Below are 57,671 nucleotides of genomic sequence, written 5' to 3'. Positions count from 1 at the left end.
CCAAACTAGAGCGAATGAAACAATATGCCGATGCTTTGAGTTGTCGCAGGAAGATATTGCTTTCCTATTTTGGCGAACTCGTTACCGAGAATTGTGGAAATTGTGATATCTGTAAAAATCCACCGCTATTTTTCGATGGAACAATTATTACTCAAAAGGCATTATCGGCAATTATTAGGTTGCAGGAAACCGAACCGTTACCAGTAATCATTGACTTTTTGCGCGGTTCAAAAAATGCATACATTTATGAAAAAGAATACCAAAACCTAAAAACGTATGGTGTTGGTGCTGATCTTTCATGGTTTGACTGGAATCAATATTTAATACAATTGATAAATCTTGGGTACTGTGAGATTGCTTTTCATAAACAAAATAAAATTCGACTTACTTCTTTAGCTAAAAAAGTATTGTTTAAAGGCGAAAAAGTACAACTGACGACGGTTCAGAAAATCAATATCGAGAAGCCAGAAATTAAAGAGACGAAAAGTAAATCTACAGTAAATTCACTTTTTGAAACCTTACGAAAATTACGTTACGAAATCTCCAAAGAAGAATCGGTTCCAGCTTATGTAATTTTCAGTGATGCGGCTTTACGCCAAATGGAAACCGAAAGACCGATGAGCAATCAGGAATTACTGGCAATTGACGGCGTTGGAAAAGCAAAACTAGAAAAATATGGCGATGCATTTATCAATGCGATTATTGATTTTCAAAAATCTAAAGTTGTCAGAAAAAAGAAGGAAGCTACTACTTATAAAGAAACCTTAGCATTATATACAAATGGATTATCTGTCCAAGAAATTTCAAAAAAAAGAAAATTAGGATTAAGTACAATTATGTCCCATTTAGCTAAATTGTACGTTGACGGAGCGGACATAGATTTAGAATCGTTTATCTCAAAAGAAGAAGTTTCGCAAATTGCAGAAGCGCAAATAAAACTGGAATCACCAAATGCCTTAAAACCCTATTTTGATTATTTTGAAGAAAAAATAGATTACGAAAAAATCCGATTGGCATTGGCAATATTAGAAAAAGAAAATGCAGTACTTTAAAAACTTAATATGATTAATTCCTTTCCACCTTTTGTAAATTCTCAAACCAAAATTTTAATTTTAGGTACAATGCCAGGAATTGCTTCATTGGAAAAGCAGGAATATTATGCACACAAAAGAAATCATTTCTGGAAAATAATGTATACGTTACTAGATAATTTACCAATATCTGAAATCTTCGAAGAAAAAATACAATTACTCCAAACAAATAAAATTGGACTTTGGGATGTTTTAGAAAATTGCGAAAGAAAAGGAAGTTTGGACATTCATATCAAAAATCAAAAGGAAAATGATTTTGAAAGCTTGTTTAGAGAATTTCCAGAAATTACTACCATCATTTTTAACGGAAAAGAAAGCCATAAATACTTTCTGAAGAAATTTGGACAAATAAAAGGCATCACGTATTATGTGATGCCTTCCACTAGTCCTGCCAATACAATGTCTTTTGAAAACAAGCTTAAAATCTGGTCAGCCGGTTTTCAATAAACTATAAATATCTTTCTTGGAAAACGGTTTGGTGGTGTTTTTGATGTCCAATCATAATAAAACCAATTGCACGAACCGATACAGCTGCATTCGAAGCATTTCCTATTCTCTTTAATTGCTCTTCAGAAAAACTTTTAAAAAGAAACAAATTCGAATGTCTAACGGCAGAATATTCAGTTAGTAAATCCTGAATACTTCTATTATTAGCCTGCGTATTCTCTACATAATCATTTTCATCAAAACCTGGTAAAGGCGTTTGGTCATTTCGGGAAATACGCAAGGCGCGATACGCAAAAATACGCTCGGTATCTATGACATGCTGAATAATCTCTTTAATATTCCACTTCCCTTCGGCATATCTATAATCAAATTTATCCATTGGGATATTTTGTACAAAACGGATAAAATCGTGAAGAGAAATTTCTAATTCTTCAATTAAATCTACTTCTCCCAAAGCATTCACATAAGGAGCATAAAAAGAAGCATATTCATTTATGGGCAATTGTGTTGATTTCATTTTTTTTCGTTTAAGCAGAGTTTCTACTAGCATTTGTATTTCCAAAAAGTGATCGAGTTACTATTTTTTCATACACTTTTATTAAAGCTCCATCTGGTTTAGCCTCTTTGTTTAATTCATTTATTCGCAACAAAGCATATTGTTGTATTGTCAACAATGGCAATACAATACGCTCTCTTATTTGTATTGATGCTTTACCATCAGGATAATTTTCCATCAGTTCCTTATGACCCGCAATTTTTAAAAGCAATCGTTTTGTTTCTAAAAATTCATCGTAAATAATTTGCCAGAATTCTCCAAACTGTGGATCTTTCCTCATGTAAGCCGTTAATGGGAAAAATGATTTGGCCAATGACATCATACTATTTTCCAATAAAGTTTTAAAAAACATAGAATTATCATATAAATCCTGAACTTTATCCCATTGATTCGTATCTTCAAAATGCTTCAAAGCACTACCTACTCCAAAAAATCCAGGAACATTTTGCTTCAACTGACTCCAAGAACCTACAAAAGGAATTGCACGCAAATCAGCAAAATCTAAATGCTCCGACTTACTTCTTTTAGATGGCCTACTTCCAATATTTGTCTTAGCATAATATTTCAACGTACTCATTTGTTCCAAATATGGAATAAATTTTGGATGATTCTTAAAACTCAAATACTTTTCATAACCTAAACCAGCTAACTGATCTAAGATGTCTTTTTCATCAGTACTTAATTCATTTTGCCCTTTACTAAAAACTTGATTAGTTACACCGGCACTCAATAAATTCTCCAGATTATAACGACAAGAGTCTAGTGTTCCAAAATTAGAGCTAATTGTTTGCCCTTGAACCGTAACCTGAATTTCATTGTTTTCAATATTTGGACCTAATGAAGCATAGAACTTATGTGTTTTCCCACCACCACGAGCTGGCGGACCACCGCGACCATCAAAGAAAATCGCTTTTATGCCATATTTTCTAGAAATTGCAGTAAGCTCTTCTTTTGCTTTATAAATACTCCAATTCGCCATTAAATACCCACCATCTTTTGTTCCGTCAGAAAAGCCAAGCATAATTGTTTGCTTATTATTTCTGTTAGCCAAATGCGTCGCATAAGCAGGATTTGTATATAATTTCTCCATGATTTCATGCGCATTCTGCAAATCATCAACAGATTCGAAAAGCGGAATGATATCAACCGATGGATTTTCCCAATTACTCAAGCGGAATAATGCAAAAGTTTCCATTACATTAAGCGCACTTTCATTATTACTAATTATATAGCGGTTTGCACCAAATTCCCCATTATTCTCCTGAATTGTTTTTATAGCTTGAATTGACTCAATAGTAGATCTTGTCATTTCATTTTCGAAAACAACTGGATCAAGATTGCCTTTAACTTTAGACAATACTGAAAATTTCTCCTGCTCAGAAAGCTCATAATAATTTTTAGGAAAAACTAAGGTATTGGAATTAGAAAACAATCCAACAACATCTTTAAACACACTATCGTGTATTTTACTATTTTGACGAATATCTAAAGACGCGAAATGAAAACCAAACAGATTCACTTTAATTAGAAGAGCATCTAATTCATCCAAATACAAAGACTGGTGCTGGTCAATAACAATCTGCTTAATTTTACTTAATTGCGACTTAAACTCGTTTAAAGTGATGAAAATTTCACCTTTAGAATAAAAAACTGACCTATATAGTTTTTGTTCTAGTTCAGTAACTAAAGTATCTACACCTGAGAAAGTTAGTTTTCTTTTTAAATTTCTCATTTCTACATAATAACACTTTAAAATCGAGGTTCTCAAACGTTCCGCTACTTTTAAAGTAATTTCAGTTGTAACAAATGGATTTCCATCACGATCACCACCAGGCCAAAATCCTAGTTTAATTAATGGATTTTGTATGGAATTCCCATTAAAAATATTTTTTTGAAGATAATGCACCATTTCTCCAGAAGTTTGATAAAAGACATTTTCAAGATACCAGATTAAACTTACCGCTTCGTCAAAAGGATTTGGTTTTTCGTTTTGAATAAAAGGTGTCTTCCCTAATTGAGCTAACAACTGTTTAATATCCAACAAGTTATTTTTTCGAATAGCTTCGGTTAAATCATTAATAATTCCTAGAACAGCTCCTGGATAAAATTGCGTAGGATGAGCAGTTAAAACCGTTCTTACATTAAAATCTTCTAGGAAATCTATCAATTCACCTTCCTTGTCTTTTGCATCTGATTTTTCTTTAATATCTCTCAATGAACCCCTTCCTTCCATGTTGTTAACAACTGGAAAAGCAGCGTCTTCAATAGCATCAAATAATACAATTTGACGTTCGATATATTGGATAAAACGAAACATTAAATCAATTTTCTCTGTTTCAGAAGCGCTTTGCAAATATCGTTTGGCAAAAAAATCAACTATCTCCTTAGGTGTTTCTTGTTTTTTAAAACCAATTTCACAAACATCTGTAAACAAAGGAAGTAAAACTCCAGTGCTATCAATAGAATCAAAAGGCAATGTTATAAAAACACTATTATAAATGTGGTATTTAGAAAGAACGTCCTGATTGAAACGTTCAATTTTTGGTAGTGTATACATAATAAGTAGTAGTTGGTTTAGTTAGTTAATTTGTCATAAAAAAACCCCAAGAATTAACTTGAGGTTATATTTACAATATAAGCACATTCAAGATTAATTACATATTTTTAAAAATAGTATGCATCAAGCGCTTCTTATCATTTATGCTTTCCTCAAGTGAGATCATAGTTTCAGTTCTGTAAACACCATCAATATCATCAATCATAAAGATAACATCCTTAGCATGTTTGGTATCTTTTGCTCTAATTTTACAAAAGATATTAAATTTACCAGTAGTAACAGAAGCTACTGTTACAAATGGAATTTCGTTAATCCGCTCTAAAACAAATTTTGTCTGAGAGGTATTGTTTAGAAAAACACCAACATACGCAATAAAAGAATATCCTAATTTATCATAATCAAGAACCAATGAAGACCCCATGATAATTCCGGCATCTTCCATTTTTTTCACTCTAACATGAACAGTTCCTGCAGAAATCAATAATTTTTTTGCAATATCCGTAAATGGAACTCTTGTATTATCTATCAACATATCTAAAATCTGGTGATCTACTTCATCTAAACGAAATTTACTCATAATTCTTAAATTAATATTATTAATTGCTATAACAAAGTATAAAAATATACATAAAAACAACAAAAAGACATAAATATTATATTTTTATCATTCCGTTAACAAATTTTATGTTATTATCTAAAGAAAAATCAGTTTTTTGATTTAATTTAGGAATATTACCAAAATCATCTGTATATAAAGCTCCTTTAGCGTCATATTCAAAATGACCAAAATAATTTTCTAAATTTCCTATTTGCGAAACATAGGCATTAAAACAAATCCGATTTTCAATTAACTCTTCTTTGTATTGTGATGCAAAATTGGTGATTATTTCAATACCATCATAATTTATTTTGATGTTTTTATACATAAAATCATAAAAAACGACTTTATTTTGAGGAATATTCAAATATTTATTAATTCCATTGCTAACTATAACGTTTTCGCTAAGTGCCCTAAAACTCGAAATTAGCGCCATAAAAACATACTTACGTGTTTCTTCTCTTTCATAATCATTCGCAAAATGTCCAGCTTCAAACAATAAAGTAGGCACGCCTAAATATTGAAAAGTATCCCCTATACAGTTTATATTAAACGAATCGTCAAAACGCCCAATTTGATTTGGTAAATACTCCTGAAGTTCCTCATTGATACTTGCAATCAAATTAATAGCCTTCAATCTAGACACATTTATTTCTCGCTCTTCATTGTAAGAAGGCGCCAGAAATGACAGAGTAGCTGGTTTTCCAGTATCACTGACACCAAAAATAGTACGCTGATCATGTAGATTAAAACAGTAATCAGGCTTGAAAACCTCGAAAGTTGCTCTTAAAATTCTACTTTCAGGCTGGGTTAGCGCTTGTGAATCGCGATTTAAATCCACTTTATTCGCATTTTCTCTCGTATACAATGTAGCGCCATCAGGATTCAACATTGGAATACTGCAAAAAGTAAATGTGCTAAGTAATTTTTGAGCCAATTCTGAACCACTATGCAATACATTTAAAAAATCAAACAACGCTTTTGTAGTTGTACTTTCATTTCCATGCATTTGTGACCATAGAAAAATTTTGGTTTTACCTTCTCCAATTTGATACGAATAAATAGATTTTCCAAGAACTGATTTTCCAATAATTTGTAGTTGATTATTAGTGTTTAATTTTTGTAATAATGGCTCAATTGAATCCAAAGTAATGTAACGACCGCGAATGGATTCCTCTTTATACTGACTGAATAATTGTTCTAAATTCATGCTGTTTTATTTGATTTACAAAAGTAAACATCTTTATAATTACATTTGTAAACAGAAGATTTTTAAAATATTTCAATGATGTAAACAGTATTTTACATTTTATCCTTGTAAAAAGACTTCTTATATTTGACAATTGTTACATATTGAATTTATATATTTTAAATTACTATTTATCAGTTATTTAAAGTTCATTATATAATTTTAATATTTAAGTTCTTTAGCGACAATACTACTATTTACACTTGTAATTTTGCTATTTCAATACATTTTAATTACATTTGTAAATAGTTAATTTTTAATATTAATTTACAATGGTAAACATAGAAGATTTTATAAAAAGGTTAGAAATTTTACTCGATTATTACAGTCTGAATGCTTCTTCCTTTGCAGATAAAATTGGCGTACAGCGTTCCAGTTTGTCTCACCTACTTTCAGGTAGAAACAAACCAAGTTTGGATTTTATTCTTAAAATATTGGATGTTTTTCCAGATGTAGATTTGTATTGGATATTGAACGGAAAAGGAACTTTCCCAAAAAATTCGGAACAGTTAGATAATATAAAAAATAGCGATGAGCAAGTTACAATACAAAATAATCCCACTCTACCTAACCCAGAAATCATTCCTGAAAATTTATTTTCGGAAATAAAAATCCCTAATCCGATTCCTGCATTGGAACCAAAAAAAATAGAAAATCAAAACTGCACTACAAAATCATATTCCAGTGAAATTGATAAAATCGTGATTTTTTATAAAAACGGAACTTTTAAAAGTTATGTTCCGGATTAAAAAAAATAATCCCATTGCGAAATCTCGAAATGGGATTCTCCTGTTTATTTTTTAGATCACTATTTATTCGAATGAATATCCTTTTTCCGGGATTTTACCTTTTACCCCTTTATAATGTTTCTTCAAAATTGCCATATCACTTTCGATATCTCCAGTTGGTAAAACTGGATTTCCTAAGTTCACTTCTTTTCTTCCAAAATCAAACGTTACAGGAATTATAGGCACATTAGCTTTTAAAGCGATATAATAAAATCCTGTTTTTAATTCGGTAACTTTTTCGCGAGTTCCTTCTGGGGCAACAGCCAAACGAAAAATTTCTTTCCTTTGAAAAATAGCCGCAATCGAATCGACTTTATTCAAACCGCCAGAGCGATCCAATGGCTCTCCGCCCATATACCTAAAATAAAATCCGAAAGGAAAACGAAACAATTCCTTTTTACCAACCCAATTCATTTCCAGTCCAGTTATTCCTCTAGTAAAAATACCTAAATAAAAATCATGTGCACTAGTATGCGGCATAACCATCATCACACATTTCTTTATATCCGCATCAATACCTCCAACTATTTTCCAACCCATGATCTTGAAAAATATCCATTTGTATAATTGTTTCTTCATTCTTTACTATTTAATGTAAAATAAATAATTTAAATCTTATTTTTGGGTAAAACAGCCAATAATGATCAAAAAAATATTCAGCTATCTATTTCCCGTAAAAATTTATGAAACAAAATCTTCATTGAGCAAATCGATTGAAGTGACTTGGACTAATGGCGAATTAGTTTTAGATTCTGAAAATGCCAATTATTCGTATGGTAGTTTGCAACGCATTTTGAAATTAGGATTAAAAAACATTGGCTATGAAAAAATAGTTCCCATGAAACATATTCTTGTTCTAGGAGTTGCGGGCGGAAGCGTTATCAAAACATTAGTGGACGAAATAAAATACAAAGGGAAAATTACTGGAGTTGAAATTGATCCCGAAATAATTAAAATAGCCAATACCTATTTTAAATTGGATGGAGTGAAAAATCTTGAAATTATAATTGATGATGCTTTCGAATTTGTTTTGAAAACTAAAACCAAATACGATTTAATTATTGTCGATATTTTTCAAGATACAATAATGCCGAATTTTCTATTTGAAACTTTTTTCATCAATAGAATTTGTTTCCTGCTCAACAGCAATGGATTCATTTTATTTAATACGATGATTTTAAATGATGATCAAAATCAAAGAAATAAAAAATATGTGGCTGAGTTTTTTAATCCTCAATTTAAAATAAAGGCAATCCCGAGACTTGAAATTCATAACGAGTTGATTGTTATTGAAAAATTGAATTAAATAGACAACCGCAGATTTACTTTCTAAAAAAATATTGTAGCACAGCATTATTTAATACAATCATTCAATGAAAAAAATTATAAAGAAATTGTTACTTGGAAAAACATCAAAAGGTGTGCAGCCAAAATTTAATCCCATTCAAAAAAGGATACAAAACATTCAATCGATTTGGAATAACGATCATCAGGAGGATAATGGAATTGAAAAAATAGTTCGCTTATTACTTGCCTCTTCCCAATTACTTTTCCCGGGAATTTATATTAAATATTGGGCTAGTAAAAAAGGAGTCGAATATCAAGATTTAGCTTTAGATTTTTATGTTTTGCTAAAAGTGATTTTTCCAATAGTCATTTTAATAAACGATTGGCAAAGTCATCAATGGCTTATTTGGATTCTTATTTATGTTTTTTTAGAAACCGTTTTTTACATTCCAACATTGATTTTTGCTTCTGATTTGTTTTCAAAACCACGTTCATACAAAAGATCCATGTTGTTACTTTTTTTTAATTATTTGGAAATCGCATTTGCTTATGCCGTATTTTATTCTTGTGACAGTTACTTGAACAAACCCTTTTCCCATTGGTTTGACGCCGTTTATTTCAGTATTGTAACTTCCTCTTCCATCGGTTATGGTGATTATTATCCATTAACAACCATTGGGAAATTTCTTGTAACTACACAAGCGTTATTGTTTCTATTTTTTATCGTGCTTTTTTTGAATTTCTTTTCTACCAAAGTAAAAACGAAAGGCTATTTTGATCATGAAAATGTAGAATGATTACAACATCAGTCTCGCTTTTTCTAAATCTTCCAGCGTATCAATTCCAATGCCAACATGAGTAGTTTCGATCATTTTGATTCGTTTTCCAAATTCCAGATAACGCAATTGTTCCAATTTTTCGGATGCTTCCAAAGATTGCATTGGTAAACTATAAAAATCCAATAATGCTTGTTTTCTAAAAGCATAAATCCCGATGTGTTGCATGTAGCGAACACCCACATTTTTCTCTCTTGGATATGGAATTACCGAACGTGAAAAGTATAATGCGAATCCATTTTGATCCACGACCACTTTTACATTGTTGGGATTATTGATGTCGTCTTCATTAGTAATTTCTCGCATCAACGAAGCTAAATCCACTTTTTTATCTAAATCATTTTTAAAAACTTCAATCACTTTTGCCAATGGTTCCGCATCAATAAATGGTTCATCACCTTGCACATTGATTACAATGTCAACGTCCAAATTTTCAACTGCTTCTGCAATTCGATCACTTCCTGATTCATGTTCCTTGATGCTTCGAATGGCTTTTCCTCCATGAGAAACGATTTCGTCATAAATTAAATCCGAATCCGTTACCACAAAAACATCATCAAATAAATTAGTGTTTATGGCGGCTTCATAAGTTCTTAAAATGACCGTTTTACCTCCTAAATCCTGCATTAATTTTGCGGGAAATCGTGTCGAAGCGTAACGTGCGGGAATGACTGCTATTATTTTCATTTTATATAGAATTGCTAAAACGCTAAGTTAATATGTTTTTAGGATTTACAAAATTGTTCTCAATCCTTAATTCACTTCGTGATATTCCAAAAACTAATTTTACGTCTGATCGAAAAACCCAATTTCTCGTACAATTGTATTGCTCCATAATTATCTTCAATTACATGTAAATAAGGCATTTTATTTTGCTTGAAAATTTCATTTACGGTATGTATAACTAATTGTTTGGCATATCCTTTTCCAGTATGATTGGGATGTGTGACTACAGCGCTGACTTCAATAAAGTCATTCATTTGCATGCGTTCACCAGTCACGGCAAGAAGTTCATCATCTTTGAAAATACCATAATAATTGCCTAATAAAGCGGTTTTTCTTTTAAAATAACCCGGTTGTACCAAGTTCACCAACTCATATAAAGCATCAATGTGTTCGTCAGTAAGTTTAATGATTGGATCATTAATTGCAATATCGATTGGATTGTAAACAATCATTTGAAGACAAACCAATTCTTTATTTAACTTTAATTCTTTTGAAAGTAACGGTTTTTCACCAACAACAAAAAAACTATCAACCATTACGGAATATTCATCGATAGACTTTGAAATAGCGTCGCCTTTTTCAAAACCACCAAACGGACAATAATCCGGATGATAGAATTTTATACTGCTATAATCTACCGCAAAACTTTGATGCGTTTCTGATAACGAAAACCAAACGGGGTTGTCTAATTTTTTATCGTCTTGTGTTTTCACAATGAGTAGTTTTGTTTTATTTTGTTGAGTTGTTTCTATTAAAAAAAGTGCTTTTTTTAAAGATATACTTCATTTCCTAATCTATATAATCTTCACCGAAGTCATGCTCAACGAACCGCCTAATAATTTATCGTTAAACAAACTCAGTTCTTCGTGTTTTCCTTTTAGTCCCAAAGTGTAAATCAAAGGCAAATAATGTTCTGGAGTAGGAATGGCTAATTGAAAAGCCCTGCTTTGTTTTTCGAAATCAATCAACGGTTGGAAATTTCCATCTGCTAAATACTCATTTATAGTTGCTCTGGCTTCAATCGCCCAATCATATCCATAATCATCTTTATCAAAATCTTGAAAATCAACCATTCTTAAATTATGGATAATATTCCCGCTTCCTACAATCAATATTCCTTTGTGGCGTAAATCACTTAATTTTCTAGCCAAATCAAAATGATACTGAGCCGGTTTTGTATAATCAATACTCAACTGAATTACAGGAACATTCGCTTCCGGATATAAATGTTTAATAACACTCCAAGCACCGTGATCCAAACCCCAATGTTCGTCCAGCTCTACCTCTACCGGAGTCAACAATTGTTTGGTTTCTATCGCTAATTCCGGACTTCCTTTTGCTGGATATTCCACATCGAACAACGCTTGTGGAAAACCTCCAAAGTCGTGAATCGTTCTTGGCATTTCCATGGCGGTAACCTTTGTCCCCTTGGTAAACCAATGCGCTGAAATACATAAAATAGCATTTGGTTGCGGCAACGTTTTAGCCAGATTTCGAAAACCAGTCACAAATTGATTTTCTTCAATCGCATTCATCGGGCTGCCGTGTCCCAAAAACAAAACCGGCATTTTTTCGGTATTCGAAAAAGAACCTGATATTTTATGTAAGTCGTTTAAAGTATTCATAACCAAATTATTTTAAAATTATTGAACCATATAAGTCATCTAAGATCATTTAAGTTTTTCTTTGATTTTAGCTTATATGACTTATATGTTTATCAAATTTACTCCACAAAATTCTCATCTTTAAAACCTATCAAATATAATTTATTTTTGGCTCGAGTCATAGCGGTGTACAACCACCGAATATAATCTCTATTGATGCCGTCCGGCAAATACGGTTGTTCTATAAAAACAGTATTCCACTGACCACCTTGTGATTTATGACAAGTTATTGCGTACGAAAATTTAACTTGTAAGCCATTAAAATATTCGTTGGCTTTTACTTTTTGGAACTGCTTGAATTTGGTTTCACCTTCGTAATCTTTCAAAACTTCCTGATACAATCTATTGGATTCTTCATAGGTTAAAGACGGCGATTCACTTTTTATGGTGTCCATTAATAATACCGTTTCAAATGGAATCTGATTGGGGTAATCAATCATTCGGATTTTTACTTTGGCAAACTTAAAACCATACAATTCTTTAATGTTGAAAATTTCCAATATTTCGACAATATCACCATTAGCAATAAAGCCGGCTTCGTCAGAATCTTTCAACCAAAAATAATTATTCTTCACCACCATCAGGAAATCGCCAGTGGAAAGTTCACTTTCTTTATCGAGGATTTTGGTTCTGATTTGTTCATTATATTGATTCGCTCTTTTATTCGAACGAACAATAAAAGCGGTGTCTTCTATACTATAATTACTGTAGGCGGAATTGATGGCATCCTGAATATCATAGCCATCGGTAAGTCGAACGATATCTTTGAATTTTCGAAGATTAAATTTAAATTCGGTGATAAAAGAATCTTTCAATAATTCCCGAAGTTCTGTGGCATTATGCAAAATCCCGGAATTTTCTTCCTGACGCATGACTTCATCCAACTCAATATGCTCTACTTCCTTATCATAATTCATTCCCAATGTGCGAATGTCCAATGCGGGACTGATATCCAAATTCACAGGAGGCAACTGAGCGGTATCTCCCAATAAAATCATTTTGCAATTGGTTCCCGAATAGACATACGAAATCAAATCATCTAATAAGGAACCGTTTTCATATAACTTCGAATCAGAATTCGTATCAGAAATCATCGAAGCTTCATCGACTATAAATATGGTGTTTTTGTGTTTATTTTGTTGCAAGGTAAACGAAACGCCACCACCGGAAGCTTTCTTGGGAAAGTAGATTTTTTTATGAATCGTAAAAGCTGGTTTATTCGAATAATTAGCAATTACTTTAGCCGCACGACCCGTTGGTGCCAACAAAACATATTTTTTATTGATGTCCAATAAACTGTTTACAATCGTAGAAATCACGGTTGTTTTTCCCGTTCCCGCATATCCTTTTAATACGAAGATGGTTTTATTATCAGTTTCGGTTAAAAAAATTGCTATTTTTTGAAAAAAAATATCCTGTTTATATGTGGGTTGAAAAGGGAATTTTTTTTGTAAAAGACTATAAAACAGGGAGGAATTCATGTGTAGTTACTTGCTATGAAATGAACATCAAATATAAGTATTAAGTATCAATTACTATTAATAGTTATTATTATAATTTGTAAGTTTGCGTTGTTGAAAAAATCAATAGTATTATGAATATAGCCGAAAAAAAATATAAAAAACTTTCAATTCAAGTTTCCTTGACAGGGCTTTCTTTTTGTTGTTTTGACACGCTAAATAATACAGTAACTTCATTTAACGAAGTACATTTTGAAACCTTCCACAAAGCTACAAAAATTGAAGAATTGTTTGCCGATGCTTTTAGAGATTATCCGGAACTAAAGGATTCGTATGATGAGATTTTGGTGATTCACAATAACAATCTTTCTACATTTGTACCGGAACCACTATTTGATGAGAACTTTTTAGGGAGTTATTTACAATACAATACTAAAGTTTTTGAAACTGATTTTTTCGCTTTTGATGAAATTCCAAACTATCAAATGAATGCAGTTTATATTCCGTATGTGAATATCAATAATTTTTTTATTGACCAATTTGGCGCTTTCGATTATAAACATGCGAATAGTATTTTGGTTTCGAAACTTTTGATTGCTTCCAAAAATAAGGATGAGAAAAAAATGTTTGTACATATTAATAAAGGACATTTTGAAATCGTTGTAGTTCAAAACCAAAAATTATTGCTTTTTAATTCTTTCGATTACAACACGCCAGAAGATTTCTTGTATTATATTTTATTCACGGCAGAGCAATTAAATTTAAATCCCGAAAACTTCCCATTGGAACTAATCGGAAATATTGATACCGAAAGTGATTATTTCAAAATTGCTTATAAATACATTCGCAACGTTTCCCTCATAGATGTGGAAGATTTACGATGGAACAATTATTTTTCTGAGGCCGAAAACAGAAATCATTTTATACTTTTCAACTCATGAGAATCATTTCAGGAAAATACAAAGGAAGACGCATTTTTCCACCAAAAGGATTACCAGTTCGTCCTACAACCGATATGTCAAAAGAAGCATTATTTAATGTTTTGAACAACCATTTCAGTTTTGAAGGACTTAAAATATTAGATTTATTCGCTGGAACTGGCAATATTAGTTATGAATTTGCCTCCAGAGGAAGCACACCAATAACATCAGTTGATGGTGATTTTGGCTGTGTAAAATTCATCAAGCAAGTCGCAGCCGAATATGATTTTAATATTGCAGCTACAAAAAGTGATGTTTTTACCTATTTAGAAAGATGTAAAACGTCTTACGATGTTATTTTTGCAGATCCACCGTATGCTTTGGACCAGAAAACTTTCGAGAAAATCATCCTTTTAGTTTTCGAAAAAGAATTACTGAATGAAGATGGCATGATGGTAATTGAGCATTCGAAATATACCAAACTAGATCACATGATTCACTTTTCCTTTCAGAAAAGTTATGGAGGTTCTATTTTTAGTTTCTTCGAAATAGGTTCTGGTGATAAAGAAGATTCTAACACTGAATCCGACCAAAATGATAGTGAAGAAGAATAGTCCTTATTTTATATAAAACAGAAAAGCTCTTGTAATTACAAGAGCTTTTCTGTTTTATATAAAGATTTAAAGTAATTATTTTCCAATTACCCAGCCCAAAGTAAAGTTTAAAACAGGCACTAATTCACTGTCATTTTTGTCAAAATTATACCCAATTCCCAAATTCAAATCAAGATTAAAATTCCCTTTATACGTTCGTTGAAAACCCCAAACAGGTGCTATCGTAATTGAAGCATTATCAGGCAAAAAGGTATCATTTGTTGAAATTGATCTGAAATTATAAAAAGCAGACATCGCGATAAACCCTCCTGAATTATGGGAAGTAACTTTTCCTTTTCCTGCCCTTTTCTCTAAATTATAATAATGACGAAACTGTTCATTAATATAAGGATAAAAGGTCCACGTATTCCCAAAACTATTCGATGTATATCCGTAACCGGAACTCAATTCAGAATAAAGTGTGTTCTTATCACTTAGACCATGTTCGTAAACAAATCCAGGAAGTAATACATTGATCTTGAATTGACTCTTTTGTACAGTTGGTTTTTCTTGTGCGTTAGAATGTGAAATTGTCATTAAAATAAAAACAGCTGTAATAACTGCTGTACTATTTTTAAATACCGATAATTGCATATGTAATTAGTATTAAATTTGCGATACCTGATTTGTTTTATATCGGGAGCAAACATAATATTAAATTTTAATCTGTCAGAATTTTATTTTAACAATAAAATTAAACTTTCGATAACTTCTTCTCTATCATTTGATAAACTGGTGTTGCAACCCCATGTTTTATAGCTAGATCCACAACATATTTTGTCAAGGAAACTACTTCGGTGTTTTTTCCTGCCAAAAAATCTCTGTGCATCGAAGAAGTTACGTCTTTTGGTGTTTTTTCAAGCTTAACAATCGTTTGGGCTACAATATCATCTGGCAACGTTACCCCTTTTGCAACAGCCACAGCAGCAATTTCGATTAACAGTGAACTATAAATTGCTTTATTTTCAGTATTGTTTAAAATTCCGCCTATGTTTTCATTCAAATAAGAAGTTGCTGAAGCTAAGGCCGAAATAAAAATGAACTTTTCCCAAACCGTTTCTTCAATATTTTCTACAAGATAACTTTCGATATTTGCCTTCTCGAAGATGGATTGGAGTTCATTTAATTTGGAAACTGGAGCATTTTTAGAACCAAAAAATAGTTTTTCATAAGGACCAATTTTCTTGATAATACCAGGCGATTCAATCATGGAAACAACATATACACAACCTTGCAAAACCGTATTTTCAGGAAATAGTATTTGTATTCGTTCCGTAGCATCGACACCATTGTATAAAGGTAGGACTATCGTGTTTGTGGAAATACAATTTTTTACGGATTCAAAACTGGTTTCGATATCATAGGTTTTCGTAGCGCAAAGAAGGTAATCGAGTTCCCCAATTTCTTTTGTATTATTAGAAACTAAACTGGGAAAAACAGTTGTTTCAGTAGCGTCAGCAATAATTTTTAATCCATTTTGCGCGATAACTTTTTGGGTTTCACCACGGGCAATAAAAATAATTTCTATGGTATCGGATTCCAAATAAGCTTTGGCTAATAATCCACCAAAATAACCACCTACTCCACCCAAACCTAAAATTCCAATTCTTGTTTTCATAAGACTAATTTAAACATAAAAACAAAACCATTAAGAAATTTAGAAAATTAAGCCTTGACTTAATGAAACTTAATTTCTTAATGGTTTTGTTTTTAGATTTAATAATCTTTAATTTTATTAAATCTAAAAAAAATGCAGACCTATAAGCCGGATTCTGTCCCCGATAAATCGGAGCCTTATCATTTATCTAGATCACACATTACTGCGTGACTCAAGCTATCTACCCTTCAGCAACGAACGAGACGCCCTTAAATGCTGATATACTTGATATTTCACCGCATAGAGTTTACCTGGTTTCACTACAGCATTACCTGTACATACTTTCTGTTGCACTTGTCCTAATCTTGCCCGTAAAGACAAAACCGACGGGTGTTACCCGCTATGCTTCCCTGTGGTGTCCGGACTTTCCTCCTTCTTGATTGCTCAAAACGGCGATAAGGCGGTCTGCAGCGCGAAATTACAACATTTTTTCATGTATCGCCGCTTTAGATTATTTACTTTAACGCGCATTTCACAATGTGTTAATAATAAAATAGTTATCTTTATAAATAACAATTAATCTTCCATAATCATGAAGCCAACGTACCATTATACCACAGTTATTGAAGCCTTAGAAGATCTAAAACGAAAAGGTTTCACCTATGATTTTAATATTCATCAAGATGATATTAAAGCAAATCCACACCTATTTGAGGTAAATCACGTATACCGTTATGAAGGAGATACTGATCCTAGCGAAGAATCAGTAGTTTATGGTATAAGTTCTAATTCAGGTGAAAAAGGGGTTTTTGTAGCTGGCTTTTCAGCAAATTCAGATAATGAAGCAGCGCTTGTTTTGGAACGATTGTGCATAGAAACGGGTGGACAATGTAAACTCTAACTATCATTTAGCATTTTCAATTTATTGGGAGCTCTTTCCAGCTAACCATTACATTCTTATTCACCTGCCCCAAGAACATAGTACCTATTTTAATTTATATCTGACCTAGAAATTTAGCCATAATATACCATTTGAAAAATTAAAAAATCTTTCAATACTTAAATTTTTCAATCTTTAAATTAAAACCTATATTTGCTTTCGAATAAAATTTCTATGGAACAATTTGTTGTATCGGCTCGTAAATATCGTCCTCAAACATTTAAAGATGTTGTAGGGCAAAAAGCCATTACTAATACTTTATTGAACGCCATAGAAAGCAATCACTTAGCTTCGGCATTATTATTTACGGGACCTCGTGGAGTAGGAAAAACAACTTGTGCTCGTATTCTAGCGAGAAAAATTAATCAGCCCGGATACGATGATCCAAATGAAGATTTTACTTTTAATGTTTTTGAATTAGATGCTGCTTCAAACAATTCTGTTGATGATATTCGTAATTTAATTGACCAAGTCCGTATCCCGCCACAAACGGGACAATACAAAGTATACATCATTGATGAGGTTCACATGTTGTCTTCAGCAGCTTTTAATGCTTTCTTGAAGACATTAGAGGAGCCGCCAAAACACGCCATTTTTATTTTGGCTACGACCGAAAAACATAAAATTATTCCAACGATACTTTCTCGTTGTCAGATATTTGATTTCAAAAGAATTACTGTAAAAGACGCTAAAGAACATCTTGCCGAAGTAGCTACCAGTCAAGGAGTTAATTTTGAAGATGATGCTTTGCACATTATTGCTCAAAAAGCTGATGGTGCTATGCGAGATGCTTTATCTATTTTTGACCGAGTAGTTTCTTTTTGTGGGAAAGATTTAACACGTCAGGCCGTTACTGAAAACTTGAATGTGTTGGATTATGAAACCTATATTAACATCACAGATTTAATATTAGAAAACAAAATCCCAGATTTATTAATCGCTTTCAACGAAATTCTTGCCAAAGGATTTGATGCCCATCATTTTGTGTCTGGATTAGCATCTCATTTTAGAGATTTATTAGTTTCGAAAACGCCAGTAACATTATCTTTATTGGAAGTTGGGGAACAAGCACAACAAATGTATGGCGTGCAAGCACAAAAATGTAGTCAAGACTTTTTATTAAAAGGAATTGAAATTGCAAATGATTGTGATTTAAAATATAAACTGAGTCAAAATCAACGACTTCTTGTTGAACTTTGCTTGATGCAACTTGCCTCTATCACTTTTGATGGAGAAAAAAAAAAGTTGAGCAATTTATAATTCCACCTACTCATTATAAAAAGAATGATTACTCAATTGTAGAAAGTCCAAAAGCTAAAATAGAAGGAATTACAAATACTGTAATTGAAGCGAAAGTTCAAGAAAAAGATACAGAAGCTATAGTTAGAGCTCCTTCAGTTCCCACTCCTGCGGTTAAAATTAATATTCCACAATCTAATGAACCAAAGGTTTCTGCCTTTTCATTATCGAGTATTCGTGCCAAAAAAGCATTAGAAGAAAGCACTAGAGGAATTGTAAAAGAAGTGGCGCACTTACCAACAGAATCGTTTACCGAAACGGAAATGTTATTGCATTGGAACAAATATGCCCAACGTTTAGGAGATAAAGGTTATAAAATCATGGAATCGTTATTACTTATAAACGATCCTAAATTAAATGGAACTTCAATCACTATTGAATTACCAAATGAAGGTTCTAAACTAGATTTTGAAAAAGAATTGAATGGACTTTTAGGACATTTAAAGGGTCATTTACACAATCATGATATTACAATTGACGTTATTGTGAATGAAAGTATTGAAAGCAAAAGAAGCTTTAACGACCAAGACCGATACAACAGGCTTCACGAAATAAATCCAAACATTGAACTTTTACGAACAACATTTGGATTAGATTTAGATGCGTAAGTACTACTATATTTTACCGTAATACATTGCTTTTACAATTCCATCTGAAAGTCCAATTTTTGGTACATAAATATTTCTTGCTCCACTCCATTTCATTGCATTTAGATATATTCTTGTAGCAGGAATAATTACATCAGCACGATCTGGATTTAAACCTAATTCTGAAATTCTTTGTTCATACGAAAGTGAATTCAAGAATGCATATTGTGAATTCATATAAATGTATGACAATGGTTTTTCCTGAATTTTACCGGACATTTTGAAAAGCTTATTAATATTTCCACCTGAACCTATTAAAATGACTTCTTCGTATTCCTCTGTATTTGTTTTTATCCATTTTTCAATTTCATCCCATACAACATCACAAACCATATCATTTAATAAACGTACGGTTCCTGCTTTGAATGATCTTGAATTGATTAATTTACCGTTAGAAAACAAGGTAAATTCCGTGCTTCCACCACCAACATCAACAAAAAGATAGGTTTGATCTGTTTTTAATAAATGATGCAAATCGGTTGAAGCGATTATGGCAGCTTCTTTTTTACCATCGATAATTTCTATTTTTATATCTGCTTTTTTCTTTATTAGAGCTACTACTTCTTTACCATTATAAGCTTCGCGCATAGCCGAAGTTGCAAAAGCCATGTAACGTTCCACTTTATGAACCTTCATCAAAAGATTAAAAGCTTTCATTGCATCGCACATTCTTTCCAAATTCTCGTCTGAAATTTCACCTACTGTAAAGGCATCTTGACCAAGACGAATTGGAACACGCACTAATGAACTTTTATTAAATTGTGGTTCTTTACCTTCTTGTTCTACAATATTTACAATCAATAAACGCATGGCATTTGAACCAATATCGATTGCTGCATATTTTTTTATTTTAATCATTTTAGATTTGATTCGTTTATTGTTTTAGAAATTAATTTGTCTATTTATTACTTCTAAAATCAAAAAATTATTGAAAATACTATTCTAAATTGGAACAAATAATTACCCTATTTTCTCCGATTTTAATTCTAACTCAACTTTACTTTGATAGTATTTATAGGTTTCTAATTGTGCCCTAAAAATTGGATTATGATTTCGAACTCTATATTTATTATCTAATTTATAGGAATGATAACGGGCTTTTACATTTCCTTTCCAACCGATATCAAAGTTATCAATTAATTCATTTTTTATGTCCTGATCGTAAATAGGACAAGTAACTTCAACACGTCCATCAAGATTTCTAGTCATAAAATCAGCTGAGGAGATGTAAACTTCTGTTTGTCCTGCATTTCCAAAAATATAAATCCTAGAATGCTCTAAATAATTATCTACTATACTTATAGCTTCAATATTATCGCTCATTCCTGGAATCCCAGGTATCAAGGAGCAAATACCTCTTACTTCTAGTTGAATTTTTACTCCTGCTCTACTTGCTTCATATAATTTATCTATCATTTCAAAATCAGACAAGCTATTCATTTTTAACTTTATATGCGTTTTTCTACCCGCTAATGCATGTGTAATCTCTCGATCAATTAATTTTATAAAACGACTTCTGGTGTAATGTGGTGACACAATAAGATGCTTGTAACGATGAACTCGATAATTGATGTCAAAAAATTCAAATATTCTCATGATATCCTTCAGAATTTGCTGATGACTCGTAAAAAGAGTTACATCAGTGTACACTTTTGCCGTCGATTCATTGAAATTCCCTGTTGAAATAAATCCGTATCGTTTTACTTTATTATTTTCATTTCTTTCAATAACACATATTTTGCTGTGTACTTTTAGTCCTTTTATTCCAAATATTAATTCGATGCCCTCAGTTTGCATTTGCTCTGCATACGAGATATTTGAAGCTTCATCAAAACGGGCTTGTAATTCAATTTGAACGGTTACTTTTTTACCGTTTTTGGCAGCATTTATTAGTGAACTAATAATTTGAGAATTTTTAGCTAAACGATATAAAGTAATTTTAATCGAAGTTACTTTTGGATCTAATGCTGCTTCACGCAAAAACTTAGTCAGATAGGAGAATGATTGATATGGTGCATTCAATAAATAATCTCTTTCACTTATTTTTTCCAACATACTTCCCTCAAGACTTAAACCTGGAATTGGTAGTGGGTCATTTGTTTTGTATAACAAATCAAATCGGCCCAGATTAGGAAAATTCATGTAATCGCGTCTGTTATGGTATCTACCGCCGGGAATAATACTATCTGTAGATACGATTTTCATTTTATCAAGAAAAAATTGCAATGTATCCTCTTCTATCAATTGGTCATAAATAAAACGAACTGGCTCACCAATTCTGCGATCTTTAACACTCAATGAAATTTTTTCAATCATACTTTTACTTAAATCACTATCAATGTCCAACTGAGCATCTCTTGTAATTTTTATCATATGCGCAGAGACACTTTGGTAATCAAAAATATTGAAAATACTACTCAAATTATGTCTAATCACATCATCTAAAAGTATGATATAATGCTTTTCATTATTTGATGGTAAAACAACAAAACGGTTGATTGTTTTAGGAATTTCGATTACAGCGTAACGCACTTCCGAATTTTTATTCATAACTAATTTAATGGCTAAATATCCTGAAGTGTCTTTCAATACGGGAAATTCTGCTAAATCATTCAAAATTATTGTTACTAATTCAGGACTCAGCTTTTGAATAAAAAAGTCTTTCAAAAAAATTTCCTGTTCAATAGTAATATCATTTTCAGTGATAATAAATATATTCTCAGTCTCTAATTCAGCTTCAATAATATTTAAAATTCGTAAACTTTCTGATTGTTGTTCAATTACAATTTCAGTTATATCTTTTACTAATTGTTGGGCAGAAATACCTCCTAGATACTTTTCTCCAGTTATTCCTGTTAGACTTAAACGTCTGATGGCTGCAAAACGAACTCTAAAAAACTCATCTAAATTATTCGAAAAAATACCTAAAAATCGTAATCTATCTAGTAATGGAACTGAATTATCACCAGCCTCTTGAAGTACTCTGGCGTTGAAAGCTAACCAACTTTTTTCTCTATCTATATATTTGTATTCTAATACTTTATTCATCTTAAATCTTTGGGAAATATTATTTTTTCAATTTTACCTTTTTTAATTTTTTTCCAATCATCAGTATCAAATTTTACGGATACAAAACCACTTGTAGGAATATTATCAATATAAATGTCTCCAAATTTATTAACAAAATTTGTAATTGCACCATTATGTCCAAAAACAATAACATTTTCGAAAAGATTACTACAAGATTTAATAATTTCTTCTAGTTTCTTTTCATCAAAGGTATAAAGGTCGTCTTTGTAAACGATACTTTCTATAGGATAGGCTAAATTTTGAGCAAAAATTAACGCTGTGTTTGTTGCTCTTTTCGCAGAACTTGCCCAAATAATATATGTTTTGGGAATAAAATCTTTTGCATTAGTGGAAACAAGGTGAGCATCTTTCATGCCTTGACATGTCAATCCACGATCTTTATCATGCATTGGGACTTCCCAACTTGATTTTGCATGCCGAACTAAAATTAGATTTTTCATACTAAAACTATTTATTTGTCAATGGCATTATTTCTATTTTTTTGAGAATACAAATTACAAAATAAATTTTAAATGAAATTGCTTATTCAAGTTCAAATAATGAAAATTATTCTTATGACGAAAAGGCATACTATTCGCAAATAATTAAGTTTTATCTTGTTTTTTATTTCTTAACAAGAATTGTAATAAAAATTTATAAATGTTAAAAAGATAAAAAAAAACATTAACAAACATAGCAAACAAGTGCTTTTTTTTAATATTTTATTAACAAGAAATGTCGTTTCAACGAGTATTTAGGTAGTTGATAGAAAAAAAAATTAGAATTAAATCATTCTAATTAGTTTAGCATGAAAATCAAGGATTTGAATACGAAAAAGAATCATTTAAATTAATTCAGAATGATTAAAAAATGATCCTCTTTTATATAAAGCCCTTAATTTATTAATAATATAGAATAAGATTATATTACAAACGATACATTAAAATTTGATTGTATGAAAACAAAAATTACCCTTCTTTTACTGACTTTATTTGTTTTTGTTGGTAATACATATTCACAATTTGATGCTCAACATCCAGATTTAAGATCATGTAACTATTCATGTCCCTCAGGCAATGTAACTGCCAAAAATGTTTATCTAAGTGCTACTATCAACGATGGGACACCTTTAGAGGATATTTATCCTACTTGCATAGCTGGTCAAGACACATATAGTGTAACTATATGGCTAAATTACACTCAAAATCAAAATAATGATATTCCAAATACAAGAGTATTTGCAACATTAACAATAGGTGGTGGTACACCCATACAAATTAATACTTATGTTGGAACTTTAGCCTCAACAAAAGGAACATCTGGTGGGAAAATTAAATTAACAACCGTTCCAGTAAACTGGGTTTGCGGTCAAACCTTATCATTTACTAATGTATTGGTGGTTTGGAAACCGGGTAACGGAGATTCTCAACTTAACGCAAATAGTACTTATAATTGTCAAACCTATACGAACTCGCAATGTGAATTCGGCACAACTACAATTTTTACAGCTCCTTTAGCTGTTCAATATGATTATTCTATCTCTTGTGCAACTAATACTGGTGTAGCTGTACAATTTTCTAATACAACAAATGGTGGTAAAGCTCCATTCACATATTTATGGAATTTTGGAGACGGAACAACCTCTACAGCAATAAGCCCACTTCATAATTACACTACCTCTGGAGTAAATGTTACTGCCACATTAACCGTTACTGATTCAAGAACACCAACACCAGCTACTAACACAATATCTAAAACGATAAATCTTCCTAACAAACTTACTACTTCTATTTCTCAACAAACTAATGTATCTTGTAACGGAGAAAATAACGGATCTTTAACTACTATGCCATCAGGAGGAACATTACCTTACACCTATCTATGGAATAGTTCTCCCATTCAGACTTCAGCAACAGCTACTGGTCTTGCATCCGGAACATATACAATTACAGTTACGGATGCCAAGGGCTGTATTACAACTTCGACTGCAACTATAACACAGTCAGCTGTATTATCGGCTTCGGCAACTACAACTGCTGTGCTTTGTAAAGGTGGAAATGGTATGGTGGACTTATCTGTTTCTGGTGGAACTGCTCCGTATACTTACCTTTGGAGTAATGGGGCACTATCGCAAGATCTTGCCGCTGTTGTTGCAGGAACTTACAATGTGACTATAACTGATGCTAATAATTGTACTACTACTGCTTCGGCTACCGTGACAGAACCAGCTAATGCTTTAGAGGCTTCGGCAACTACAACTGCTGTGCTTTGTAAAGGTGGAAATGGTATGGTGGACTTATCTGTTTCTGGTGGAACTGCTCCGTATACTTACCTTTGGAGTAATGGGGCACTATCGCAAGATCTTGCCGCTGTTGTTGCAGGAACTTACAATGTGACTATAACTGATGCTAATAATTGTACTACCACTGCTTCGGCTACCGTGACAGAACCAGCTAATGCTTTAGAGGCTTCGGCAACTACAACTGCTGTGCTTTGTAAAGGTGGAAATGGAATGGTGGACTTATCCGTTTCTGGTGGAACTGCTCCGTATACTTACCTTTGGAGTAATGGGGCACTATCGCAAGATCTTGCCGCTGTTGTTGCAGGAACTTACAATGTGACAATAACTGATGCTAATAATTGTACTACCACTGCTTCGGCTACCGTGACAGAACCAGCTAATGCTTTAGAGGCTTCGGCAACTACAACTGCTGTGCTTTGTAAAGGTGGAAATGGAATGGTGGACTTATCCGTTTCTGGTGGAACTGCTCCGTATACTTACCTTTGGAGTAATGGGGCACTATCGCAAGATCTTGCCGCTGTTGTTGCAGGAACTTACAATGTGACAATAACTGATGCTAATAATTGTACTACCACTGCTTCGGCTACCGTGACAGAACCAGCTAATGCTTTAGAGGCTTCGGCAACTACAACTGCTGTGCTTTGTAAAGGTGGAAATGGTATGGTGGACTTATCCGTTTCTGGTGGAACTGCTCCGTATACTTACCTTTGGAGTAATGGGGCACTATCGCAAGATCTTGCCGCTGTTGTTGCAGGAACTTACAATGTGACTATAACGGATGCTAATAATTGTACTACTACTGCTTCGGCTACCGTGACAGAACCAGCTAATGCTTTAGAGGCTTCGGCAACTACAACTGCTGTGCTTTGTAAAGGTGGAAATGGTATGGTGGACTTATCCGTTTCTGGTGGAACTGCTCCGTATACTTACCTTTGGAGTAATGGGGCACTATCGCAAGATCTTGCCGCTGTTGTTGCAGGAACTTACAATGTGACTATAACTGATGCTAATAATTGTACTACTACTGCTTCGGCTACCGTGACAGAACCAGCTAATGCTTTAGAGGCTTCGGCAACTACAACTGCTGTGCTTTGTAAAGGTGGAAATGGTATGGTGGACTTATCTGTTTCTGGTGGAACTGCTCCGTATACTTACCTTTGGAGTAATGGGGCACTATCGCAAGATCTTGCCGCTGTTGTTGCAGGAACTTACAATGTGACTATAACTGATGCTAATAATTGTACTACTACTGCTTCGGCTACCGTGACAGAACCAGCTAATGCTTTAGAGGCTTCGGCAACTACAACTGCTGTGCTTTGTAAAGGTGGAAATGGTATGGTGGACTTATCTGTTTCTGGTGGAACTGCTCCGTATACTTACCTTTGGAATAATGGGGCAACATCGCAAGATCTTGCCGCTGTTGTTGCAGGAACTTACAATGTGACTATAACTGATGCTAATAATTGTACTACTACTGCTTCGGCTACCGTGACAGAACCAGCTAATGCTTTAGAGGCTTCGGCAACTACAACTGCTGTGCTTTGTAAAGGTGGAAATGGTATGGTGGACTTATCTGTTTCTGGTGGAACTGCTCCGTATACTTACCTTTGGAGTAATGGGGCACTATCGCAAGATCTTGCCGCTGTTGTTGCAGGAACTTACAATGTGACAATAACTGATGCTAATAATTGTACTACTACTGCTTCGGCTACCGTGACAGAACCAGCTAATGCTTTAGAGGCTTCGGCAACTACAACTGCTGTGCTTTGTAAAGGTGGAAATGGAATGGTGGACTTATCCGTTTCTGGTGGAACTGCTCCGTATACTTACCTTTGGAGTAATGGGGCACTATCGCAAGATCTTGCCGCTGTTGTTGCAGGAACTTACAATGTGACTATAACTGATGCTAATAATTGTACTACTACTGCTTCGGCTACCGTGACAGAACCAGCTAATGCTTTAGAGGCTTCGGCAACTACAACTGCTGTGCTTTGTAAAGGTGGAAATGGTATGGTGGACTTATCTGTTTCTGGTGGAACTGCTCCGTATACTTACCTTTGGAGTAATGGGGCACTATCGCAAGATCTTGCCGCTGTTGTTGCAGGAACTTACAATGTGACTATAACTGATGCTAATAATTGTACTACCACTGCTTCGGCTACCGTGACAGAACCAGCTAATGCTTTAGAGGCTTCGGCAACTACAACTGCTGTGCTTTGTAAAGGTGGAAATGGTATGGTGGACTTATCTGTTTCTGGTGGAACTGCTCCGTATACTTACCTTTGGAGTAATGGGGCACTATCGCAAGATCTTGCCGCTGTTGTTGCAGGAACTTACAATGTGACTATAACTGATGCTAATAATTGTACTACTACTGCTTCGGCTACCGTGACAGAACCAGCTAATGCTTTAGAGGCTTCGGCAACTACAACTGCTGTGCTTTGTAAAGGTGGAAATGGTATGGTGGACTTATCTGTTTCTGGTGGAACTGCTCCGTATACTTACCTTTGGAGTAATGGGGCACTATCGCAAGATCTTGCCGCTGTTGTTGCAGGAACTTACAATGTGACTATAACTGATGCTAATAATTGTACTACTACTGCTTCGGCTACCGTGACAGAACCAGCTAATGCTTTAGAGGCTTCGGCAACTACAACTGCTGTGCTTTGTAAAGGTGGAAATGGTATGGTGGACTTATCTGTTTCTGGTGGAACTGCTCCGTATACTTACCTTTGGAGTAATGGGGCACTATCGCAAGATCTTGCCGCTGTTGTTGCAGGAACTTACAATGTGACTATAACTGATGCTAATAATTGTACTACTACTGCTTCGGCTACCGTGACAGAACCAGCTAATGCTTTAGAGGCTTCGGCAACTACAACTGCTGTGCTTTGTAAAGGTGGAAATGGTATGGTGGACTTATCTGTTTCTGGTGGAACTGCTCCGTATACTTACCTTTGGAGTAATGGGGCAACATCGCAAGATCTTGCCGCTGTTGTTGCAGGAACTTACAATGTGACTATAACGGATGCTAATAATTGTACTACTACTGCTTCGGCTACCGTGACAGAACCAGCTAATGCTTTAGAGGCTTCGGCAACTACAACTGCTGTGCTTTGTAAAGGTGGAAATGGTATGGTGGACTTATCTGTTTCTGGTGGAACTGCTCCGTATACTTACCTTTGGAATAATGGGGCAACATCGCAAGATCTTGCCGCTGTTGTTGCAGGAACTTACAATGTGACTATAACTGATGCTAATAATTGTACTACTACTGCTTCGGCTACCGTGACAGAACCAGCTAATGCTTTAGAGGCTTCGGCAACTACAACTGCTGTGCTTTGTAAAGGTGGAAATGGTATGGTGGACTTATCTGTTTCTGGTGGAACTGCTCCGTATACTTACCTTTGGAGTAATGGGGCACTATCGCAAGATCTTGCCGCTGTTGTTGCAGGAACTTACAATGTGACTATAACTGATGCTAATAATTGTACTACTACTGCTTCGGCTACCGTGACAGAACCAGCTAATGCTTTAGAGGCTTCGGCAACTACAACTGCTGTGCTTTGTAAAGGTGGAAATGGTATGGTGGACTTATCTGTTTCTGGTGGAACTGCTCCGTATACTTACCTTTGGAGTAATGGGGCACTATCGCAAGATCTTGCCGCTGTTGTTGCAGGAACTTACAATGTGACAATAACTGATGCTAATAATTGTACTACTACTGCTTCGGCTACCGTGACAGAACCAGCTAATGCTTTAGAGGCTTCGGCAACTACAACTGCTGTGCTTTGTAAAGGTGGAAATGGAATGGTGGACTTATCCGTTTCTGGTGGAACTGCTCCGTATACTTACCTTTGGAGTAATGGGGCACTATCGCAAGATCTTGCCGCTGTTGTTGCAGGAACTTACAATGTGACTATAACTGATGCTAATAATTGTACTACTACTGCTTCGGCTACCGTGACAGAACCAGCTAATGCTTTAGAGGCTTCGGCAACTACAACTGCTGTGCTTTGTAAAGGTGGAAATGGTATGGTGGACTTATCTGTTTCTGGTGGAACTGCTCCGTATACTTACCTTTGGAGTAATGGGGCACTATCGCAAGATCTTGCCGCTGTTGTTGCAGGAACTTACAATGTGACTATAACTGATGCTAATAATTGTACTACCACTGCTTCGGCTACCGTGACAGAACCAGCTAATGCTTTAGAGGCTTCGGCAACTACAACTGCTGTGCTTTGTAAAGGTGGAAATGGTATGGTGGACTTATCTGTTTCTGGTGGAACTGCTCCGTATACTTACCTTTGGAGTAATGGGGCACTATCGCAAGATCTTGCCGCTGTTGTTGCAGGAACTTACAATGTGACTATAACTGATGCTAATAATTGTACTACTACTGCTTCGGCTACCGTGACAGAACCAGCTAATGCTTTAGAGGCTTCGGCAACTACAACTGCTGTGCTTTGTAAAGGTGGAAATGGTATGGTGGACTTATCTGTTTCTGGTGGAACTGCTCCGTATACTTACCTTTGGAGTAATGGGGCAACATCGCAAGATCTTGCCGCTGTTGTTGCAGGAACTTACAATGTGACTATAACTGATGCTAATAATTGTACTACTACTGCTTCGGCTACCGTGACAGAACCAGCTAATGCTTTAGAGGCTTCGGCAACTACAACTGCTGTGCTTTGTAAAGGTGGAAATGGTATGGTGGACTTATCTGTTTCTGGTGGAACTGCGCCGTATACTTACCTTTGGAATAATGGGGCAACATCGCAAGATCTTGCCGCTGTTGTTGCAGGAACTTACAATGTGACTATAACTGATGCTAATAATTGTACTACTACTGCTTCGGCTACCGTGACAGAACCAGCTAATGCTTTAGAGGCTTCGGCAACTACAACTGCTGTGCTTTGTAAAGGTGGAAATGGTATGGTGGACTTATCTGTTTCTGGTGGAACTGCTCCGTATACTTACCTTTGGAGTAATGGGGCACTATCGCAAGATCTTGCCGCTGTTGTTGCAGGAACTTACAATGTGACTATAACTGATGCTAATAATTGTACTACCACTGCTTCGGCTACCGTGACAGAACCAGCTAATGCTTTAGAGGCTTCGGCAACTACAACTGCTGTGCTTTGTAAAGGTGGAAATGGTATGGTGGACTTATCCGTTTCTGGTGGAACTGCTCCGTATACTTACCTTTGGAGTAATGGGGCACTATCGCAAGATCTTGCCGCTGTTGTTGCAGGAACTTACAATGTGACTATAACTGATGCTAATAATTGTACTACTACTGCTTCGGCTACCGTGACAGAACCAGCTAATGCTTTAGAGGCTTCGGCAACTACAACTGCTGTGCTTTGTAAAGGTGGAAATGGTATGGTGGACTTATCTGTTTCTGGTGGAACTGCTCCGTATACTTACCTTTGGAGTAATGGGGCAACATCGCAAGATCTTGCCGCTGTTGTTGCAGGAACTTACAATGTGACTATAACGGATGCTAATAATTGTACTACTACTGCTTCGGCTACCGTGACAGAACCAGCTAATGCTTTAGAGGCTTCGGCAACTACAACTGCTGTGCTTTGTAAAGGTGGAAATGGTATGGTGGACTTATCTGTTTCTGGTGGAACTGCTCCGTATACTTACCTTTGGAATAATGGGGCAACATCGCAAGATCTTGCCGCTGTTGTTGCAGGAACTTACAATGTGACTATAACTGATGCTAATAATTGTACTACTACTGCTTCGGCTACCGTGACAGATGGAGATGGTACTCCTCCTGTAATTAGTCAACTACCAAATGAAATAACTATTAACTGTCCTGCAAAACCTGAGTTTGCTGAAGCAAACGCAACAGATAATGTTGATATATCCGTTTCTTTGACTTTTGACGATGTAACTACTAATGGACAATGTGCAGGTTCATATTCTATAACTAGAACTTGGACAGCTGTTGACGATTGCGGAAATAGTTCGACAAAATCGCAAACTATCAATGTTCAAGATATCACTTCTCCTACTTTTACACCGCCAGCAAACATTACTCTTAGTAGTGGTGAAAATTGTACAACAAATACTGACCCATCAGTAACAGGCACAGTAACAACAGTAAATGATACTTGTGATTCAAATCCAATTGTAACCTTTATTGATACAAATTGTTTTGGAAATTCAAATAATCAAGAAATAAATGCTGGAAATGGTAATTATTTCCCATTTACTGTTTCAGGTTTTGATGGGATATCTGCAAGCAGTATTGAAAAAATTGCATTAGCATTCGAAACAAATCAAGGAAAAGGAAGAGCTGAATTTACTCTAATTGCTCCTAACGGTCAAGGAATAATTTTAGTTGGTCCTTATTGTACTGGTGGAGCGTGTGATGATACAAATTCAAATACTAAAGAATTATACTTACCTGTATTTTATCCTAACAGTTCAGGTTATGCAAAGTGGAACAATAGTAGTTTTATTCAAGATGGTGTTAGTCAAAACTTCACTCCAAACGGAGCAACAACTTCTACAAATACAATACCTGAATTAACATCATATGTATCCAGCTTTGAAAACTTTACAGGTTCAATGAATGGAACTTGGCTAATTTATTCTAGAAAACAAGCTAGTGTTAATGGTAGTATTGAATTCAAAAGCATTTGTTTAACCCCAATTTTATGTCCTGGAAATAAAATTATTTCTAGAACATGGAAGGTTAGTGATGCATGTGGTAATACAGCAACTGCTAATCAAACAATAAAAATTGAAGACACAACTGCTCCGACAGCTTCTAACCCTGCTGCCATTACTCTTACTGGTTGCAATGGTACTTTCCCTGCTGCTGATATTGCTGTAGTGACTGATGAAGCCGATGCTTGTTCAACTCCAATTGTTGCTTTTGTTGGTGATAGTGCTCCTGCTTTAGTGGGTTGTACTGAAACTACAATCAGAACATACAGCGTGACAGATGCTTGTGGAAACACTATCAATGTCACTCAAAACTTAATCAGAACCGTGGATGAAACTGCTCCGACAGCTTCTAACCCTGCTGCCATTACTCTTACTGGTTGCAACGGTACTTTCCCTGCTGCTGATATTGCTGTAGTGACTGATGAAGCCGATGCTTGTTCAACTCCAATTGTTGCTTTTGTTGGTGATAGTGCTCCTGCTTTAGTAGGTTGCACTGAAACTACAATCAGAACATACAGCGTGACAGATGCTTGTGGAAACACTATCAATGTCACTCAAAACTTAATCAGAACCGTGGATGAAACTGCTCCGTCAGCTTCTAACCCTGCTGCCATTACTCTTACTGGTTGCAATGGTACTTTCCCTGCTGCTGATATTGCTGTAGTGACTGATGAAGCCGATGCTTGTTCAACTCCAATTGTTGCTTTTGTTGGTGATAGCGCTCCTGCTTTAGTGGGTTGTACTGAAACTACAATCAGAACATACAGCGTGACAGATGCTTGTGGAAACACTATCAATGTCACTCAAAACTTAATCAGAACCGTGGATGAAACTGCTCCGACAGCTTCTAACCCTGCTGCCATTACTCTTACTGGTTGCAACGGTACTTTCCCTGCTGCTGATATTGCTGTAGTGACTGATGAAGCCGATGCTTGTTCAACTCCAATTGTTGCTTTTGTTGGCGATAGCGCTCCTGCTTTAGTGGGTTGCACTGAAACTACAATCAGAACATACAGCGTGACAGATGCTTGTGGAAACACTATCAATGTCACTCAAAACTTAATCAGAACCGTGGATGAAACTGCTCCGTCAGCTTCTAACCCTGCTGCCATTACTCTTACTGGTTGCAATGGTACTTTCCCTGCTGCTGATATTGCTGTAGTGACTGATGAAGCCGATGCTTGTTCAACTCCAATTGTTGCTTTTGTTGGTGATAGTGCTCCTGCTTTAGTGGGTTGTACTGAAACTACAATCAGAACATACAGCGTGACAGATGCTTGTGGAAACACTATCAATGTCACTCAAAACTTAATCAGAACCGTGGATGAAACTGCTCCGACAGCTTCTAACCCTGCTGCCATTACTCTTACTGGTTGCAACGGTACTTTCCCTGCTGCTGATATTGCTGTAGTGACTGATGAAGCCGATGCTTGTTCAACTCCAATTGTTGCTTTTGTTGGTGATAGTGCTCCTGCTTTAGTAGGTTGTACTGAAACTACAATCAGAACATACAGCGTGACAGATGCTTGTGGAAACACTATCAATGTCACTCAAAACTTAATCAGAACCGTGGATGAAACTGCTCCGACAGCTTCTAACCCTGCTGCCATTACTCTTACTGGTTGCAACGGTACTTTCCCTGCTGCTGATATTGCTGTAGTGACTGATGAAGCCGATGCTTGTTCAACTCCAATTGTTGCTTTTGTTGGTGATAGCGCTCCTGCTTTAGTGGGTTGTACTGAAACTACAATCAGAACATACAGCGTGACAGATGCTTGTGGAAACACTATCAATGTCACTCAAAACTTAATCAGAACCGTGGATGAAACTGCTCCGACAGCTTCTAACCCTGCTGCCATTACTCTTACTGGTTGCAACGGTACTTTCCCTGCTGCTGATATTGCTGTAGTGACTGATGAAGCCGATGCTTGTTCAACTCCAATTGTTGCTTTTGTTGGCGATAGCGCTCCTGCTTTAGTGGGTTGTACTGAAACTACAATCAGAACATACAGCGTGACAGATGCTTGTGGAAACACTATCAATGTCACTCAAAACTTAATCAGAACCGTGGATGAAACTGCTCCGAAATTTACAGAAACTTTACCAGAAAATGTAACTGTTCAATGTTCTAATGTTCCTACTGCTGCTACCTTGACCGCTACTGATAATTGTGGGGATGCTACTGTAACTTACGATCAAACAACTACTTTAGGTTTATGTGCTAGTACTTACACACTAACGCGTACTTGGACTGCAAAAGATACTTGTGGAAATACTGCAACTCATACTCAAATTGTGATAGTGGAAGATACAATAGCTCCTGTATTTGTTGAGGCTTTACCAGAAAATGTAACTGTTCAATGTGGTGCTATTCCAACTCCTGTTACACTAACCGCTACTGATAATTGTGGGGATGCTACTGTAACTTACAATCAAACAACTACTTCGGGTTTATGTGCTAGTGCTTACACACTAACGCGAACTTGGACAGCAAAAGATGTTTGTGGAAATACTGCAACTCATACTCAAATTGTGACAGTGGAAGATACAATAGCTCCTGTATTTGTTGAGGCTTTACCAGAAAATGTAACTGTCCAATGTTCTAATGTTCCTACTGCTGCTACCTTAACCGCTACTGATAATTGTGGAAATGCTACTGTAACTTACGATCAAACAACTACTTTAGGTTTATGTGCTAGTACTTACACACTAACGCGAACTTGGACAGCAAAAGATGCTTGTGGTAATACTGCAACTCATACTCAAATTGTGACGGTGGAAGATACAATAGCTCCTGTATTTGTTGAGGCTTTACCAGAAAATGTAACTGTCCAATGTTCTAATGTTCCTACTGCTGCTACCTTAACCGCTACTGATAATTGTGGAGATGCTACTGTAACTTACGATCAAACAACTACTTTAGGTTTATGTGCTAGTACTTACACACTAACGCGAACTTGGACAGCAAAAGATGCTTGTGGTAATACTGCAACTCATACTCAAATTGTGACGGTGGAAGATACAATAGCTCCTGTATTTGTTGAGGCTTTACCAGAAAATGTAACTGTTCAATGTGGTGCTATTCCAACTCCTGTTACACTAACCGCTACTGATAATTGTGGGGACGCTACTGTAACATACAATCAAGCAACTACTTCAGGTTTATGTGCTGGTACTTACACACTAACGCGAACTTGGATAGCAAAAGATACTTGTGGTAATACTACAACTCATACTCAAACAATCAATATAATTGATACTAATGGACCTACTACAACTACTGAATTCAGTTCTACAGTTAATACTAGTTGTAATGCAATTCCAGCAAAACCAGAACTTGTATTTGTTGACAATTGTTCTGCTGTTACAACAGCAGTATATACAGAAACAATTATTAACAAAACTGATAACTCCTATTCAATTGTTAGAAAATGGTCTGTTTCAGACACTTGTGGAAATGCATCTGAGTTTATTCAAATCATCAATGTAACTGTTCCAAATAGTATTGTCACTATAAACAGTTCAGTTTGTAATAGCGGAGAAATTACAACTGCCAATCTAAGAGAACTTTTACCAGTGGGAACTCCTACAAACGGAACATGGATTGATGTAAATAATTCTGGTTCATTACAAGGGGACATTTTTAATGCTTCGGGACTTACTGATGTAAATTATACTTTTGAATACAAAATTGATAATGCTTGTTTAGAAACTATAAGAATTGTCATGACGGTAAATACTGATTGTGGTGGTATTGTATTAGCTTGTGGAACTGTATTAGTCCATAATGCATTCTCTCCAAATGGTGACGGAATAAATGAGAAATTTATAATTGATAACATTGATGATACTGTTTGTTACCCAGATAATACTGTAGAGATTTATAATCGTTGGGGGGTATTAGTCTTTGAAACCAAAGGATACAATAATACAAGTAACGCATTTGATGGAATTTCTGGAGGTAGATCAACTGTTCAACAATCTTCTGGATTACCTACAGGGACTTATTTTTATATCTTGAATTATACCTCTGTTGATAATGATGGAAAAATCATTTCAAATAAAAAAGACGGGTATTTATACTTAACAAAATAAATAATTAATTTATACCTGAGGAGATAAAAATCCTCAGGTATAATAAAAATAATATTTTTAAAATTATTATTACAAATAACAAACCCCAAAAGAAATTTATCAAACCGACCTGCCGGATTCTTTTAAATGAGTTCGATAGATAATTTTAAATAATAAATATCTACTATGAAAACAAAATTATTTTCTTTCGCTTTGATGTTTACAGTATTTGTAAGTTATGCGCAACAAGATGCACAATTTACTCAATATATGTACAACACAATAAATATCAATCCAGCTTATGCTGGATCAAGAGGCGCTTTAAGTATTTTTGCACTACATCGTACTCAATGGGTAGGTCTTGACGGTGCGCCAGTTACTAATGCTGCTTCTGTCAATACTCCATTAAACCAAAGTAATTTAGGTTTGGGAGTATCGATTATAAATGATAAAATTGGACCTACCACCGAAAATACAATTGCGGCTGATTTATCATACACAATTCCTACTTCTGAAACTTTTAAATTATCGTTTGGAATCAAAGCAACAGCTAACATTTTCAATTTAGATGTAAACCGATTAAATCCTGTTGACGATGATCCGAGTTTACGTGATTTTAATAATAAATTCACTCCTAATTTTGGTGCAGGGGTTTATTTACATTCTGACAAAGCTTATGTAGGATTTTCAGTGCCTAATTTCATCGAAAGTAATCGCTATGATGATAATGAAGTAGCCATTTTTAAAGAAAAAATTAATTACTACTTAATCGCAGGTTATGTTTTTGATTTGAATACTAGCGTAAAATTTAAACCAGCATTACTAACTAAAATCGTTGAAGGTGCTCCACTACAAGTAGATGTATCAGGAAATTTTATGTTTAATGATAAATTTGTTGTTGGATTAGCTTATAGATGGTCGGCGGCAGTAAGTGCAATGGTTGGATTTCAAGTTACCGACGGAATGTATATAGGATATGGTTATGACCATGAGACAACTCGATTAAACAATTATAATTCTGGTTCTCATGAAATATTTTTACGTTATGAAATATTTAAAAATAATGACAAAATAATAACTCCTAGATTCTTTTAAAAACAATTATTATGAAAAAAAATATACTCCTTTACATAGCAATAGTAAGTGTTTTTTCTATTAACATTTATTCCCAAAAAGCAAAATTGGCTACAGCCGATAAAAAGTATGACGGCTATGCCTATGTAGATGCCATCAAAACCTATGAAAGAATAGCTGAAAAAGGATATAAATCAGTGGATCTATTCAAAAAGTTAGGAAATGCCTACTACTTTAATGCAGAGTTTGATAAAGCAGCTAAATGGTATACTGAATTATTTACTTTGGATACCGCCAATTTAGAACCTGAATATTATTATCGTTATGCACAGTCTTTAAGAGCAATCGATCAAAATGACAAAGCAAATGAGATGATGGAAATATTCAACCAAAAATCAGTAAACGACAGTAGAGCCAAACTCTTTAAAAAAAACACCAACTATCTAGAGGCTATAAAAGCTAATTCTGGAAGGTATAAAGTGGAAGATGCTGGAATAAACTCTATCTATTCTGATTATGGAACTACTCTATATTCAAACAAATTAGTTTTTGCTTCTGCTAGAGATACTGGTAGTCTGGGACAAAGAAAACACAAATGGACCAATCAGTATTTTACAAACTTGTACACTGCTGATTTAGGAGAAGATATGACTCCTAGTACTCCGAAAAAATTTGATGGGACTATTAACTCTAAGTTTCATGAATCTACTCCTACTTTTACCAAGGATGGAAAAACAATGTATTTTACTCGAAACAACTACTTGGACGGTAAAAAAGGTAAAGATGGAAATAAAATTACTTTAATTAAAATATACAAAGCTACACTAGAGAATGACAAATGGACTAATGTAACCGAACTACCTTTTGACAGTGACAGTTACAGTACAGCACATCCTGCACTAAGTCCAGATGAAAAAACATTATATTTCGCCTCTGATATGCCAGGAACATTAGGACAATCTGACTTATTCAAAGTAAGAATAAATGAAGATGGTACTTTTGGGACTCCTGAAAATTTAGGAAGTACAATTAATACCGAAGGAAGAGAAACATTCCCTTTTATTAATGATGAAAATGAAATTTACTTTGCTTCTGATGGACATCCTGGACTTGGTGGATTAGATGTATTTATGTCGAAAATAAATACAGATGCTACTTTTAGTGAAGTGCAAAATGTAGGGGCTGATGTAAACTCTCCCAAAGATGATTTTGCCTATTTAATTGATACAAAATCTAGAAAAGGTTTTTTTACATCCAATAGAGATGGTGGTCAAGGATATGATGATATCTATAAATTTTTGGAAACAAGAAAACTAATTTGTGAACAACTACTTTATGGTGAAATAACCGATCTAAAAACGGGTGAAATACTTAACAATACTAAAATAACACTATATGATAGCCAGTTTAAGCTTGTTAATACTGCTACTTCAGATGAAAAAGGAAAGTATAGTTTTACGGTTGAATGTGGAAAAACATACAATATAAGAGCTGAAAAAACAGAGTACAAAACAAAAGAAGAAAAAATAACTATCGGTGCTACAACTGGAAAAACCTACCTGCCAATTGCATTAGAAAAAGAAATATGCAAAGTAGCTGTTGGTGATGATTTAGGAAAATGTTTCGGAATCAAAATGATTTATTTCGATTTAGACAAATCTAATATTAGACAAGAAGCTGCGCTGGATCTAGAAAAAATATTAGATGTATTAAATCAGAATCCAAACATGAAAATTGATATACGATCACATACTGACAGTAGACAAACATTCAAATATAATGAGGCTTTATCTGAAAGAAGAGCCAAATCAACCATCAACTGGTTAGTTAAAAATGGTATTGATTCAAGCAGATTGACAGGGAAAGGATATGGTGAAACTCAACTCGTAAATAAATGTGCGGATGATGTAATTTGTTCCGAAGAGGAACATCAACTCAATAGAAGAAGTGAATTTATTATTACTGCTCTGTAAATTAGCATTTGTAACTTGAACTAATTAATCACATTAAACAATTACATAAACCTCGAAAGTAAAACTTTCGAGGTTTTTTGATTTTATAAATAAACATAAAGCAACAATAAACTGGATTAGATAATGCATTTAAAGTCCTATAAAAAATAAGTTAAATTCTATAAACCACTCTCTTTTAGCTTGTTAAAAAAAACAAAGCAATTGTTAATCTTTTTAAATGAAAAACTAAATTCTTCATAAAGAAAGTACATTTAAACGAGTATTTAGGTTAGTTATAGAGAAAAAAAATCAAAACTATTAATTCTTCGTAATTTTAATACAATGAATTAACACTTTGTTATTAAGCGCTTTAACATCTAAAATAATACGATTAAAAGGTTCTTCAATCCCCGAAAGAAAATTTTAATCTCTCAAAATTTTGAAAAAAAATAGTTAAAATCTAAATATTGTTAATGATTAGGTTAAAATATTTTTTCACTTTATTTTTTTAATAAAAAATTGATTTTCAATTTATCAAATAACTACAAAATTAAATTTAGTACTAATAAATTAAAAATTTGACTGTTATGAAAACAAAAATTACCTTTCTTTTACTTACTTTCTTAATGTTCGTTTGTAATCTATATTTATCATTTAAAACTCCAAAATACAGGAAAAATTTAATACAAATCATAAGCTCTGAATCAAAGAGAATTTTCTGTATTAATGCACCTATATGTTATTTAGTTTCAATAAAAATTGAATCAAATTCAACACCGACTAAATATTTTAATCCAAACTATTCTTCTTTTAATTCTGATAAAAATTGTTAAATAACCCTTTAGCAATTTTAGAATATTTAAACTTTCTAACGATTTAAAACAAATCAATATGAAATCAAATTTTACTCATTCGACAAGATTATTTTCAATTTTTTTATTATTCTTTTTAAGTTTAACAACGGTATCTCTTTCTCAAATAGGAGCTGGTGTTGCTCCTATTAATACTCCAAGTGGAGGATTTAATATTGACGGTACTCTTATTGCGAATACAGCCGCTGGAGATTGGGTTGATGGGACTGGCACAGGTGGCTTTATTCTTAACAATTCAGGAGGCCCTTTAAATACAGGTACTACTTATCACCTATATGATCCATATAATACTTCCTTAGATAATATTTTTGGTGGAGGTGATAAAGTAGGTGACAACCCTAACAGTTGGTCATGGACTCCAGGTACAGCCAATGATAAAACTGATATGAACAATGCATTAATCCATTTAACGACTGATGCAAATGGAAATGTATGGGTTATTTTTGCAGCTGACCGTCTAAGTAATAGCGGAAATGCTTATGTAGATTTTGAATTTCTTCAAACGCCTATGAGTAAGACAGCTACTGGTTTTGCTACTTCAGCTCCAGCCTCAACTGGTGGAAGAACATTAGGCGATTTTTTATTAACTGTATATTTTGAAAATGGTGTTGCTAAATTTGACATTCAACGATGGGAACTTGTTGGCGGTATATGGGAATACAAAACTTACTTTTCATCTTTACCTCTTAACTCCGTATTTGCAGCGGGAAATACTAGTAATATACCTGTACCATATCAAGCATTTGGGGTTAATAGTTATCTTCAAAACACATTTATTGAATCAGCAGTAAATTTAACTGCAGTATTAGGGGCAATAGATCCATGTACTAGCCTTAAAATAAAAACTGTTTTTGTTAAATCTAAAACTTCAACTTCGTCATCTGCTGCTATTAAAGATTTTTTTAACCCAGTTGCTATTGACAACCTTACTTTAGGAAGTTCTGATGCAGGAGATGATGCAACGGTTTGTTCTGGATTGCCATATACACTTCAAGGATCAGCAATACCTAGCAATGGCTATCAAGTTATATCCAAGACTTGGTCATTAATAAGTGGTATCGCTACTATTGATAATCCAAATAATCTTAATTCAAATGTTACTATCACTGGAAATTCTGCAACATTTAGACTAACAGTTGTAACAGGACCAATATCTGGATCTGGATCACAATGTACAGTAACTGATGATGTAATCATATCCGTTAGTCCACCACTCACTTGTTCTATTTCGGGTTCAGATGGACCATTATGCCCTTTGTCAACTTCTAACATTTATTCAGCTCCAATAAGTGCTAATTATTCATGGAGTATTTCAGGAAATGGTACGATTGTAGGAAATTCAAATTCTCAATCTGTTTCTGTAACAGCTGGTTCAGGTTGTAATGAAACATTTTTATTAACATTAGTAATTACTGATGCAAATGGATGTATTTCAACTTGTACAAAAACAATAACTGTAATTGATAATACTGCTCCTGTTGTAACAACAACTGCTGGTTCATTAAACCAAACGCTGCAATGCAATAATACTGCTGATATAACTGCTGCTTTGGCTTTATCTCCAGCTGCTACAGACAATTGTACGCTTGCTCCAACTAAAAATTTAGTGAGTGATGTTACTACCGCTGATGCTAATTGTGCCAATGCTTATGTAAGAGTACGTACTTGGAACTTTACCGATGGTTGTGGAAATACTTCGGCTAATTTTGTTCAAACTATTACTGTAATTGATAATACTGCTCCTGTTGTAACAACAACTACTGGTTCATTAAACCAAACGCTGCAATGCAATAATACTGCTGATATAACTGCTGCTTTGGCTTTATCTCCAGCTGCTACCGACAATTGTACGCTTACTCCAACTAAAAATTTAGTGAGTGATGTTACTACCGCTGATGCTAATTGTGCCAATGCTTATGTAAGAGTACGTACTTGGAACTTTACCGATGGTTGTGGAAATACTTCGGCTAATTTTGTTCAAACTATTACTGTAATTGATAATACTGCTCCTGTTGTAACAACAACTGCTGGTTCATTAAACCAAACGCTACAATGCAATAATACTGTTGATATAACTGCTGCTTTGGCTTTATCTCCAGCTGCTACAGACAATTGTACGCTAGCTCCAACTAAAAATTTAGTGAGTGATGTTACTACCGCTGATGCTAATTGTGCCAATGCTTATGTAAGAGTACGTACTTGGAACTTTACCGATGGCTGTGGAAATACTTCGGCTAATTTTGTTCAAACTATTACTGTAATTGATAATACTGCTCCTATTGTAACAACAACTGCTGGTTCATTAAACCAAACGCTGCAATGCAATAATACTGCTGATATAACTGCTGCTTTGGCTTTATCTCCAGCTGCTACAGACAATTGTACGCTAGCTCCAACTAAAAATTTAGTGAGTGATGTTACTACCGCTGATGCTAATTGTGCCAATGCTTATGTAAGAGTACGTACTTGGAACTTTACCGATGGTTGTGGAAACACTTCTGCTAATTTTTTTCAAACTATTACTGTAATTGATAATACTGCTCCTGTTGTAACAACAACTACTGGTTCATTAAACCAAACGCTGCAATGCAATAATACTGCTGATATAACTGCTGCTTTGGCTTTATCTCCAGCTGCTACAGACAATTGTACGCTTGCTCCAACTAAAAATTTAGTGAGTGATGTTACTACCGCTGATGCTAATTGTTCTAATGCTTATGTAAGAGTACGTACTTGGAACTTTACCGATGGCTGTGGAAATACTTCGGCTAATTTTGTTCAAACTATTACTGTAATTGATAATACTGCTCCTGTTGTAACAACAACTGCTGGTTCATTAAACCAAACGCTGCAATGCAATAATACTGCTGATATAACTACTGCTTTGGCTTTATCTCCAGCTGCTACAGACAATTGTACGCTTGCTCCAACTAAAAATTTAGTGAGTGATGTTACTACCGCTGATGCTAATTGTTCTAATGCTTATGTAAGAGTACGTACTTGGAACTTTACCGATGGCTGTGGAAATACTTCGGCTAATTTTGTTCAAACTATTACTGTAATTGATAATACTGCTCCTGTTGTAACAACAACTGCTGGTTCATTAAACCAAACGCTGCAATGCAATAATACTGCTGATATAACTGCTGCTTTGGCTTTATCTCCTGCCGCTACCGATAATTGTACGCTTACTCCAAATAAAGTTTTAGTGAGCGATGTGACAACTGCAGATGCTAATTGTACCAATGCTTATGTAAGAGTTAGAACTTGGAACTTTACGGATGGTTGTGGAAACACTTCTGCTAATTTTGTTCAAACTATTACTGTAATTGACAATACCGCTCCTGTTGTAACTACAACCGCAGCTTCATTAAACCAAACATTACAATGCAACAATACTGAAGGTATAACTGCTGCTTTGGCTTTATCGCCTGCTGCTACCGATAATTGTACCCTTACTCCAAATAAAGTTTTAGTGAGCGATGTGACAACTGCAGATGCTAATTGTACCAATGCTTATACTAGAGTACGTACTTGGAACTTTACTGATGGTTGTGGAAACACTTCTGCTAATTTTGTTCAAACTATTACTGTAATTGACAATACGGCTCCTGTTGTAACTACAACCGCTGCTTCATTAAACCAAACCCTTCAATGCAACAATACTGAAGGTATAACTGCTGCTTTGGCTTTATCTCCTGCCGCTACCGATAATTGTACGCTTGCTCCAACTAAAGTTTTAGTAAGTGATGTGACAACTGCAGATGCTAATTGTACCAATGCTTATGTAAGAGTTAGAACTTGGAACTTTACGGATGGTTGTGGAAACACTTCTACTAATTTTGTTCAAACTATTACTGTGATTGACAATACGGCTCCTGTTGTAACTACAACAACAGCTTCATTAAACCAAACATTACAATGCAACAACACTGAAGGCATAACTGCTGCTTTGGCTTTATCGCCTGCTGCTACCGACAATTGTACACTTGCTCCAACTAAAGTTTTAGTAAGCGATGTGACAACTGCAGATGCTAATTGTACCAATGCTTATACTAGAGTACGTACTTGGAACTTTACGGATGGTTGTGGAAACACTTCTGCTAATTTTGTTCAAACTATTACTGTAATTGACAATAGTGCTCCAACTTTTACTACCCCTGCAGACATAACTATTTCAAGTGATGAAAATTGTCTTGCAGACATAAGTACAAGTTCAACTGGTACAGTAACTAATATTCAAGATAATTGCGATTCTAATCCATTAGCTACGTATGTTGATTCTGAATGTTTTGGAAGTTTTGATGAGCAAGAAATAAATGCAGGAAATGGGAATTATTTTCCTTTTACTATATCTGGCTTTGATAATTTAACAGCTGCTAATATTGAAAAAATTAGTTTGGCATTCGAAACAAATCAAGGAAAAGGTAGAGCTGAATTTATTTTAGTTGCTCCAAGTGGTCAAGCAATTAAATTAGTTGGCCCTTATTGTGAAGGAGGGGAATGTGATGATGAATCATCAAATACTCAAGAATTATATTTACCTGTTTTTTATCCTAATAGTTCAGGTTATACAAAATGGAATAATAACGATTTTATTCAAGATGGAATTAATCAAAACTTGATACCAAATGGAGAAACTACTTCTTCAAATAATATTATTGGAGTATCTTCTTTTGTTTCTAGCTTTGAAGAATTTACAGGATCTATGAACGGAAATTGGTTTATATACTCAAAAAAACAAGCTAATGTAAATGGTAGTGTTAAATTTAAAAGTGTTTGTTTGAAACCTACTAGTCTTTGTGTTGGGAATAAAGTGATTTCTAGAACTTGGACTGTAGCCGATGCATGTGGAAATAAAACTACTTCAACTCAAACTATTAAAATTATAGATACGAGTTCTCCAACTTGGATTACCACAGCAACTGCTTTAAACACTTCAATTGAATGTAATAATCCAGAAGCTTTGGCAGCTGCTCAATCTCTTAATCCTATAGCAAAAGACAATTGTGATATGGATGTTACAAATATCACTAAAGTAGTCGGTGAATTCCTTGCCTCTTCTGAATGTGCCAATGCTGGAACCTATACCAATACTTGGACTGTAAGTGATGACTGTGGAAATACTTCCGAAGTATTTACTCAAGTGATAACTATTCAAGATACAACAGCTCCAACTTGGTCCACTCAAGCAACTGCTTTAAACACAACTGTAGAATGTAGCGATACCGAAGCTTTGGCGACTGCTCAAGCTTCCTTCCCGACTGCCTCTGATTTATGTGATGCTGATGTTACCAATATTAATAAAGTAAGTGGTGAATTTGTTGCTTCTTCTGAATGTGCCAATGCTGGAACTTATACCAACACTTGGACTGTAAGTGATGACTGTGGAAATACTTCCGAAGTATTTACTCAAGTGATAACTATTCAAGATACAACAGCTCCAACTTGGTCCACTCAAGCAACTACTTTAAACACAACTGTAGAATGTAGCGATACCGAAGCTTTAACAATTGCACAAGCTGCCTTCCCGACTGCTACTGATTTATGCGATTCAAATGTTGCCAATATCAATAAAGTAAGTGGTGAATTTGTTGCTTCTTCTGAATGTGCTAATGCTGGAACTTATACCAATACTTGGACTGTAAATGATGACTGTGGAAATACTTCCGAAGTATTTACTCAAGTGATAACTGTTCAAGATACAACAGCTCCAACTTGGTCCACTCAAGCAACTGCTTTAAACACAACTGTAGAATGTAGCGATACCGAAGCTTTGGCGACTGCTCAAGCTTCCTTCCCGACTGCCTCTGATTTATGTGATGCTGATGTTACCAATATTAATAAAGTAAGTGGTGAATTTGTTGCTTCTTCTGAATGTGCCAATGCTGGAACTTATACCAACACTTGGACTGTAAGTGATGACTGTGGAAATACCTCCGAAGTATTTACTCAAGTGATAACTATTCAAGATACAACTGCTCCAACTTGGTCCACTCAAGCAACTACTTTAAACACAACTGTAGAATGTAGCGATACCGAAGCTTTAGCAATTGCACAAGCTGCCTTCCCGACTGCTACTGATTTATGCGATTCAAATGTTGCCAATATCAATAAAGTAAGTGGTGAATTTGTTGCTTCTTCTGAATGTGCCAATGCTGGAACTTATACCAACACTTGGACTGTAAGTGATGACTGTGGAAATACCTCCGAAGTATTTACTCAAGTGATAACTATTCAAGATAAAACGGATCCAATAATTACTACAGCTGCTTCAAATATAACTGTTGAATGTGATAGCGAAGGGAATCAAAATGCAATTACTACTTGGTTAGCCAATAACGGTGGAGCAACTGCATCTGATAATTGTTCGGATGTAACTTGGTCTAATAATTTTAGTACACTTTCTAATGACTGTTCAACTGCAGTAACTGTAATATTTACAGCAAAAGATGCATGTGGAAATAGTTCTTCAACATCAGCTACATTTAGTGTAAAAGACACTACTGCTCCTATAGCTCCCGAAGCTCCTATAACAGTAACCGTAGCTTGCGCTACAGATGTACCTGCAATAATATCACTTACTGCAACTGATAATTGTAGTGGGGAAATTACCACTGAAGGGGTTGATGTGATTACTCCAGGTGAGTGTCTTAACTCGTTTGTTATTACTAGAACTTGGACATTTACTGATGCTTGTAGCAACTCATCTTCTACTTCACAAACTATTAATGTAATAGATACGGTAGCCCCTGTAATTAATCAACTACCAGAAATGTCAACTATATCTTGTCCAGCAACTCCTGAGTTTACTCCAGCCATTGCAACCGACAACTGTGGTTCTACTGTAACTTTAACTTTTGCAGATACAACTACTAACAGTGCTTGTGCAGGTGCTTATTCTGTAACCAGAACTTGGACTGCAACTGACGCTTGTGGAAATACGGCTAATGCTTCACAAACTATAAACGTACAAGATACTGCTGCTCCTGTTATTGCTGAGCTACCGTCTGCGTCTACTATATCTTGTCCAGCAACTCCTGAGTTTACTCAAGCCATTGCAACCGACAACTGTGGTTCTACTGTAACTTTAACTTTCGTTGATACAACTACTAGCGGTGCTTGTGCAGGTGCTTATTCTGTAACCAGAACTTGGACTGCAACTGACGCTTGTGGAAATACGGCTAATGCTTCACAAACTATAAACGTTCAAGATACTGCTGCTCCTATTATTGCTGAACTACCATCTGCGTCAACTATATCTTGTCCAGCAACTCCTGAGTTTACTCAAGCCATTGCAACTGATGGATGTGGTTCTACTGTAATTTTAACTTTCGTTGATACAACTACTAGCGGTGCTTGTGCAGGTTCTTATTCTGTAACCAGAACTTGGACTGCAACTGACGCTTGTGGAAATACGGCTAATGCTTCACAAACTATAAACGTACAAGATACTGCTGCTCCTGTTATTGCTGAACTACCATCTGCGTCAACTATATCTTGTCCAGCAACTCTTGAGTTTACTCAAGCCATTGCAACTGATGGATGTGGTTCTACTGTAACTTTAACTTTCGTTGATACAACTACTAGCGGTGCTTGTGCAGGTGCTTATTCTGTAACCAGAACTTGGACTGCAATTGACGCTTGTGGAAATACGGCTAATGCTTCACAAACTATAAACGTACAAGATACTGCTGCTCCTGTTATTGCTGAGCTACCGTCTGCGTCTACTATATCTTGTCCAGCAATTCCTGAGTTTACTCAAGCCATTGCAACTGATGGATGTGGTTCTACTGTAACTTTAACTTTCGTTGATACAACTACTAACGGTGCTTGTGCAGGTGCTTATTCTGTAACCAGAACTTGGACTGCAACTGACGCTTGTGGAAATACGGCTAATGCTTCACAAACAATTAATGTAATCGATACTGTTGGTCCAACAACTGCTACACCTTTTAATTCAACAGTTAACATAAATTGTGATGCAATACCTACTAAACCTGAGCTTGTATTTGTTGACAATTGTTCTTCAGTTTCTCCAGCTATTTTTACTGAAAATATAATAAACAGAACCGAAAACTCTTATTCAATAGTAAGAAAATGGTCTGTATCAGACACTTGTGGAAATGCATCTGAGTTTACTCAAATCATAAATGTTACCATTCCTAACAGCGTTGTAACGATAAACAGTTCAATATGTAATGATGGAGAAACGACGACTACCAATCTAAACGATTTATTACCTGTTGGTACAGCAACTGGAACTTGGGTAGATGTAAATAATTCAGGAGGTTTACAAGGAAGTATACTTAATGCTGGAGGTCTCTCGGTTAGAGATTATACTTTTGAATATAAAATTAATGATGCAAATTGCCCAAGAACTATAAGAATTATCATGACGGTAAATACTGATTGTGGTGGTATTGTATTAGCTTGTGGAACTGTATTAGTCCATAATGCATTCTCTCCAAATGGTGACGGAATAAATGAGAAATTTATAATTGATAACATTGATGATACTGTTTGTTACCCAGATAATACTGTAGAGATTTATAATCGTTGGGGGGTATTAGTCTTTGAAACCAAAGGATACAATAATACAAGTAACGCATTTGATGGAATTTCTGGAGGTAGATCAACTGTTCAACAATCTTCTGGATTACCTACAGGGACTTATTTTTATATCTTGAATTATACCTCTGTTGATAATGATGGAAAAATCATTTCAAATAAAAAAGACGGGTATTTATACTTAACAAAATAATTAATTTTATACCTGAGGAGATAAAAATCCTCAGGTATAATAAAAATAATATTTTTAAAATTATTATTACAAATAACAAACCCCAAAAGAAATTTATCAAACCGACCTGCCGGATTCTTTTAAATGAGTTCGATAGATAATTTTAAATAATAAATATCTACTATGAAAACAAAATTATTTTCTTTCGCTTTGATGTTTACAGTATTTGTAAGTTATGCGCAACAAGATGCACAATTTACTCAATATATGTACAACACAATAAATATCAATCCAGCTTATGCTGGATCAAGAGGCGCTTTAAGTATTTTTGCACTACATCGTACTCAATGGGTAGGTCTTGACGGTGCGCCAGTTACTAATGCTGCTTCTGTCAATACTCCATTAAACCAAAGTAATTTAGGTTTGGGAGTATCGATTATAAATGATAAAATTGGACCTACCACCGAAAATACAATTGCGGCTGATTTATCATACACAATTCCTACTTCTGAAACTTTTAAATTATCGTTTGGAATCAAAGCAACAGCTAACATTTTCAATTTAGATGTAAACCGATTAAATCCTGTTGACGATGATCCGAGTTTACGTGATTTTAATAATAAATTCACTCCTAATTTTGGTGCAGGGGTTTATTTACATTCTGACAAAGCTTATGTAGGATTTTCAGTGCCTAATTTCATCGAAAGTAATCGCTATGATGATAATGAAGTAGCCATTTTTAAAGAAAAAATTAATTACTACTTAATCGCAGGTTATGTTTTTGATTTGAATACTAGCGTAAAATTTAAACCAGCATTACTAACTAAAATCGTTGAAGGTGCTCCACTACAAGTAGATGTATCAGGAAATTTTATGTTTAATGATAAATTTGTTGTTGGATTAGCTTATAGATGGTCGGCGGCAGTAAGTGCAATGGTTGGATTTCAAGTTACCGACGGAATGTATATAGGATATGGTTATGACCATGAGACAACTCGATTAAACAATTATAATTCTGGTTCTCATGAAATATTTTTACGTTATGAAATATTTAAAAATAATGACAAAATAATAACTCCTAGATTCTTCTAGAAATTAATAATATGAAAAAAATTATATTCTATTATATAGCAATAATTAGTCTTATTTCTTTTAAAGTAAGTGCTCAAGATCAAGATACAAAGTTTTATGTAACTGAAAGAATTAGTGACAAATATGCCTACATAGATGTTATCAAAACTTACGAAAGAATAGCTGAAAAAGGATATAAATCAGTAGATCTATATAAAAAAATTGGAGATTCCTATTACTTAAATGCAGATTTTGAAAAAGCTGCTAAATGGTATTGTGAATTATTTGCCTTAAGTATTGATTTAGAGCCTGTATATTATTATCAATATGCTAAGAGTTTACTATTTATTGGTCAAAACGATAGTGCCAATGAAATACTGGAAAAATTAAAACAAAAAAACAGGGGTAAAACAAGATAAAAAATAGAAAATAACGATAAAATCACATCTCCAAAATTCTTTTAAAAACAATTATTATGAAAAAAAATATACTCCTTTACATAGCAATAGTAAGTGTTTTTTCTATTAACATTTATTCCCAAAAAGCAAAATTAGCTACAGCCGATAAAAAGTATGACGGCTATGCCTATGTAGATGCCATCAAAACCTATGAAAGAATAGCTGAAAAAGGATATAAATCAGTGGATCTATTCAAAAAGTTAGGAAATGCCTACTACTTTAATGCAGAGTTTGATAAAGCAGCTAAATGGTATACTGAATTATTTACTTTGGATACCGCCAATTTAGAACCTGAATATTATTATCGTTATGCACAGTCTTTAAGAGCAATCGATCAAAATGACAAGGCAAATGAGATGATGGAAATATTCAACCAAAAATCAGTAAACGACAGTAGAGCCAAACTCTTTAAAAAAAACACCAACTATCTAGAGGCTATAAAAGCTAATTCTGGAAGGTATAAAGTGGAAGATGCTGGAATAAACTCTATCTATTCTGATTATGGAACTACTCTATATTCAAACAAATTAGTTTTTGCTTCTGCTAGAGATACTGGTAGTCTGGGACAAAGAAAACACAAATGGACCAATCAGTATTTTACAAACTTGTACACTGCTGATTTAGGAGAAGATATGACTCCTAGTACTCCGAAAAAATTTGATGGGACTATTAACTCTAAGTTTCATGAATCTACTCCTACTTTTACCAAGGATGGAAAAACAATGTATTTTACTCGAAACAACTACTTGGACGGTAAAAAAGGTAAAGATGGAAATAAAATTACTTTAATTAAAATATACAAAGCTACACTAGAGAATGACAAATGGACTAATGTAACCGAACTACCTTTTGACAGTGACAGTTACAGTACAGCACATCCTGCACTAAGTCCAGATGAAAAAACATTATATTTCGCCTCTGATATGCCAGGAACATTAGGACAATCTGACTTATTCAAAGTAAGAATAAATGAAGATGGTACTTTTGGGACTCCTGAAAATTTAGGAAGTACAATTAATACCGAAGGAAGAGAAACATTCCCTTTTATTAATGATGAAAATGAAATTTACTTTGCTTCTGATGGACATCCTGGACTTGGTGGATTAGATGTATTTATGTCGAAAATAAATACAGATGCTACTTTTAGTGAAGTGCAAAATGTAGGGGCTGATGTAAACTCTCCCAAAGATGATTTTGCCTATTTAATTGATACAAAATCTAGAAAAGGTTTTTTTACATCCAATAGAGATGGTGGTCAAGGATATGATGATATCTATAAATTTTTGGAAACAAGAAAACTAATTTGTGAACAACTACTTTATGGTGAAATAACCGATCTAAAAACGGGTGAAATACTTAACAATACTAAAATAACACTATATGATAGCCAGTTTAAGCTTGTTAATACTGCTACTTCAGATGAAAAAGGAAAGTATAGTTTTACGGTTGAATGTGGAAAAACATACAATATAAGAGCTGAAAAAACAGAGTACAAAACAAAAGAAGAAAAAATAAATATCGGTGCTACAACTGGAAAAACCTACCTGCCAATTGCATTAGAAAAAGAAATATGCAAAGTAGCTGTTGGTGATGATTTAGGAAAATGTTTCGGAATCAAAATGATTTATTTCGATTTAGACAAATCTAATATTAGACAAGAAGCTGCGCTGGATCTAGAAAAAATATTAGATGTATTAAATCAGAATCCAAACATGAAAATTGATATACGATCACATACTGACAGTAGACAAACATTCAAATATAATGAGGCTTTATCTGAAAGAAGAGCCAAATCAACCATCAACTGGTTAGTTAAAAATGGTATTGATTCAAGCAGATTGACAGGGAAAGGATATGGTGAAACTCAACTCGTAAATAAATGTGCGGATGATGTAATTTGTTCCGAAGAGGAACATCAACTCAATAGAAGAAGTGAATTTATTATTACTGCTCTGTAATATATTAAATAAAAGATTTAATAGGCTGTCTTAATAAGACAGCCTATTCTTTATATACATTTTAAACGAATGTGAAATTACGCTTTATGCCATAATAGTTTAATGTTATTTTTAGAATAAGGTACTAATATTATTTTCCAAAAGAAAATTACTTTAAACTAAAAGTCTAATGAAAATTATTTCTTTGGACTTTTTATATTCAAACAACCGCATTAAAATCAGCTAATTTTTTGTTCATTAAATTTATATTTAAATATAAAAAGGCTGTCTTTTGGGGATAAGACAGCCTTTTTTTGAAAAACAAACTCTAACTATATTTTCGCGAAAATATTTGTGTAATACTTTCTTCCATTTGCAGGATTTTCTTTGATTGCTATTCCAAAATGAGTATGATCACCCTCAATATTAGCTTTATGACTAGGACTCGCTAACCAAGCAGCTAAAACTGCCTCAGGTGTATTGTAATTATAAGCTATATTTTCACTTACTGTTTTAGCACCTAGAGTTTTAATTATATTTTCCGAACGAGCGACAAAATCATTATGATTAACTACATTATTAGCAATCATATAATTGTCATGCTCTTCTGACTTAAAAGACATATGGTTTATTTTTTCCAAAGGTTTCAACCCAACACTAACTCTGTGTTCATTGATTAAAGCCATTGTTTCTAATTCTATTGAATTATAAGAATAATTCACTACTTTTTGTGCAGATCCTTCTGTTGTTTGTGTATCAGATTCATCTGAAGAGCAGGAGTTCATAGTACATATCACAGTAATTAGCAATAATGTGCGAAGTAATTTTATTTTCATAATATAGTAGTTTAAGTTTAAAGTAGATTGTGGGGCAAACTTCTTTAATAAATAAATAATATGTTCTTATTTCTTATTCAAACATACTCGATTTATCGTTAAACTACCAAAAAAAATCGACGAACTACACAATTAAAATAGTTAAATATGTATTTTTCTTACATTATGGTGATAATCGATCAATTTTCCAAGTAAAATCTTCTTGATTACTATACCTAATTCTGTCATGTAATCTATTAGGCCTTCCTTGCCAAAATTCGACCTCTAATGGAGTCACTAAAAAACCTCCCCAATGTTTTGGTCTAGGAATGACTATACTGTCAAAATCCTTTTCTAACTGTTTTAGATTATTTTCTAAATATTCTCGAGAAGGGACAATTTCACTTTGATTAGAAACTATAGCTCCTAATTTACTCCCATCAGGTCTTGATTCAAAATAATTATCTGAAATGGTCTCGGTTGTTTTATGGGCAATACCTTTAATAATAACTTGACGTTCCATCGTGTGCCAAAAAAAAGAAAGACAAATTTTAGGATTTTGAGCAATAGCTCTACCCTTTTCTGAATTATAGTTGGTATAAAAAATAAACCCTTCCTCATTAAATTTTTTCAGTAAAACAACTCTGGCCTTTGGATATCCATCTAAACCTATTGTAGATACCGTCATAGCATTAACTTCGCTGTCCCCACCAAATTCCTCTACCTCATGAAACCATCTGTTAAAAAGGTTTATTGGGTCTTCAGGAATGTTTGACTCTAATAGTTCACTCTTTTCATAAGATTTTCTATAGTTACTTAAATCGTTCATATTTTATATTTTAAGATTATTCGATGTTAGAATTTATTTAAAAAGAATCAACTATTCAAAGTTAAATTCAGATGAAATAAACAAATCGTTTTGTTTAAAACTCAAAGCTTTTTCCATCATCAGCTAAGAGTACTTCCGGAAAAATAGTTGCGGCTTCTTCTCTAAAAAGGTCAATATTTTCATATCGAGTAGAATAATGCCCTAAAATTAATTGCTTTGCATTAGATTTCAAAGCAATTGTAGCCGCTTCTTTTGCTGTGGAATGCAAAGTCTTTTTAGCTAAATTTTCTTCTGATTGCAAGAAAGTTGATTCATGGTATAAAACATCAATATTTTCAATGATTGGAATCATAGCTTCATTATATGCAGTATCAGAACAAAAAGCATAATTTTTTGCAGGAATAGGATCAAATGTTAATTTATCATTTTCAATAACTCGGCCATCTTCTAAAGTAATGTCTTTTCCGTTTTTTATTTTTTGATAATAACAGGTATCAATTTCATAATTTTGAACAGCATCCAAGTTAAGTTTTCTCGGTGATGCTTTTTCTTGGAACAAAAACCCATTTGTATATACACGGTGCTTTAAAGGAATGGTTTTTACCAAAACTTTTTCATCTTCAAAAATCACTTCGCTTTCGTTGGATTCTAATTCATGAAAGAACAAACCATAATTAGTCCATGAATTAGACAATCTCAATTGTAACTTGATGATTTCTTGAATTCCCTTTGGACCATAAATATGTAAATCGGTAGCTCTGTTCAGTAAAGTAAAAGTAGATACTAATCCTATTAGTCCAAAAAAATGATCTCCATGTAAATGAGAAATGAAGATATGATTAATTTTAGAAAATCGGATTTTATTTTTTCGCAATTGTACTTGGGTTCCTTCTGCGCAATCAATCAGAAAAATTCTGTTTTTTATTTCTAGAATCTGGGAAGTAGGATTCGTAAATGTTCGGGGTGTAGCTGCATAGCAACCAAGTATTGTTAGTTTCAATTTTTAATTTCAATTTAAAAGTTAGGATAGAATTAAAAATTGAAGATTCACATTTCGTTATTTATAACCAAACTATAAACTATCAATATTCTTTTCCTTGTTGTATTTTCTAATTTGCAGCGCCATAGAAATCGCTAATAATAAATTGGCTACTATTCCCCAATAGCTACCTGAATACGCATTGATGAATACATTATATAGATTAACAAACAGTAAAATTACAAAGCATACTAATAAAATAATTCTAAAAATATGTACTCTTTTTTTGTTGTTATAAAAATCCATTTACTATTTTTAAAAGCCTAAATCTCTTTCAATCTCTTCCATTTCAATAATATCATGTGCTTCTAATAAAGAAGGAACAACGGTTAATTTTTCAGGAACCGCATTATAATCAAAATCAGAAGTAACTATAACAAATGATTTTTTAGCTTTTTTATGAACTTTTGATAAAGGCATAAATAATTTCATATTATCCGCTGGTAAATCTTTATACAACAAAAGATCTATTATTAAATTATGCTTTTCAAATGTTTTATATTGATGGGTAACCTTCATTAAAAAAGAGGTAAAATCACCTTGTGTATCTCTAATGCTAATTGTGTGTCCTTTTTGATCTACTTTCATCTTTTTAATTTCTAAGTCTACTCTAGGTAGAGAATTTATAAACAGCTAATTTACAAAGTTTTATATTAAATTACTGAATTTTTGATGCCAAAAGATAAATTACGGCCATTCTAATTGCAACACCATTTTCGACTTGGTTTAAAATCACAGATTGTTGTGAATCAGCCACCTCACTGGTAATTTCGACACCACGATTAATTGGTCCCGGATGCATAATTATGATTTCTTTATTTAGAGAATCCAAAATCGTTTTATCAACTCCATATTGTTGAGCGTATTCTCTTGTAGATGGAAAATAATTCACATCCATTCTTTCGTTTTGCACGCGTAACATATTTGCCACATCGCACCACTCAAGCGCTTTTATCAAGTTAGGCTCTACTGTAACACCAAGCGATTCAATGTATCTTGGAATTAACGTTTTTGGTCCGCAAACTTTTACTTCAGCTCCTTGCATTTGCAACGCATATATATTTGATAAGGCCACTCTGGAGTGCAAAACATCGCCTACAATAACTACTTTTTTACCGGCTACTTCTCCTAGTTTCTCTCTAATCGAATAACTGTCTAATAAAGCTTGTGTAGGATGCTCGTGGGCGCCATCACCTGCGTTCACGATGCTGGCTTTTACGTTTTTAGATAGGAAATAAGCTGCGCCAGGATTTGCATGTCGCATAACTACCATATCTACTTTCATCGAAAGTATATTATTTACGGTATCAATAAGAGTTTCTCCTTTTTTAACTGAAGATTGTGCTGCCGAAAAACTAATAACATCGGCAGATAAGCGTTTTTGTGCTAACTCAAAAGAGAGTTTTGTTCTAGTACTATTTTCGAAGAAAATATTGGCAATGGTAATATCTCGTAAGGAAGGTACTTTCTTAATTGGTCTATTGATAACTTCTTTAAAATGATCGGCAGTTTCAAAAATTAAGTCAATATCATTCTTATTGATGTATTTTATTCCTAATAAATGATTTACGCTTAATTCTTTCATTTCTTTTTACGATTATTAGTTTTTAATAGTTAGCCTTTTAAATCAATCAGTTCTAACTTGTAATTAAATAGACACCATCTTCACCTTCATTCTCTGCCCAACTCACTTTTACTTTTTCGTTATTTATCGCATCTACTTGTCTGCCTCTATAATCCGGCTGAATAGGTAAATTACGGCTAAAGCGTCTGTCAATCAAAACCAGAAGTTCAATTTCTGATGGTCTACCAAAAGATTGAATGGCTGTCAAGGCCGAACGAATACTTCTTCCTGTAAATAAAACATCATCAATGAAAATGACTTTTTTATTTTCAACGATAAAATTAATCTTGGTTTTATTTGCTTCTAAGGGCTTATCGGTTCTTCGAAAATCATCTCTGAAAAAGGTGATATCCAAATAACCTAATTGAATTTGAGGTGTTTGATATTCTTTTTCTAATATTTCTTTCAAACGTTCTGCTAAAAAAACGCCTCTTGGTTGAATCCCTACTAAAATAGTGTCTGAAAAATCTAAGTGTTTTTCAATTAATTGACAAGCCAAACGATGTAAGATAATAGTAACTTCTTTTGCAGTAAGTAATACTTTTTGACTCATTGTAAAGTGTGTTGTTTGGTTTTGCAAATATACGAATTCAAATGTATCATTTTATAAATAAAAATAGAGAAAATACTAATCTCAATATTTAAAAAAAATTAAAAATATTGGGTCGTCAATTTTAAAACAATAACTAAAAATTATGTAACAAATGAGCATCTTGATTTATTAATTTTATATTTCTAATTAAAGAAAAAAATCATGCAAAAAAAACTAACTAGATTGTTAATGCTTTTAGTAGTATTACTATCGTTTACAAGTTGTTCGATTATAGAGGGTATATTCAAGGCAGGAGTTGGCGTTGGTATTTTTATTGTGATTGCAATGCTAGCCATTCTTATTTTTATTATCAGTAAAATTTTTGGAAGAAGTAAGTAGAAAATTAATTCTCGTTTGGTGCTCTTTAGAAACTTAATTAAATCAAAAACTCTCGCAATTGCGAGAGTTTTTGATTCTTTATAGCTAAAATTAGTTTTTTAAACAGTATACATTTTCGTTCTTAATTCTTGTACTTTTTCATCATCAAGATAATCATCAAAGGTCATATAACGATCAATAGCACCATTTGGTGTCAATTCAATTACTCTATTAGCAACAGTTTGAGAAAATTCATGATCATGAGTGGTAAAGATAACAGAACCTTTGAAGTTTTTCAAAGAGTTATTAAAAGCTGTGATAGACTCTAAATCTAAGTGATTTGTAGGCTCGTCAAGCATTAAAACATTCGCTCTTTCCATCATCATTCGAGACAGCATACAACGCACTTTTTCTCCTCCTGATAAAACACGACACGTTTTCAAAGCTTCTTCCCCTGAGAAAATCATTTTGCCAAGGAAACTGCGAATGTTTACCTCATCGCGTTCTTCTTCGGTTTTTACCCATTGACGTAACCAATCTACAAGGGAATAATCACTCTCAAAAAACGAATGGTTTTCTACTGGTAAATAGGCTTGGTTTGTTGTAACTCCCCAATCATAAGTTCCTGAATCAGCTTTTTGATTTCCATTTAAAATTTCGTAGAAAGCAGTAGTTGCACGAGAATCTTTGGAGAAAAGAACGATTTTATCTCCTTTTGCCATATTCAAATCTACGCCTTTAAACAAAATATCACCATCTATTGAAGCACTTAGATTTTGTACATTCAAGATTTGATCTCCAGCTTCACGCTCTTGGTCAAAAATAATTGCTGGATAACGACGGCTTGATGGTTTTATCTCAGAAATATTCAATTTGCTAATCATTTTTTTACGAGAA

39 protein-coding genes and 1 other RNA gene (2 of these 40 running past the window's edge) are annotated in these 57,671 nt (G+C 34.1%); 17 read left to right on the top strand and 23 right to left on the bottom strand.

Translation table 11 applies throughout. From position 1 onward, the window contains the following. A protein-coding gene (gene recQ / locus V5J73_RS06820; RefSeq protein WP_338648480.1) for a DNA helicase RecQ crosses the window boundary here: on the top strand, window positions 1–1,052 show its 3' end. It extends 1,060 nt beyond the left edge of the window; only the last 1,052 of its 2,112 coding nucleotides appear in the window; its start codon lies off the left edge, out of view; its stop codon occupies window positions 1,050–1,052. 9 nt (window positions 1,053–1,061) lie between these two features. Then, window positions 1,062–1,538, top strand: a complete 477-nt coding sequence (locus tag V5J73_RS06815) for a DNA-deoxyinosine glycosylase (protein ID WP_338648479.1) — start codon at window positions 1,062–1,064, stop codon at window positions 1,536–1,538. 1 nt (window position 1,539) lies between these two features. Here V5J73_RS06815 and V5J73_RS06810 read toward each other — a convergent pair whose 3' ends face one another. The 4 genes from V5J73_RS06810 to V5J73_RS06795 all read right to left on the bottom strand — a co-directional run bounded on the left by V5J73_RS06810 (window position 1,540) and on the right by V5J73_RS06795 (window position 6,459). Beyond that, window positions 1,540–2,055: a DinB family protein gene (locus V5J73_RS06810; RefSeq protein WP_338648478.1), complete on the bottom strand. Its 516-nt coding sequence runs from the start codon at window positions 2,053–2,055 to the stop codon at window positions 1,540–1,542. Window positions 2,056–2,065: 10 nt separating this feature from the next. Continuing rightward, the gene (locus tag V5J73_RS06805; RefSeq protein ID WP_338648477.1) at window positions 2,066–4,651 is read right to left on the bottom strand and encodes a phosphoenolpyruvate carboxylase; all 2,586 of its coding nucleotides are present in this window, start codon (window positions 4,649–4,651) and stop codon (window positions 2,066–2,068) included. A gap of 97 nt (window positions 4,652–4,748) precedes the next feature. Continuing rightward, window positions 4,749–5,228, bottom strand: coding sequence for an Lrp/AsnC family transcriptional regulator (locus V5J73_RS06800; RefSeq protein WP_072943262.1), 480 nt, complete (start codon window positions 5,226–5,228; stop codon window positions 4,749–4,751). Between the two features lie 76 nt (window positions 5,229–5,304). Then, window positions 5,305–6,459, bottom strand: a complete 1,155-nt coding sequence (locus V5J73_RS06795; RefSeq protein WP_338648476.1) for a M14 family metallopeptidase — start codon at window positions 6,457–6,459, stop codon at window positions 5,305–5,307. A gap of 311 nt (window positions 6,460–6,770) precedes the next feature. On the opposite strand from V5J73_RS06795, the gene V5J73_RS06790 reads away from it, so the two are divergent. Then, entirely contained in the window at window positions 6,771–7,247 is a 477-nt protein-coding gene (locus V5J73_RS06790) for a helix-turn-helix domain-containing protein (protein ID WP_338648472.1), read from the top strand. 63 nt (window positions 7,248–7,310) lie between these two features. On the opposite strand, the gene V5J73_RS06785 is transcribed toward V5J73_RS06790, so the two are convergent. Then, on the bottom strand, window positions 7,311–7,865 hold the full coding sequence (locus tag V5J73_RS06785; protein WP_338648470.1) for a 1-acyl-sn-glycerol-3-phosphate acyltransferase: 555 nt from the start codon (window positions 7,863–7,865) through the stop codon (window positions 7,311–7,313). A gap of 61 nt (window positions 7,866–7,926) precedes the next feature. Between V5J73_RS06785 and V5J73_RS06780 the strand changes: the two genes are divergently transcribed. Beyond that, window positions 7,927–8,592, top strand: a complete 666-nt coding sequence (locus V5J73_RS06780; RefSeq protein ID WP_338648468.1) for a spermidine synthase — start codon at window positions 7,927–7,929, stop codon at window positions 8,590–8,592. Window positions 8,593–8,659: 67 nt separating this feature from the next. Then, window positions 8,660–9,370, top strand: a complete 711-nt coding sequence (locus tag V5J73_RS06775) for a potassium channel family protein (protein WP_338648466.1) — start codon at window positions 8,660–8,662, stop codon at window positions 9,368–9,370. Here V5J73_RS06775 and kdsB read toward each other — a convergent pair whose 3' ends face one another. The 4 genes from kdsB to V5J73_RS06755 form a co-directional block, all read right to left on the bottom strand. Beyond that, window positions 9,371–10,096: a 3-deoxy-manno-octulosonate cytidylyltransferase gene (kdsB, locus tag V5J73_RS06770; protein WP_338648465.1), complete on the bottom strand. Its 726-nt coding sequence runs from the start codon at window positions 10,094–10,096 to the stop codon at window positions 9,371–9,373. Between the two features lie 71 nt (window positions 10,097–10,167). After that, window positions 10,168–10,848, bottom strand: coding sequence for a GNAT family N-acetyltransferase (locus tag V5J73_RS06765; protein WP_338648464.1), 681 nt, complete (start codon window positions 10,846–10,848; stop codon window positions 10,168–10,170). 81 nt (window positions 10,849–10,929) lie between these two features. Then, window positions 10,930–11,760 (bottom strand): 4,5-DOPA-extradiol-dioxygenase, encoded by an 831-nt coding sequence (ygiD, locus tag V5J73_RS06760; protein ID WP_338648463.1) that lies wholly within the window; start codon window positions 11,758–11,760, stop codon window positions 10,930–10,932. Between the two features lie 98 nt (window positions 11,761–11,858). Further along, window positions 11,859–13,280, bottom strand: a complete 1,422-nt coding sequence (locus V5J73_RS06755; RefSeq protein WP_338648461.1) for an ATP-dependent DNA helicase — start codon at window positions 13,278–13,280, stop codon at window positions 11,859–11,861. Between the two features lie 113 nt (window positions 13,281–13,393). Between V5J73_RS06755 and V5J73_RS06750 the strand changes: the two genes are divergently transcribed. Together V5J73_RS06750 and V5J73_RS06745 are read left to right on the top strand one after the other, a co-directional pair. Next, window positions 13,394–14,200 (top strand): DUF3822 family protein, encoded by an 807-nt coding sequence (locus V5J73_RS06750; RefSeq protein WP_338648460.1) that lies wholly within the window; start codon window positions 13,394–13,396, stop codon window positions 14,198–14,200. Further along, window positions 14,197–14,793 carry an RsmD family RNA methyltransferase gene (locus V5J73_RS06745; protein WP_338648459.1) on the top strand — a complete coding sequence of 199 codons (597 nt, stop codon included), beginning with the start codon at window positions 14,197–14,199 and terminating at the stop codon, window positions 14,791–14,793. The genes V5J73_RS06750 and V5J73_RS06745 overlap by 4 nt, the downstream gene beginning before the upstream one ends. Before the next feature lie 75 nt (window positions 14,794–14,868). Here V5J73_RS06745 and V5J73_RS06740 read toward each other — a convergent pair whose 3' ends face one another. From V5J73_RS06740 to rnpB, 3 genes are all read right to left on the bottom strand, one after another. Further along, on the bottom strand, window positions 14,869–15,426 hold the full coding sequence (locus V5J73_RS06740; protein WP_338648458.1) for a hypothetical protein: 558 nt from the start codon (window positions 15,424–15,426) through the stop codon (window positions 14,869–14,871). Between the two features lie 100 nt (window positions 15,427–15,526). After that, entirely contained in the window at window positions 15,527–16,450 is a 924-nt protein-coding gene (locus V5J73_RS06735; RefSeq protein ID WP_338648456.1) for a ketopantoate reductase family protein, read from the bottom strand. A 127-nt stretch (window positions 16,451–16,577) separates the two neighbouring features. Continuing rightward, window positions 16,578–16,901, bottom strand: an RNA gene (gene rnpB / locus V5J73_RS06730) — RNase P RNA component class A. 120 nt (window positions 16,902–17,021) lie between these two features. Between rnpB and V5J73_RS06725 the strand changes: the two genes are divergently transcribed. The 3 genes from V5J73_RS06725 (at window position 17,022) to V5J73_RS06715 (ending at window position 19,276) form a co-directional block, all read left to right on the top strand. Next, complete coding sequence (locus V5J73_RS06725) at window positions 17,022–17,330, top strand: hypothetical protein (RefSeq protein ID WP_338648455.1); 309 nt, start codon at window positions 17,022–17,024, stop codon at window positions 17,328–17,330. Between the two features lie 213 nt (window positions 17,331–17,543). Next, window positions 17,544–18,629 carry a DNA polymerase III subunit gamma/tau gene (gene dnaX / locus V5J73_RS06720; RefSeq protein ID WP_338648454.1) on the top strand — a complete coding sequence of 362 codons (1,086 nt, stop codon included), beginning with the start codon at window positions 17,544–17,546 and terminating at the stop codon, window positions 18,627–18,629. Window positions 18,630–18,892: 263 nt separating this feature from the next. Continuing rightward, window positions 18,893–19,276, top strand: coding sequence for a DNA polymerase III (locus tag V5J73_RS06715; protein WP_338648453.1), 384 nt, complete (start codon window positions 18,893–18,895; stop codon window positions 19,274–19,276). A 6-nt stretch (window positions 19,277–19,282) separates the two neighbouring features. Here V5J73_RS06715 and V5J73_RS06710 read toward each other — a convergent pair whose 3' ends face one another. The 3 genes from V5J73_RS06710 to V5J73_RS06700 all read right to left on the bottom strand — a co-directional run bounded on the left by V5J73_RS06710 (window position 19,283) and on the right by V5J73_RS06700 (window position 22,845). Next, window positions 19,283–20,173: a Ppx/GppA phosphatase family protein gene (locus V5J73_RS06710; protein ID WP_338648452.1), complete on the bottom strand. Its 891-nt coding sequence runs from the start codon at window positions 20,171–20,173 to the stop codon at window positions 19,283–19,285. Between the two features lie 102 nt (window positions 20,174–20,275). Beyond that, window positions 20,276–22,363, bottom strand: a complete 2,088-nt coding sequence (gene ppk1, locus V5J73_RS06705; protein WP_338648451.1) for a polyphosphate kinase 1 — start codon at window positions 22,361–22,363, stop codon at window positions 20,276–20,278. Then, the gene (locus tag V5J73_RS06700; protein WP_338648449.1) at window positions 22,360–22,845 is read right to left on the bottom strand and encodes a SixA phosphatase family protein; all 486 of its coding nucleotides are present in this window, start codon (window positions 22,843–22,845) and stop codon (window positions 22,360–22,362) included. The genes ppk1 and V5J73_RS06700 overlap by 4 nt, the downstream gene beginning before the upstream one ends. A gap of 494 nt (window positions 22,846–23,339) precedes the next feature. Between V5J73_RS06700 and V5J73_RS06695 the strand changes: the two genes are divergently transcribed. From V5J73_RS06695 to V5J73_RS06665, 7 genes are all read left to right on the top strand, one after another. Next, window positions 23,340–35,471 carry a T9SS type B sorting domain-containing protein gene (locus V5J73_RS06695; protein ID WP_338648448.1) on the top strand — a complete coding sequence of 4,044 codons (12,132 nt, stop codon included), beginning with the start codon at window positions 23,340–23,342 and terminating at the stop codon, window positions 35,469–35,471. 165 nt (window positions 35,472–35,636) lie between these two features. Then, window positions 35,637–36,545 carry a PorP/SprF family type IX secretion system membrane protein gene (locus tag V5J73_RS06690; RefSeq protein WP_338648445.1) on the top strand — a complete coding sequence of 303 codons (909 nt, stop codon included), beginning with the start codon at window positions 35,637–35,639 and terminating at the stop codon, window positions 36,543–36,545. Window positions 36,546–36,556: 11 nt separating this feature from the next. Then, entirely contained in the window at window positions 36,557–38,497 is a 1,941-nt protein-coding gene (locus V5J73_RS06685) for an OmpA family protein (protein ID WP_338648447.1), read from the top strand. A gap of 870 nt (window positions 38,498–39,367) precedes the next feature. Then, complete coding sequence (locus tag V5J73_RS06680) at window positions 39,368–48,112, top strand: HYR-like domain-containing protein (protein WP_338648446.1); 8,745 nt, start codon at window positions 39,368–39,370, stop codon at window positions 48,110–48,112. Between the two features lie 162 nt (window positions 48,113–48,274). Further along, window positions 48,275–49,183, top strand: a complete 909-nt coding sequence (locus V5J73_RS06675; protein WP_338648445.1) for a PorP/SprF family type IX secretion system membrane protein — start codon at window positions 48,275–48,277, stop codon at window positions 49,181–49,183. An 11-nt stretch (window positions 49,184–49,194) separates the two neighbouring features. Further along, window positions 49,195–49,581, top strand: coding sequence for a flagellar motor protein MotB (locus tag V5J73_RS06670; protein WP_338648443.1), 387 nt, complete (start codon window positions 49,195–49,197; stop codon window positions 49,579–49,581). Between the two features lie 56 nt (window positions 49,582–49,637). Beyond that, window positions 49,638–51,578 (top strand): OmpA family protein, encoded by a 1,941-nt coding sequence (locus tag V5J73_RS06665; protein WP_338648442.1) that lies wholly within the window; start codon window positions 49,638–49,640, stop codon window positions 51,576–51,578. 311 nt (window positions 51,579–51,889) lie between these two features. Here V5J73_RS06665 and V5J73_RS06660 read toward each other — a convergent pair whose 3' ends face one another. The 8 genes from V5J73_RS06660 to V5J73_RS06625 all read right to left on the bottom strand — a co-directional run. Then, window positions 51,890–52,393, bottom strand: a complete 504-nt coding sequence (locus tag V5J73_RS06660; RefSeq protein ID WP_338648441.1) for a CAP domain-containing protein — start codon at window positions 52,391–52,393, stop codon at window positions 51,890–51,892. 163 nt (window positions 52,394–52,556) lie between these two features. Next, entirely contained in the window at window positions 52,557–53,201 is a 645-nt protein-coding gene (gene pdxH / locus V5J73_RS06655; RefSeq protein ID WP_338648440.1) for a pyridoxamine 5'-phosphate oxidase, read from the bottom strand. A 94-nt stretch (window positions 53,202–53,295) separates the two neighbouring features. Then, window positions 53,296–54,201 carry a ribonuclease Z gene (locus V5J73_RS06650; RefSeq protein ID WP_338648439.1) on the bottom strand — a complete coding sequence of 302 codons (906 nt, stop codon included), beginning with the start codon at window positions 54,199–54,201 and terminating at the stop codon, window positions 53,296–53,298. A gap of 72 nt (window positions 54,202–54,273) precedes the next feature. Continuing rightward, window positions 54,274–54,486: a hypothetical protein gene (locus V5J73_RS06645; protein ID WP_338648438.1), complete on the bottom strand. Its 213-nt coding sequence runs from the start codon at window positions 54,484–54,486 to the stop codon at window positions 54,274–54,276. A gap of 9 nt (window positions 54,487–54,495) precedes the next feature. Continuing rightward, window positions 54,496–54,828, bottom strand: a complete 333-nt coding sequence (locus V5J73_RS06640) for a ribonuclease Z (protein WP_338648436.1) — start codon at window positions 54,826–54,828, stop codon at window positions 54,496–54,498. Between the two features lie 70 nt (window positions 54,829–54,898). Next, window positions 54,899–55,825 (bottom strand): aspartate carbamoyltransferase catalytic subunit, encoded by a 927-nt coding sequence (locus V5J73_RS06635; RefSeq protein WP_099715638.1) that lies wholly within the window; start codon window positions 55,823–55,825, stop codon window positions 54,899–54,901. Window positions 55,826–55,877: 52 nt separating this feature from the next. After that, the gene (gene pyrR / locus V5J73_RS06630; RefSeq protein WP_338648434.1) at window positions 55,878–56,417 is read right to left on the bottom strand and encodes a bifunctional pyr operon transcriptional regulator/uracil phosphoribosyltransferase PyrR; all 540 of its coding nucleotides are present in this window, start codon (window positions 56,415–56,417) and stop codon (window positions 55,878–55,880) included. Window positions 56,418–56,893: 476 nt separating this feature from the next. After that, window positions 56,894–57,671, bottom strand: partial view of an ABC-F family ATP-binding cassette domain-containing protein gene (locus V5J73_RS06625; RefSeq protein WP_338648432.1) — the final stretch only. The gene runs 842 nt beyond the window's last position; the window shows 778 of its 1,620 coding nt (coding positions 843–1,620); its start codon lies off the right edge, out of view; the stop codon is at window positions 56,894–56,896.

This window comes from Flavobacterium sp. KS-LB2, assembly GCF_036895565.1.
Taxonomy (GTDB): domain Bacteria; phylum Bacteroidota; class Bacteroidia; order Flavobacteriales; family Flavobacteriaceae; genus Flavobacterium.
Note: the sequence above shows the minus strand (reverse complement) of the source record. Positions and strands in the feature narration are given on the sequence as shown.

Excerpts from the sequence above, each read along its gene's own strand:
- V5J73_RS06700 (WP_338648449.1), bottom strand. The coding sequence starts at position 22,845 with ATGAAAAATCTAATTTTAGTTCGGCATGCAAAATCAAGTTGGGAAGTC.
- V5J73_RS06775 (WP_338648466.1), top strand. The coding sequence starts at position 8,660 with ATGAAAAAAATTATAAAGAAATTGTTACTTGGAAAAACATCAAAAGGT.
- V5J73_RS06755 (WP_338648461.1), bottom strand. The coding sequence starts at position 13,280 with ATGAATTCCTCCCTGTTTTATAGTCTTTTACAAAAAAAATTCCCTTTT.
- ygiD (WP_338648463.1), bottom strand. The coding sequence starts at position 11,760 with ATGAATACTTTAAACGACTTACATAAAATATCAGGTTCTTTTTCGAAT.
- V5J73_RS06815 (WP_338648479.1), top strand. The coding sequence starts at position 1,062 with ATGATTAATTCCTTTCCACCTTTTGTAAATTCTCAAACCAAAATTTTA.
- V5J73_RS06710 (WP_338648452.1), bottom strand. The coding sequence starts at position 20,173 with ATGATTAAAATAAAAAAATATGCAGCAATCGATATTGGTTCAAATGCC.
- V5J73_RS06725 (WP_338648455.1), top strand. The coding sequence starts at position 17,022 with ATGAAGCCAACGTACCATTATACCACAGTTATTGAAGCCTTAGAAGAT.
- V5J73_RS06670 (WP_338648443.1), top strand. The coding sequence starts at position 49,195 with ATGAAAAAAATTATATTCTATTATATAGCAATAATTAGTCTTATTTCT.
- V5J73_RS06685 (WP_338648447.1), top strand. The coding sequence starts at position 36,557 with ATGAAAAAAAATATACTCCTTTACATAGCAATAGTAAGTGTTTTTTCT.
- dnaX (WP_338648454.1), top strand. The coding sequence starts at position 17,544 with ATGGAACAATTTGTTGTATCGGCTCGTAAATATCGTCCTCAAACATTT.
- V5J73_RS06675 (WP_338648445.1), top strand. The coding sequence starts at position 48,275 with ATGAAAACAAAATTATTTTCTTTCGCTTTGATGTTTACAGTATTTGTA.
- V5J73_RS06640 (WP_338648436.1), bottom strand. The coding sequence starts at position 54,828 with ATGAAAGTAGATCAAAAAGGACACACAATTAGCATTAGAGATACACAA.
- V5J73_RS06660 (WP_338648441.1), bottom strand. The coding sequence starts at position 52,393 with ATGAAAATAAAATTACTTCGCACATTATTGCTAATTACTGTGATATGT.
- pyrR (WP_338648434.1), bottom strand. The coding sequence starts at position 56,417 with ATGAGTCAAAAAGTATTACTTACTGCAAAAGAAGTTACTATTATCTTA.
- V5J73_RS06665 (WP_338648442.1), top strand. The coding sequence starts at position 49,638 with ATGAAAAAAAATATACTCCTTTACATAGCAATAGTAAGTGTTTTTTCT.
- V5J73_RS06805 (WP_338648477.1), bottom strand. The coding sequence starts at position 4,651 with ATGTATACACTACCAAAAATTGAACGTTTCAATCAGGACGTTCTTTCT.
- V5J73_RS06680 (WP_338648446.1), top strand. The coding sequence starts at position 39,368 with ATGAAATCAAATTTTACTCATTCGACAAGATTATTTTCAATTTTTTTA.
- V5J73_RS06785 (WP_338648470.1), bottom strand. The coding sequence starts at position 7,865 with ATGAAGAAACAATTATACAAATGGATATTTTTCAAGATCATGGGTTGG.
- V5J73_RS06810 (WP_338648478.1), bottom strand. The coding sequence starts at position 2,055 with ATGAAATCAACACAATTGCCCATAAATGAATATGCTTCTTTTTATGCT.
- V5J73_RS06690 (WP_338648445.1), top strand. The coding sequence starts at position 35,637 with ATGAAAACAAAATTATTTTCTTTCGCTTTGATGTTTACAGTATTTGTA.
- kdsB (WP_338648465.1), bottom strand. The coding sequence starts at position 10,096 with ATGAAAATAATAGCAGTCATTCCCGCACGTTACGCTTCGACACGATTT.
- ppk1 (WP_338648451.1), bottom strand. The coding sequence starts at position 22,363 with ATGAATAAAGTATTAGAATACAAATATATAGATAGAGAAAAAAGTTGG.
- V5J73_RS06800 (WP_072943262.1), bottom strand. The coding sequence starts at position 5,228 with ATGAGTAAATTTCGTTTAGATGAAGTAGATCACCAGATTTTAGATATG.
- V5J73_RS06735 (WP_338648456.1), bottom strand. The coding sequence starts at position 16,450 with ATGAAAACAAGAATTGGAATTTTAGGTTTGGGTGGAGTAGGTGGTTAT.
- V5J73_RS06780 (WP_338648468.1), top strand. The coding sequence starts at position 7,927 with ATGATCAAAAAAATATTCAGCTATCTATTTCCCGTAAAAATTTATGAA.
- V5J73_RS06745 (WP_338648459.1), top strand. The coding sequence starts at position 14,197 with ATGAGAATCATTTCAGGAAAATACAAAGGAAGACGCATTTTTCCACCA.
- V5J73_RS06750 (WP_338648460.1), top strand. The coding sequence starts at position 13,394 with ATGAATATAGCCGAAAAAAAATATAAAAAACTTTCAATTCAAGTTTCC.
- V5J73_RS06645 (WP_338648438.1), bottom strand. The coding sequence starts at position 54,486 with ATGGATTTTTATAACAACAAAAAAAGAGTACATATTTTTAGAATTATT.
- V5J73_RS06795 (WP_338648476.1), bottom strand. The coding sequence starts at position 6,459 with ATGAATTTAGAACAATTATTCAGTCAGTATAAAGAGGAATCCATTCGC.
- V5J73_RS06695 (WP_338648448.1), top strand. The coding sequence starts at position 23,340 with ATGAAAACAAAAATTACCCTTCTTTTACTGACTTTATTTGTTTTTGTT.
- pdxH (WP_338648440.1), bottom strand. The coding sequence starts at position 53,201 with ATGAACGATTTAAGTAACTATAGAAAATCTTATGAAAAGAGTGAACTA.
- V5J73_RS06635 (WP_099715638.1), bottom strand. The coding sequence starts at position 55,825 with ATGAAAGAATTAAGCGTAAATCATTTATTAGGAATAAAATACATCAAT.
- V5J73_RS06740 (WP_338648458.1), bottom strand. The coding sequence starts at position 15,426 with ATGCAATTATCGGTATTTAAAAATAGTACAGCAGTTATTACAGCTGTT.
- V5J73_RS06790 (WP_338648472.1), top strand. The coding sequence starts at position 6,771 with ATGGTAAACATAGAAGATTTTATAAAAAGGTTAGAAATTTTACTCGAT.